At 74.9% G+C, this 56,241-nt stretch carries 48 protein-coding genes and 1 pseudogene (2 of these 49 running past the window's edge); 27 read left to right on the top strand and 22 right to left on the bottom strand.

The window, feature by feature from the left end; all coding sequences use genetic code 11:
• Nucleotides 1–1,116, top strand: the 3' portion of a protein-coding gene (locus tag ACZ4XJ_RS13380) for an MFS transporter (RefSeq protein WP_468496239.1). 387 nt of this gene lie to the left of the window's left edge; 1,116 of the gene's 1,503 nt are visible here — the last part of the coding sequence; the start codon falls outside the window, past its left edge; its stop codon occupies nt 1,114–1,116.
• 60 nt (nt 1,117–1,176) lie between these two features.
• Here ACZ4XJ_RS13380 and ACZ4XJ_RS13375 read toward each other — a convergent pair whose 3' ends face one another.
• Nucleotides 1,177–2,469 (bottom strand): TerD family protein, encoded by a 1,293-nt coding sequence (locus ACZ4XJ_RS13375; protein ID WP_468496238.1) that lies wholly within the window; start codon nt 2,467–2,469, stop codon nt 1,177–1,179.
• Nucleotides 2,470–2,665: 196 nt separating this feature from the next.
• On the opposite strand from ACZ4XJ_RS13375, the gene ACZ4XJ_RS13370 reads away from it, so the two are divergent.
• From ACZ4XJ_RS13370 to ACZ4XJ_RS13325, 10 genes are all read left to right on the top strand, one after another.
• Nucleotides 2,666–3,520, top strand: a complete 855-nt coding sequence (locus ACZ4XJ_RS13370; protein WP_468496237.1) for a DUF4132 domain-containing protein — start codon at nt 2,666–2,668, stop codon at nt 3,518–3,520.
• The gene (locus ACZ4XJ_RS13365) at nt 3,517–8,481 is read left to right on the top strand and encodes a DNA-binding protein (RefSeq protein WP_468496236.1); all 4,965 of its coding nucleotides are present in this window, start codon (nt 3,517–3,519) and stop codon (nt 8,479–8,481) included. Before ACZ4XJ_RS13370 ends, ACZ4XJ_RS13365 begins: the two co-directional genes overlap by 4 nt.
• 148 nt (nt 8,482–8,629) lie before the next feature.
• Nucleotides 8,630–9,784, top strand: a complete 1,155-nt coding sequence (locus ACZ4XJ_RS13360) for an ATP-binding protein (protein WP_362877799.1) — start codon at nt 8,630–8,632, stop codon at nt 9,782–9,784.
• Nucleotides 9,781–13,815, top strand: a complete 4,035-nt coding sequence (locus tag ACZ4XJ_RS13355; protein ID WP_468496235.1) for a DUF5682 family protein — start codon at nt 9,781–9,783, stop codon at nt 13,813–13,815. Before ACZ4XJ_RS13360 ends, ACZ4XJ_RS13355 begins: the two co-directional genes overlap by 4 nt.
• Nucleotides 13,812–15,671, top strand: coding sequence for a hypothetical protein (locus ACZ4XJ_RS13350; protein WP_362877801.1), 1,860 nt, complete (start codon nt 13,812–13,814; stop codon nt 15,669–15,671). Before ACZ4XJ_RS13355 ends, ACZ4XJ_RS13350 begins: the two co-directional genes overlap by 4 nt.
• Nucleotides 15,672–15,887: 216 nt before the next feature.
• Complete coding sequence (locus tag ACZ4XJ_RS13345) at nt 15,888–16,637, top strand: GmrSD restriction endonuclease domain-containing protein (protein ID WP_468496234.1); 750 nt, start codon at nt 15,888–15,890, stop codon at nt 16,635–16,637.
• Nucleotides 16,634–16,915, top strand: coding sequence for a hypothetical protein (locus ACZ4XJ_RS13340; protein WP_362877803.1), 282 nt, complete (start codon nt 16,634–16,636; stop codon nt 16,913–16,915). Before ACZ4XJ_RS13345 ends, ACZ4XJ_RS13340 begins: the two co-directional genes overlap by 4 nt.
• Before the next feature lie 105 nt (nt 16,916–17,020).
• Complete coding sequence (locus ACZ4XJ_RS13335) at nt 17,021–17,242, top strand: DUF5302 domain-containing protein (protein WP_362877804.1); 222 nt, start codon at nt 17,021–17,023, stop codon at nt 17,240–17,242.
• A 108-nt stretch (nt 17,243–17,350) separates the two neighbouring features.
• On the top strand, nt 17,351–17,764 hold the full coding sequence (locus ACZ4XJ_RS13330; protein WP_362877805.1) for a rodlin: 414 nt from the start codon (nt 17,351–17,353) through the stop codon (nt 17,762–17,764).
• Between the two features lie 256 nt (nt 17,765–18,020).
• Complete coding sequence (locus ACZ4XJ_RS13325; protein WP_468496282.1) at nt 18,021–18,878, top strand: glycoside hydrolase family 19 protein; 858 nt, start codon at nt 18,021–18,023, stop codon at nt 18,876–18,878.
• A gap of 28 nt (nt 18,879–18,906) precedes the next feature.
• Here the strand turns inward: ACZ4XJ_RS13325 and ACZ4XJ_RS13320 are convergent, their stop codons facing one another.
• The 3 genes from ACZ4XJ_RS13320 to ACZ4XJ_RS13310 form a co-directional block, all read right to left on the bottom strand.
• Nucleotides 18,907–21,666 (bottom strand): helix-turn-helix transcriptional regulator, encoded by a 2,760-nt coding sequence (locus ACZ4XJ_RS13320; protein WP_468496233.1) that lies wholly within the window; start codon nt 21,664–21,666, stop codon nt 18,907–18,909.
• A 241-nt stretch (nt 21,667–21,907) separates the two neighbouring features.
• The gene (locus ACZ4XJ_RS13315; RefSeq protein ID WP_468496281.1) at nt 21,908–23,689 is read right to left on the bottom strand and encodes a S8 family serine peptidase; all 1,782 of its coding nucleotides are present in this window, start codon (nt 23,687–23,689) and stop codon (nt 21,908–21,910) included.
• A 456-nt stretch (nt 23,690–24,145) separates the two neighbouring features.
• Entirely contained in the window at nt 24,146–24,880 is a 735-nt protein-coding gene (locus ACZ4XJ_RS13310) for a DUF1838 family protein (RefSeq protein WP_468496232.1), read from the bottom strand.
• Nucleotides 24,881–25,157: 277 nt separating this feature from the next.
• On the opposite strand from ACZ4XJ_RS13310, the gene ACZ4XJ_RS13305 reads away from it, so the two are divergent.
• The 3 genes from ACZ4XJ_RS13305 to ACZ4XJ_RS13295 all read left to right on the top strand — a co-directional run bounded on the left by ACZ4XJ_RS13305 (nt 25,158) and on the right by ACZ4XJ_RS13295 (nt 27,588).
• The gene (locus tag ACZ4XJ_RS13305) at nt 25,158–26,141 is read left to right on the top strand and encodes a DUF1996 domain-containing protein (RefSeq protein WP_362877808.1); all 984 of its coding nucleotides are present in this window, start codon (nt 25,158–25,160) and stop codon (nt 26,139–26,141) included.
• Nucleotides 26,142–26,251: 110 nt separating this feature from the next.
• Nucleotides 26,252–26,854 carry a sigma-70 family RNA polymerase sigma factor gene (locus ACZ4XJ_RS13300; protein WP_362877809.1) on the top strand — a complete coding sequence of 201 codons (603 nt, stop codon included), beginning with the start codon at nt 26,252–26,254 and terminating at the stop codon, nt 26,852–26,854.
• The gene (locus ACZ4XJ_RS13295) at nt 26,851–27,588 is read left to right on the top strand and encodes a zf-HC2 domain-containing protein (protein WP_468496231.1); all 738 of its coding nucleotides are present in this window, start codon (nt 26,851–26,853) and stop codon (nt 27,586–27,588) included. Before ACZ4XJ_RS13300 ends, ACZ4XJ_RS13295 begins: the two co-directional genes overlap by 4 nt.
• A gap of 113 nt (nt 27,589–27,701) precedes the next feature.
• Here ACZ4XJ_RS13295 and ACZ4XJ_RS13290 read toward each other — a convergent pair whose 3' ends face one another.
• From ACZ4XJ_RS13290 to ACZ4XJ_RS13265, 6 genes are read right to left on the bottom strand one after another with little or no spacing between them, the layout of a single operon-like run.
• Nucleotides 27,702–28,940 (bottom strand): cytochrome P450 family protein, encoded by a 1,239-nt coding sequence (locus tag ACZ4XJ_RS13290; protein ID WP_468496230.1) that lies wholly within the window; start codon nt 28,938–28,940, stop codon nt 27,702–27,704.
• Nucleotides 28,937–30,166 carry a cytochrome P450 gene (locus tag ACZ4XJ_RS13285; RefSeq protein ID WP_362877812.1) on the bottom strand — a complete coding sequence of 410 codons (1,230 nt, stop codon included), beginning with the start codon at nt 30,164–30,166 and terminating at the stop codon, nt 28,937–28,939. The genes ACZ4XJ_RS13290 and ACZ4XJ_RS13285 overlap by 4 nt, the downstream gene beginning before the upstream one ends.
• Complete coding sequence (locus tag ACZ4XJ_RS13280; RefSeq protein WP_362877813.1) at nt 30,163–30,798, bottom strand: GTP-binding protein; 636 nt, start codon at nt 30,796–30,798, stop codon at nt 30,163–30,165. The genes ACZ4XJ_RS13285 and ACZ4XJ_RS13280 overlap by 4 nt, the downstream gene beginning before the upstream one ends.
• Nucleotides 30,779–31,132, bottom strand: a complete 354-nt coding sequence (locus ACZ4XJ_RS13275; RefSeq protein WP_362877814.1) for a DUF742 domain-containing protein — start codon at nt 31,130–31,132, stop codon at nt 30,779–30,781. The genes ACZ4XJ_RS13280 and ACZ4XJ_RS13275 overlap by 20 nt, the downstream gene beginning before the upstream one ends.
• Entirely contained in the window at nt 31,129–31,527 is a 399-nt protein-coding gene (locus ACZ4XJ_RS13270; RefSeq protein ID WP_362877815.1) for a roadblock/LC7 domain-containing protein, read from the bottom strand. Before ACZ4XJ_RS13270 ends, ACZ4XJ_RS13275 begins: the two co-directional genes overlap by 4 nt.
• Nucleotides 31,524–33,146, bottom strand: coding sequence for a sensor histidine kinase (locus ACZ4XJ_RS13265; protein ID WP_468496229.1), 1,623 nt, complete (start codon nt 33,144–33,146; stop codon nt 31,524–31,526). The genes ACZ4XJ_RS13270 and ACZ4XJ_RS13265 overlap by 4 nt, the downstream gene beginning before the upstream one ends.
• A gap of 232 nt (nt 33,147–33,378) precedes the next feature.
• Between ACZ4XJ_RS13265 and ACZ4XJ_RS13260 the strand changes: the two genes are divergently transcribed.
• Nucleotides 33,379–34,422: an ATP-grasp domain-containing protein gene (locus ACZ4XJ_RS13260; protein ID WP_468496228.1), complete on the top strand. Its 1,044-nt coding sequence runs from the start codon at nt 33,379–33,381 to the stop codon at nt 34,420–34,422.
• Entirely contained in the window at nt 34,419–35,216 is a 798-nt protein-coding gene (locus tag ACZ4XJ_RS13255; RefSeq protein WP_468496227.1) for an ATP-grasp domain-containing protein, read from the top strand. Before ACZ4XJ_RS13260 ends, ACZ4XJ_RS13255 begins: the two co-directional genes overlap by 4 nt.
• A gap of 99 nt (nt 35,217–35,315) precedes the next feature.
• Here the strand turns inward: ACZ4XJ_RS13255 and ACZ4XJ_RS13250 are convergent, their stop codons facing one another.
• From ACZ4XJ_RS13250 to ACZ4XJ_RS13230, 5 genes are all read right to left on the bottom strand, one after another.
• Nucleotides 35,316–35,729 (bottom strand): VOC family protein, encoded by a 414-nt coding sequence (locus ACZ4XJ_RS13250; RefSeq protein WP_468496226.1) that lies wholly within the window; start codon nt 35,727–35,729, stop codon nt 35,316–35,318.
• A 126-nt stretch (nt 35,730–35,855) separates the two neighbouring features.
• Complete coding sequence (locus ACZ4XJ_RS13245; RefSeq protein WP_468496225.1) at nt 35,856–36,521, bottom strand: glyoxalase; 666 nt, start codon at nt 36,519–36,521, stop codon at nt 35,856–35,858.
• Entirely contained in the window at nt 36,521–37,054 is a 534-nt protein-coding gene (locus tag ACZ4XJ_RS13240) for a helix-turn-helix transcriptional regulator (protein ID WP_468496224.1), read from the bottom strand. Before ACZ4XJ_RS13240 ends, ACZ4XJ_RS13245 begins: the two co-directional genes overlap by 1 nt.
• Before the next feature lie 128 nt (nt 37,055–37,182).
• The gene (locus ACZ4XJ_RS13235) at nt 37,183–37,593 is read right to left on the bottom strand and encodes a VOC family protein (RefSeq protein ID WP_362877822.1); all 411 of its coding nucleotides are present in this window, start codon (nt 37,591–37,593) and stop codon (nt 37,183–37,185) included.
• A 176-nt stretch (nt 37,594–37,769) separates the two neighbouring features.
• The gene (locus ACZ4XJ_RS13230) at nt 37,770–38,276 is read right to left on the bottom strand and encodes a GNAT family N-acetyltransferase (protein ID WP_362877823.1); all 507 of its coding nucleotides are present in this window, start codon (nt 38,274–38,276) and stop codon (nt 37,770–37,772) included.
• Between the two features lie 216 nt (nt 38,277–38,492).
• Between ACZ4XJ_RS13230 and ACZ4XJ_RS13225 the strand changes: the two genes are divergently transcribed.
• Entirely contained in the window at nt 38,493–38,972 is a 480-nt protein-coding gene (locus ACZ4XJ_RS13225) for a hypothetical protein (protein ID WP_362877824.1), read from the top strand.
• A gap of 213 nt (nt 38,973–39,185) precedes the next feature.
• Here ACZ4XJ_RS13225 and ACZ4XJ_RS13220 read toward each other — a convergent pair.
• Nucleotides 39,186–39,257, bottom strand: a pseudogene (locus ACZ4XJ_RS13220) (hypothetical protein); the annotation flags it as partial.
• On the bottom strand, nt 39,254–40,141 hold the full coding sequence (locus ACZ4XJ_RS13215; RefSeq protein WP_468496223.1) for a hypothetical protein: 888 nt from the start codon (nt 40,139–40,141) through the stop codon (nt 39,254–39,256). The gene ACZ4XJ_RS13215 and the pseudogene ACZ4XJ_RS13220, both read right to left, overlap by 4 nt.
• Nucleotides 40,142–40,328: 187 nt before the next feature.
• Between ACZ4XJ_RS13215 and ACZ4XJ_RS13210 the strand changes: the two genes are divergently transcribed.
• Nucleotides 40,329–40,820 carry an STAS domain-containing protein gene (locus tag ACZ4XJ_RS13210; protein WP_362877826.1) on the top strand — a complete coding sequence of 164 codons (492 nt, stop codon included), beginning with the start codon at nt 40,329–40,331 and terminating at the stop codon, nt 40,818–40,820.
• A 90-nt stretch (nt 40,821–40,910) separates the two neighbouring features.
• Here ACZ4XJ_RS13210 and ACZ4XJ_RS13205 read toward each other — a convergent pair whose 3' ends face one another.
• On the bottom strand, nt 40,911–41,624 hold the full coding sequence (locus tag ACZ4XJ_RS13205) for an ABC transporter ATP-binding protein (protein ID WP_468496222.1): 714 nt from the start codon (nt 41,622–41,624) through the stop codon (nt 40,911–40,913).
• Nucleotides 41,625–41,782: 158 nt separating this feature from the next.
• Between ACZ4XJ_RS13205 and ACZ4XJ_RS13200 the strand changes: the two genes are divergently transcribed.
• The 4 genes from ACZ4XJ_RS13200 to ACZ4XJ_RS13185 all read left to right on the top strand — a co-directional run bounded on the left by ACZ4XJ_RS13200 (nt 41,783) and on the right by ACZ4XJ_RS13185 (nt 50,468).
• Entirely contained in the window at nt 41,783–45,052 is a 3,270-nt protein-coding gene (locus ACZ4XJ_RS13200) for an FtsX-like permease family protein (protein ID WP_468496221.1), read from the top strand.
• Complete coding sequence (locus ACZ4XJ_RS13195) at nt 45,049–47,799, top strand: hypothetical protein (RefSeq protein ID WP_468496220.1); 2,751 nt, start codon at nt 45,049–45,051, stop codon at nt 47,797–47,799. The genes ACZ4XJ_RS13200 and ACZ4XJ_RS13195 overlap by 4 nt, the downstream gene beginning before the upstream one ends.
• Nucleotides 47,796–48,815, top strand: a complete 1,020-nt coding sequence (locus ACZ4XJ_RS13190) for an ABC transporter ATP-binding protein (protein ID WP_468496219.1) — start codon at nt 47,796–47,798, stop codon at nt 48,813–48,815. The genes ACZ4XJ_RS13195 and ACZ4XJ_RS13190 overlap by 4 nt, the downstream gene beginning before the upstream one ends.
• Before the next feature lie 195 nt (nt 48,816–49,010).
• Nucleotides 49,011–50,468: a condensation domain-containing protein gene (locus ACZ4XJ_RS13185; RefSeq protein WP_468496218.1), complete on the top strand. Its 1,458-nt coding sequence runs from the start codon at nt 49,011–49,013 to the stop codon at nt 50,466–50,468.
• A gap of 62 nt (nt 50,469–50,530) precedes the next feature.
• On the opposite strand, the gene ACZ4XJ_RS13180 is transcribed toward ACZ4XJ_RS13185, so the two are convergent.
• Nucleotides 50,531–51,751, bottom strand: a complete 1,221-nt coding sequence (locus tag ACZ4XJ_RS13180) for an RNA polymerase sigma factor (RefSeq protein ID WP_468496217.1) — start codon at nt 51,749–51,751, stop codon at nt 50,531–50,533.
• Nucleotides 51,752–51,839: 88 nt separating this feature from the next.
• Nucleotides 51,840–52,196, bottom strand: a complete 357-nt coding sequence (locus ACZ4XJ_RS13175) for a YciI family protein (RefSeq protein WP_468496216.1) — start codon at nt 52,194–52,196, stop codon at nt 51,840–51,842.
• A 212-nt stretch (nt 52,197–52,408) separates the two neighbouring features.
• On the opposite strand from ACZ4XJ_RS13175, the gene ACZ4XJ_RS13170 reads away from it, so the two are divergent.
• The gene (locus ACZ4XJ_RS13170) at nt 52,409–52,786 is read left to right on the top strand and encodes a DoxX family protein (RefSeq protein WP_362877833.1); all 378 of its coding nucleotides are present in this window, start codon (nt 52,409–52,411) and stop codon (nt 52,784–52,786) included.
• 163 nt (nt 52,787–52,949) lie between these two features.
• On the opposite strand, the gene ACZ4XJ_RS13165 is transcribed toward ACZ4XJ_RS13170, so the two are convergent.
• Both ACZ4XJ_RS13165 and ACZ4XJ_RS13160 read right to left on the bottom strand, forming a co-directional pair.
• Nucleotides 52,950–53,594, bottom strand: coding sequence for a DUF7691 family protein (locus ACZ4XJ_RS13165; RefSeq protein ID WP_468496215.1), 645 nt, complete (start codon nt 53,592–53,594; stop codon nt 52,950–52,952).
• A 95-nt stretch (nt 53,595–53,689) separates the two neighbouring features.
• On the bottom strand, nt 53,690–53,959 hold the full coding sequence (locus tag ACZ4XJ_RS13160) for a hypothetical protein (RefSeq protein WP_362877835.1): 270 nt from the start codon (nt 53,957–53,959) through the stop codon (nt 53,690–53,692).
• A 104-nt stretch (nt 53,960–54,063) separates the two neighbouring features.
• Between ACZ4XJ_RS13160 and ACZ4XJ_RS13155 the strand changes: the two genes are divergently transcribed.
• From ACZ4XJ_RS13155 to ACZ4XJ_RS13140, 4 genes are all read left to right on the top strand, one after another.
• Nucleotides 54,064–54,402, top strand: a complete 339-nt coding sequence (locus ACZ4XJ_RS13155) for a thioredoxin family protein (RefSeq protein ID WP_362877836.1) — start codon at nt 54,064–54,066, stop codon at nt 54,400–54,402.
• Nucleotides 54,403–54,574: 172 nt separating this feature from the next.
• Nucleotides 54,575–55,834, top strand: a complete 1,260-nt coding sequence (locus ACZ4XJ_RS13150) for a cytochrome P450 (protein ID WP_468496214.1) — start codon at nt 54,575–54,577, stop codon at nt 55,832–55,834.
• A gap of 5 nt (nt 55,835–55,839) precedes the next feature.
• A complete protein-coding gene (locus ACZ4XJ_RS13145) occupies nt 55,840–56,043 on the top strand; it encodes a ferredoxin (protein WP_468496280.1) in 204 nt (67 codons plus the stop codon).
• A 117-nt stretch (nt 56,044–56,160) separates the two neighbouring features.
• On the top strand, nt 56,161–56,241 hold the 5' end (the start) of the coding sequence (locus ACZ4XJ_RS13140; RefSeq protein ID WP_468496213.1) for a DUF1304 domain-containing protein. 273 nt of this gene lie beyond the right edge of the window; the window shows 81 of its 354 coding nt (coding positions 1–81); its start codon is at nt 56,161–56,163; its stop codon lies off the right edge, out of view.

Below are 56,241 nucleotides of genomic sequence, written 5' to 3'. Positions count from 1 at the left end.
CTCCGGGAGGAGGTCCGGCCGCAGAAGTTGCCGGGCGCCATGGCGCTGGTCAGCGGCACCCTCGCGTTCGGCAGCGGGCTGGCGCTCGTCGCCACCGGCCTGCTGACCTCGGGCGCCGACGCGGACTACCGCAACGCCTTCTGGATGGCCACCGGCTTCGCGACGCTGGCCCTGCTCGCCGTCGTCGTCCTGGTCCCCGCCACCCGCCACAAGACCGGCGGTCGCACCGACTTCCTGGGCGCGCTGACCCTCGGCATCGCCCTGCTGCTGCTCCTGTTGCCCATCTCCCAGGGCCACGAGTGGGGTTGGGCCTCGGCCCGGACGCTGGGCAGCTTCACCGGCGCCGCCGTGATGACGTTGGTGTGGGTACTGACCGAACTCAAGGTGCGCGAACCCCTCGTGGACATGCGGATGTTCGTCCACCGCCCGGTCCTCATGGCCAACCTGGCCGGCATCCTCGTCGGCTTCGGCATGTTCGCGAACTTCCTGGGCGTGTCCTACCTCGTCCAGATGCCGAAGGCGATCACCGGCTACGGCTTCGACGCGTCCATCCTGCGCGCGTCGGTCCAGTTCCTGCTGCCCGGCGCGATCGTCTCCCTGCTGGCCTCCCCCATCGGCGGCCAGTTGGTGCGCCACCGCGGGCCGCGCGTCGCGCTCGGCCTGGCGGCCGCCCTCGGCGCCGTCGGCTTCGGCTGGCTGGCCCTGGACCACGGCCACAGCGCCTCGGTGATCGGCGCCGGCCTCGTCGTCGGCGCGGCCGTCAGCTTCGGCTACGCGGCCATGCCCGCCGTGATCATGGCGAACGTCCCGCACCACCAGAGCGGCATCGCCAACGGCATCAACTCGATCTCCCGCTCGACCGGCAGCGCGATCGGCAGCGCCATCGTCACCACGATCCTGGCCTCGCAGACCATCGAGCACCTCCCGCCGGGCGTCCCCGCCCTGCCCGCGGAGTCCGGTTTCACCCTCACCTTCGGGATCGGGGCCGTCGCCTTCGCGCTGGTCGCCCTGATCAGTTGGCTCGGCCTGCGCGGCGGCCAGGGCCCCCGTGCGGCCGCCGCTCCGGCCGCGGCGCCCGCCCCCGTCAAGGAGGCGCAGCCGGCCGGGGCCGTCTGAGCCCGTGCGCCCCGCGAGGACGCCGCCGCCGGTCATCGGACCGGGGGCGGCGTCCTCGTATCACCGCTCTTCCTTGAACTCCACCGGTCCCAGGTCCATCTCGAAGGCGCCGTCGGCGTAGAGCACGGGACGGTTCTCGACGTTGGCTCCGCTGTACTTCTCCACCTGGCTGATCATCACGCCGTCCGGGTGGGTGAAGTCGACGAGGGCGATCGCCGCCCAGTAGGCGTTCTCCTGCTCCGAGAACAGCGGCACGACGACGGTCGAACCCCGCCCGTCGGTCACCACCGCCTTCGCCCCGAAGCTCTTGAAGCTGCCGGTGCCGTTGTCCAGCGCGCTGTAGGCGCAGATCAACACGTATCCGTGGGTGTCCGGACGGTGGACGCGGATCGTCTCGCGGCCCGGGACCGTGGCGTCGCCGTCGAGCGCCAGGTGGGGCCGGTCCTCCAGGGAACCCCGGTTGTTCCAGTACACGGCCCCGGCCGTCGGCGTCTTCCCCGACTCCCGGTCCGCCGCGCGCCGTTCCCTCTGCGTGAGTTCCCGGCGAACCCCGGCGGCGGGCACGAACAAGGCGTACAGGTCGAGGTCGGCCGGGCCCTCCTCGCGGCCCCCGCCGTCCCACTCCAGGGAGGCGGTCACCACCGCGCCCCGGTCGCTCTTGTCGAGCGCGATGGTGGCCGTACCGTTCTTGACCAACTCGATCCGGCCCAGCGCCGACGCGGGCTCGGGCGCGGGCTCCGGCCGTACCTCGGGCTCGGGCGCGGGCTCCGGCCGTACCTCGGGCTCGGGCTCGGGCTCGGCCTCGGGAACGACGCCGACCGGCTCCGCCTCCACCGCTCGCGCCCCGGTCGCCGCCCCCTCCACCGCGACGCCGAAGTCCGCGGCCAGTCCCGCGAGGCCGTTCGCGTAGCCCTGCCCCACCGCCCGGACCTTCCAGCCGCCGTCCCGGCGGTACAGCTCGACGAGGAGCAGCACCGTCTCGCCGTCCGTCAGCGGCGGCGGGACGAAGACCAGGTCCTGGGCACCGTGGCGCACCGACACGCTCGGTGTGGAGTCCGCGTCGAAGGCGGCGTCCGGCCCGTCCGCGTCGATGCTCGCGACGCACACCACCGTCTCGATGGCGGCCGGGACCGCGTCCAGGTCCGCCTCCACGACCTGCCCCGCGACCCGGACGCCGTCCTGTTCGGGGTGGTTGTGGAAGACCAGGTCGGCGTCGTCGCGCACGGTGCCCTCAGCCGTGAGCAGCAGTGCGCAGACGTCCACCGACGCCGGTGTCCGTACGGTCACCGTGACCCGTGCGCCGGGCAGTTCGTCGTTCCCGCCCTTGTCGAGTTCTACAGGTGCCTGTGTCACTGTCCCGCCCCGTTCTGTGCGCTTGACGCTTCGACCGCCCTCATTGTCCACGCCTGCTCCCCCACCGCCCGCCGACCCGTGGCGGACGCTGTCAGTGGCTCTCGCTAGTCTCCCCGCATACCGCAGCTCAGGGGCGTTGGCGCCGTCATGTGGGCTGCGCGGAAACGGACGCGAACAGGCGGAGGGGCACGTTCTGATGGCTTGGTTGGCAGTGGACGAGGGCTACGAGGTCGCCCTCGTGGAAGGGCGGGTCACCGCGCGGCGGCCCGCGGGGCGGCAGTTGAAGGCGCTCCCGAAGGCGCTGCGCGATCACCCCGAGGTGGACCGGTTGCGGCGGCTCGCCGAGTGGCTGGAGCGGCACGAGGCGTCCTGCGCCGCGCAGGTGGACGCGTGGATGGTGTCCTCGCTTCCGGTGCCGACCGCGCTGCTGGCCCGGGTGTGGCCCGACGAGGCCTGGCAGGCGGCGCTTCGCGACCTGGCGATCGTCGGCGACGATCCCGACGAGGTCGGCTTCCTGCGCGACGCCACCGCCGCGGGCGAGCTGAAGGTGGTCAACCTCGACGGCGAGACCGTACGCCTCGCGCCGCGTACGGTGACCCTGCCGCATCCGGTGCTGCTGCCCGACCTGGACGACGTACGGGACTTCGCGGCCGAACTCGGCATCACGCAGAGGGTGGAGCAGATCCACCGGCCGACCTGGGTCCGGCCCGCGGGGCTCGCCGCGACGGAGACCGAGGTGCGGGACTACGCGGGCGGCGTGTTCCCCTCCCGGTTCAGCCTCGCCGCCCGGGCCACCGCCCTGGGCTACCGGGTCTCCGGCGGCTACTCCACCTGCAAGGTCCGCGACACCGGGCGCGCCGTGGAGGCCGCCGTGTGGATCGGCGAACCGTACTGGGACAGCGAGTCGGCCACCGGTTCGCTGAACTGGCACGACGACGAGGGCCGGTCGGTACGGCTCCACGAGGTCGGGCCGGTGGCCTGGTCCGAGGGCATGAGGATGGCCGCGGCACTGTACGCCGGGCGCAGCATCGAAGAGGGCGGGGACGCGTGAACACCACCACCATCAGCAACGGCGGCGAAGCCGCCGCACTGCTCCGGGCGGGCGCGGTACTGCCCGCCGACGCCACCGGCGCGGGCGCCGACGCCGTGCCGTTGACGGCGCGGACGTACCGTCACCCGGCGCTCGGCGACGAACGGGTCGTCGTGCGGATCGCCGCGGCCGAGTTGGGCGCCGCCGAGGACCTCGCGGCCGGGTTCCTGGGCCTCGTACCGCAGGACGCCGAGCCGCCGGTCGTGGGTCTGGGGCGGCGGCAGGCCCTCGGGTTCCCCGAGTGGGTCCTGGTGCACCACCCCGACGACGGCCACCACGCGCTGGCCGTCGTCCCCGAACTGGACCGGATCGCCCGGCAGGCGAAGACGAAGCCCAAGGCGGCGCTGGACGCCTGCCACGAGCTGGCCGGCCGGCTCGCCGCCGCCGTCCCGCACTTCCTGCCCGTCTTCCACGAGCAGGCCGCCCGGCTGTTCCTCGCGGTCGAGAACACCACGTACGCCGCCCAGTTGTTCGGCCGCGCCCGGACCAGCGAGAGCCAGTACGGGCTGAGCGTCGACGAGGACCGGCTGGACGCCGTGTTCCTCGAATTCGCCCTGGCCGGAGCGCTGCCAGTGAAGGTGCTCACCGCCTACGGCAAGGAACTGGCGCTGCGGGTCTCCCCCGCCGAGGCCCTCGACCGGTTCCGGCGGCTGTGCGTGCGCCGCACCGCAGGCGGGCTCCCGCCGTCCGCGCAGGCCGCGGTGGAGCTGCGCCGGCTTGCCCGCGCCGCCGGGCCGACCGCCGGTGAGGCCGAGCAGGAGTACCTGGCGGAGCTGCTGCCGCTGCCCGCCACGATGCGCGCCGCGAACGGCTGGTGGAAGTCCCACCGGGCCGCCCTCGTCGCGCTCGCCCGACGGCTTCCGTCCGTACGGGGCACCCTGCTGGGCCTGGCCCCGACCGGCGGCGCCGCCGCCGGCGAGCTGGCCGCGCTGTGGCTGGAGGTGCTGGAGGAGTCGGGTGCCACCGCCGGGCTCACCGACGCCGACCTGCCCGCCGAGGAGCGCTGCGCCGACGGCGCCGCCGGCTGGCTGGAGCGATTCCACACCGCCCGCCACAGCGGCTGGGGCGCCGCGCCCGTCCTGCCCACGCTGTTGCCGCTGGTGACCCGCTGCGCCGACCGGCTGCGTACCGAACTGGCCTCCCCCGAGCGGGAGGACGGCCTGCGCATCGGCCTGCAGGACGTGGACCTCATCGACCTGCTGCTGTCCCTGGACGTGCCCGTCGCCGTGCCCGGCGTGGGCGACCACCACGGCGGCCACGGCCGGGACGTCGTCCGCGGCCTGGAGCAGTGGGCGAGCACGCCCGACCGCCGTGACCTGCGGGCGCTGTGCGCCGACGAGCGGCTGCGCGCCATCCTGCTGCGCGGCCTCGACGGGTTCAACGGGCACATGTCCGTCGGGCGCACGGTCGTGCGTCTCCTCGCCCGTACCGAGGGCAGCATGCCGCTGGTCGCCGAGTGGGTCCGCCGGGTCGCCGACTCGTCCCGGGCCGCGGCGCTCCCGGAGCTGCCCGCCGCCATCCAGCGCCTGACCTGGCTGCCCGCCGAGGCGCTGGCCCTGGCCCCGGAGGAGGTGGCCCGCGCGGCCGCCGCCGACCTGGCCGAGATCCTCGCCCGGACGCTGCGCGGCGGCCTGTTCGACGAACTGGGTTGGCCGGTCTGGGACAAGGCCGTCGCCGAACTCACGCCCGGCAACAACCGCCACCACCACCGCGTCGTGATGGACGCGTGGCCCCACGTCATCGTCGCCAACTCCGGTCAGGTCCGGGTCCTCGACGCCGACTCGACGGTACTGACCCACGACCTGCGCGTTCCCACCGGACCCCACCAGGTCACCGGCTTCCACTACGTCGACGGCGACCTGTTGGTCTTCTGGTCCTCCTACGACGGGCCCGTGCAGGGCTACTGGCTGAGCGAGCCCGGGGACGTCCTCACCCTGGACTCCAAGGGCGACTACTGGAACCCGCGCTCCGGGCACGTGTCCATGCAGCTGCCCGGCGGCGGCCGCGCCACCGGCGCGCACGTCCTGCACCCCGGGGACACCCGACTCCCCGAGGAGCGGGAGGTCATCTCCGACGGAGTCTCCTACTGGGTGTGGGAACACGCCCAGCACCCGGCCGAGCCCGGCTGGGCCGAGTACGACCCCGCCACCGGCACCACCGGCCGGCGCTCCGCACCCGGGTTCCTCGCCGACGCCCTGAAGGGGCACCCACAGGGCAGCACCCTGCCCGACGCCGTCGGGCAGAACTGGCTGCGGCCGGTACCCGCCGTCGAGGGCTCCGTGCTCGGCGCTCCCGTCGACGGACTGCTCGGCTGGCGCGCCGTGCGCGTCCCCGACCAGGGCTGGCACGGCTCCGACAACGCGGGCCGTTCCGTCACCGTGCCCGTCGGCAACCGCATTCCCCGGCACGCCGTGGAACTGCCCGGCGACGGGCGGCCGCGCGCCGTGGCCACCGATTGGCAGACGCTGTCACTCATCGACCCCGAGGGCGTCGTCACCGCCTCGGTCAGCGCGGACCACCGCACCCGTACCTTCGCCACCCGGGGCGTGGAACTCCCGCCGCTCCCCTACTGGCACTGCCTGCGCGCCCGGGACCCCGAGGGCTCGGCCGTGCTGCGCGCGATGGACCGGGACACCGCGGCGACCCTCCTGAAGGCCGCCGAGGCCGCGAAGCCCGACGAGGTGCCCGCGCTGGTCGCCGCGGCCCTGCCCCGGATCACCGACCCCGTGCTGATCGGCGGCGTCGTCGACCAGGTGCGGGCCGCGCTCGCCCAGCGCAAGGCCCTGGACCGGGTGGCGCGCTCGCTGGCCCCGGCCGAGCCCCGGCAGCCCCGGACGCCGGTGGAACGCGGTCCGGCCGACCGCCTCCTCGACGAAGGCCTGGACGGGCTCGTCGGCTCCGGGCACCACCGCTACAGCGAGGAGTCCGACACGGTCTTCCAGCTCCTGCGCAGGCTCGCGGCCGCCACCGCCGACACCGCGGCCGAGGCCGTGCCCGGACGCCTGCACGTCGACGAGCCCTCCGTCCCCCACTCCGCGCTCCCGTGGACCGGCCCCTTCCTGGAACGACCCGCCGCCGTCGCCTACCGGTCCGTCGTCACCGGCACCACCGACGCGCAACGCACCGCGCTGTGCGCGCTGCTGGCCGAGATCGACACGCTGGGACTCGGCTCGACCGAGCGGGCGGCGGCCCGGTGGCGCCGGGTCCGCGTACGGATCGACCAGGGTCGCCTGCACGGGGCGGACGGCCGTGAGCGCGGCCGCGGCACCCGGCACCGCAGCGTCCTGCCGCTCGGCGGCGGCGCCGCGCTCGGTATGGCCGAGTCCATCGACGGCCGGCCCGGGCGGCGCGAGTTCGCCGCGCTCCTGCACGATCCGAGCGGCGCGTTCACCGTGCCCGCGCCCTACGAGACCTTCGGCGACCCCACGGTCCCGGGCGACCCGGAGCGCGGGGCCGGCTGGCTGGCCGCGTTCCTGCGGGAGGCCGGGACCCGCGGCGCGGCCCCCTGGTTCCCCGAGGCCGCCGAGGAGTTCGCCCGGCTCACCGGGGTCTCCTCCACGACGGCCCGGCTGGTGCTGGCGGGCCTGCCGCACCTCGACTCGTACGACCGCGGCTTCCTGCCCGCCGAACTGCGGACCGTCCTCGGGATCAAGGCCACCGCCGCCGGGCACGCCCGCACCGACCTGAAGGAACTCGGCTTCGACGTGCGCCGGGAACTGGTCGCCGCGCTGCTGCCGGCCGATCCGGTGCTGCTGTGGACCGAGGGCCCGGACGCGGCGGCCGCCGCGCGGGTCTGGAACCGGCGCGTGGGGCGTCGTACGCCGATGCCCGACTGGCTGCCCACCGAGGCCGGCAAGGACGTGCGCAGCAGCTGGGCGTTGCACCGGGCGCTGCCGGCGCTGCTCGACCCGGTGGCCTCCCCGGAGCTGTCCACCGACGTCGCGTGGACCGTCAAGGGCGACCACGTGGAGCCCGTCGTACCGACCGACGGCGCCTTCGACGTCTCCGTGTTGCAGGGGGCGATCACGCTCACGGCGTGGCTGGCGCACCGGTTGCCCGCGGGCGACCCGATCCGGGCGTGCCTGCCGCCGGCGCTGACCGCCGTACGACAGCGGCTGGCCGCGCCCGAACTGCTGCTGGGCATCGGCCACTACATCCGTGCGGCCGACTTCCGGAAGGCGGCCGGCACGCCGACGGAGACCGCGCAGGGCTACGAACGGTACGGCGCGGTGGTCCTGCCCACCGTCGACGGGATGCCCCGGCCGGCGCTGCGCCCGGCGCTGCTGGACTCGACCGGCTCCGACCCGTACCTGCCGCTGCTCCGGGGTCCCGAGCAGTTGCCCTCGGCCGCCGAGACGGCCCTGCGCCTGGCGCACGACCCGCGCTTCGCCGCGCTGCTCGCCGACCCGGGGGCGCCGGCGGCCGGGGCCGCCGACCGGGACGGCACCTGGTGGCCGCAGGACCCGAGCCGGTCCGTTCCCGAGTTGGTGGCCGAGGTGGAGGAGGCGCACGGGCTGGGCGCCGACGCGGCCGCGCTGTACCTGGCGCTGCTGGCGATGCCCGACCCGACGGACCGCAACACGGCCCGCTGGACGGGCTGGAAGCCGGCCCGGCTGAAGGCGGCCCGCGCGGAACTGGCCGCCACCGAGCTGGTCGTGACGGCCGGCCGCAGCCGGGCGGGCCGCACCCTGTTCCTGCTGGGCGGCTGGTCCGACCTGGACTCCCCGGCCCTGCCGGTGGAGACCTGGAAACTGCCGATGTACCCGGTCGTGTCGGGGGGCCGCCCGACGCTGGGCCTGTCGGTGCCGACCGAACCGGCCGCCGACCTGTACCGGCGGGCGTGGGCGCGGGTCCGCGAGGGCGACGTACCGCGCTTCGAGGAACTGCAGGTCAAGCGCACGGCGACCCGCCGCCGCCGCTGACCGGACGGCCCGGACGGGGGCGCGCGCCGGCGCGCGCCCCCGTGTCGTCCTCGACGGGCCCTTCTCCCGGCCCCTTCTCCTTCTTCCTTCTCCTCCCTTTTCCTCCCTTCCCTCCGCACTTGTCGACTTCCAGAACACAGAGGACCCGATGACCGTCACCGATCAGCCCGCACCCGCCCGGCAGGTCATGCCGGCCGAGGAGCGGTACGCCGCCGAACTCGCCTTCCTCGCCGCGCAGGACACCGGCCCCCGGCCGCCGGGCTGGGCCCTGACTCCGCGCGCCGTCGTGACGTTCGTGTGCGGCAGCGAGGGGGCCGAACTCGCCCTGCCCGGGCGTCGGGCCGGCCTGCCGTCGAAGCTGGTCATCGCGGCGAAGTTCGTCGGCGAGCGCGCCCTGGTGGAGCGCTGCGTGGTCACCCTCGCCGGTGAACGCGGACTGCTGCTCACCGGCGAGCCCGGTACCGCCAAGTCGATGTTGTCCGAGCTGTTGGCGGCCGCGGTGTCCGGCACCAGCGCCCTCACCGTGCAGGGCACGGCTGGCACCACCGAGGACGCCTTCCGGTACGGCTGGAACTACGCCCTGCTCCTCGCCCAGGGCCCGACGGCCCAGGCCCTGGTCGACTCCCCGGTGCTCTCGGCGATGCGGACCGGACGCGTCGTCCGGGTCGAGGAGATCACCCGCTGCCTGCCCGAGGTGCAGGACGCGCTCGTGTCGATCCTGTCGGACCGTCGGGTCACCGTCCCCGAACTGACTGCCACCGAGGACGCGTTGGTTTGCGCCGCCCCCGGTTTCACGGTCATCGCGACGGCCAACCTGCGGGACCGGGGCGTGTCGGAGATGTCCGCGGCCCTCAAGCGGCGCTTCAACTTCGAGACGGTCGATCCGATCGCGGACGCCGACGCGGAGGCCACGCTGATCCGGCGCCAGGCCGTCGCCGCCGTCCAGCGGGCCGGCGCCGCCTTCGCTGTGGACGACTCGGTGCTCGACGCGCTCGTCACCGTGTTCCGGGACCTGCGCTCGGGCCGGTCCGCCGAGGGCTGGGACGTGGAGCGGCCCGGCACCGTCATGTCCACCGCCGAGGCCGTGCAGGTCGCGGCGTCGCTGGGGGTGGCCGCCGCGTACCTGCCGGGCGGTGACGCGCTGGACCTGCTGCCGGGGCACCTGCTGGGCGTCGTGCGCAAGGACGATCCGGCCGACCACGGACGGTTGCTGGGGTACTGGGACGGCCCGGTCCGGCGCCGGGCCGAGGACGGCTCGGCGATGTGGCGCCGCCTCTGGGACCTGCGCGGGAGCCTGCGTTGACGGTCACCGACCAGACGGCCGGCCCGGCGGCCGAGCCGCGGACCGCGGTGGCGGCCCTCGCCGCGTCGCGCGCGCCCTACCTGCTGGGCGTACGCCACCACAGCCCCGCCCTGGCGGCGGTGGTACCGGCGCTGCTGGAGGCGGCGGGGGCCGAGGTGGTCTGCGTGGAGCTGCCCGCCGACTTCCAGCCGTGGCTGGAGCACCTCGCCGATCCGGAGACCGTGGCGCCGGTGGCGCTGGCCGGCCTCGGACGCGAAGACCGGCTCGCCTTCTACCCCTTCGCGGACTTCTCCCCCGAGCTGGCGGCGATCCGCTGGGCGCGGGGCCGGGGCGTGCAGGTCGTCTGCTGCGACCTGCCGCTGACCGACCCGGGCTGGTCCGACGCGGCCCCGGAGCCCGGAGCGGCGCCCGGCGACGCGCCGGAGCCCGGAGCCGGGTCCGACGGGCGGGCGGCGACCGGTGGCGGCCCGGCCGGTGCGGGGCCGCCGGAGGCCGGACGCGCCGGAGCAGCGCCGCGGGACGCCGAACCGGCGGACGCCGGACGCCGGCCGGGGGCGGAGACCGGTCACCCGGCCGCCGCCGGGCGGGTCTTCGCGGACGCGCTCGTCGCGTCGGGTACCGGGCGGGAGGGTGAGGACCTGTGGGACCGGGCCGTCGAGGTACTGGCCCCCGGGTGCTCCGCCGAAGCGGTCCGCCGCGCCGCGCTCGGCGTCGGCTGGGCCCTGCGGTCCGACGCGGGGACGGTACCCGCGACGGACCTGGCCCGCGAGGCCCACATGCGACGGGTGATCGCAGAGGCGGGCGCCGGAGGACGCCGGGTGGCCGCCCTCATCGGCGCCTTCCACGCCCCCGCACTGCTCCCCAGCGACCCGGACCACGAGGTTCCCGCACCCCGGCACGCGGCGGACGCGGGTGCGGAGGCGAGCACCCTTCGCCCCGCCGACGCCCCGAACGCCACCGACGGCGCTGGGACCGGACGCTCCGCCGGGCAGGACACGGCTCCGGGTGCGACCGCCACCGAGGCGGACGCACCCGACACGGCCGGGGCCCCGGCGCTGTCCGGGGCCGTTCCAGCCGTCACCGGGACGGGCCGGGGCACGGCGTCGGGCACGGCGTCGGACGCAGCCTCCGGCGTAGCGGGCGCGACCGGCGCAGCCGGGGCGGCGAGCACCGCCACCGGGCCCGCTCGCGCATCGGCCGCGCGCGGGGGCCCGTCCGTCGATGCCGGCGAGCGGCCCGCGAAGAGTCGGCCGTCGGATGTCGGGGACGGCGGGGCGGAGGTGGTGACCTCCTTCGTGGCGTACTCGTACGACCTGCTCGACTCCCGATCCGGCTACCCGGCCGGGATCCGGGACCCGTTGTGGCAGCAGGCCGTTCTGGAAGCGGGCGGTGACCCCGTACGGGTGCGGGAGGCGGCGTCGGTCGCCGTCACCGGCGTGTGCCGGGAGCTGCGCCGCGCCGGGCACACGGCCGGCACCGGGGAGGCGTCGGAGACGCTGCGCCTCGCCTGCGACCTGGCGGTGCTGCGCGGGCTGCCCGCGCCCGGTCGGGGCGAGCTGTTGGAGGCCGTGACGACGGTGCTCGGGCAGGGCGAACCCCTCGGTCGGGGGCGGGCGTTGGCCCGCGCCCTGGAGGCCGTACTGGTCGGCGCGGGCCGCGGCCGCACCACCCCGCACGCCCCGCGATCGGGCCTCGGTCCGTCCGTGGAGGCGGAGCTGGCCGAGCTGAGGCTGCCGTCGCCCGAGGAGCCCGCGTCCCGCGAGGTGCGCCTCGACCCGTTGCGTTCCCCGCTGGACGCGCGCCGCGAGGTGTTGCTCCAGCGCCTGCTGGTCTGCGGCGCCTCCTACGGCGAACCCGTCGCCGTCGCCGCGACCGGTGACGGGGCCGCGCTGGGCAGCAAGTGGCGGCTTGCCTGGACGCCCTCCGTCCCGGCCCGCCTCGACCTGGCCGGCGTCCGCGGCGTGAGCGCCGCCCAGGCCGCCGCCGGCACCCTGCGGGACACGGCGCGCCGCGAAGCCGCCGCGGGCGGCCCGACGGCCGCCCAGGTGCTGGCCGGGCTGGCCGCCGCCGCGCGCTGCGACCTGCCCGCGCTGGTCGACGTACGGCTCGTGGAGGCGGCGGAGGTGCTCCCGGACACCGCCGGGCTCCCGGAACTCCTGGAGGCCGTCGATCTGTTGGAGGCCCTGCGGCGCGGACACCTCCCCGGCGCCTCCGCCGGGGCCCGGGACACCGCCGGGACGCTCATCGGGGACCTGTTGGAGACCGCCGTACGGTCGCTGCCCGGACTGGCCGGCAGCGACGACCTCGCGGACGCCGGCGCGCTGGTGGCCCTCGCCGACCGGGCCGCGTCCCGCCTGCTGGGGCTGCGCATGGACGCGGCCCTGAGCGAACTGGCGGACACCGCATCGCCGTTGATGCGGGGCGCGGCACTGGCCGTACGGGTCCTGCTGGACCTGGATCCGGTGGCGGAGCTGGGCCGGCGGACCGCCGCCTGGGTCGACGCCGCGACCGCCCCCGAGGGGCGCCGGGTCCTGGCCCGACGGCTCGCCGGGGTGCTCGGCGCCGCCGGCCCGCTGCTGGACTCCTCCCCGGCCGCCCTGACCCCGCTCCTGGACCGGGTGGACAGCCTCGGCGACGAGGCGTTCCTGGAGCGGCTGCCCGCGCTGCGCGCGGGTTTCGACTCCCTCGCCCCGGCCGCCCGCGAGCGGCTGCTGGAGACGGTGACGGAGCGGCTCGGCGACCGCGTCGACCTCTCCCTGGACGCGCCGCCCGCGCTGCTCGCCCTGTGGGCGGCGGCCGACGCCGCCGGCGCCGCCGCGCTCAAGGAGCTGCCGCTCCCCGCGCCTTCGGTCGCGGCGCGGGCGCCGGTCCCGGGGGCGCCGGACGCGCCGCGTTCCGCGCCGCCGACGGAGCGGCGCCTGGCCCCCGCCGATCGGTGGCGGCTGCTGCTCGGCCGGCAGCGCGACCGGCTCCCGGCCGACGCCCGGCGCTACGCCCGAGCCCTCGACGAGCTGTACGGGGCGGGTCGGGGCGAGGGCTCGGCGGATCTCGACCGGGGCGGTCGGGGCGGCGGGGACGGGGCCTCCTTCCCCACCGCCCGCGAATGGGCTCACGAGCTGGAGGCGCTCTTCGGCGCCGACCTGCGGGAGGAGGTGCTCGCGGACGCGGCCGGGGCGGGCCGCACCGATGTGCTGGCGCAGCTCGACCCGGCGTCCGTACGCCCCTCCGTGGAGCTGCTCGGCTCGGTGCTGTCGCTGGCCGGCGGCATGCCGGAGAGCCAACTGGCGCGGCTGCGGCCCCTGGTGCGGCGGCTGGTCGACGAGCTGGCCAAGGAGCTGGCGACGCGGCTGCGGCCGACGCTCTCCGGACTGTCGACCCCGCGCCCGACCCGCCGCCCGGGCGGCGCGCTCGACCTGGCCCGCACCCTGCGGGCGAACCTCGCGCACACCCGCCGGCTGGACGACGGCCGGGTGGTCGTCGTCCCGGAGCGTCCGGTGTTCCGCACCAGGGCGTCCCGGGAGAGCGACTGGCGGCTGATCCTGGTGGTCGACGTCTCCGGCTCGATGGAGGCGTCCGTCATCTGGTCGGCGCTGACGGCGGCGGTCCTCGGCGGGGTGCCGACGCTGTCCACGCACTTCCTCGCGTTCTCCACCTCGGTGGTGGACTTCACCGACCGCGTCGAGGATCCGCTGTCGCTGCTGTTGGAGGTCCGGGTCGGTGGCGGGACGCACATCGCGGCCGGCCTCGCGCACGCCCGTTCGCTGATCACCGTGCCGAGCCGCACCCTGGTCGTCGTCGTCAGCGACTTCGAGGAGGGCGGGCCGCTCGGCGGGCTCCTCGCCGAGGTGAGCGCCCTGGCCTCCTCGGGCGCCCACCTGCTGGGCTGCGCCGCGCTCGACGACGCGGGCGCGCCCCGGTACTCGGTGCCGGTGGCCCGGCAACTCGTGGCGGCCGGCATGCCGGTGGCCGCCCTCAGCCCGCTCGCCCTCGCCCGCTGGGTGGGCGACCGACTCCGTGGAGAGCCCCGTTGAGCACCACCAGCACCGCCGCGCCGTTGCCGCCCGTCGCCCCCGAGGTCCTCGCGCGGGCGGTGGAGGACCTGAGCGCCCGGCTGCGCAAGAAGCTCGACGCGGCCGTGGCGGGATGCGCCGGCTCGGCCCGGGCGGAGCCCGACGGGAGCGTCACCGTACGGTTCGGCGAGGACGCGGTGGTGACGTTGCGTCCGGGCGCCACCGGGGTGGTCACGGAGGCCGGGCAGGCCGTCTGCGGCTGCCTGCTGGCGCCGCGCTGCCTGCACCGGGCCGCCGTGCTGGGCGCGGCTCCCCTCGCCGACCCGGCGGACGCACCCGTAGCGGAACCGGAGTCCGTGACCCCGCCCGTGGGGCCGCGGGCGTCATCGGACCCCGACGGCGGAGCCGGGACCGCTTCGGTGGCTCCGAGCGGCGGCGCACAGCCCCTCACCGCCGCCGCACGGGCGGCCGGCGCCGCGCTGTGGACGGCGTCGGCCGAAGCGCTCGCCGCCGGGGTCACGGCCGGGGGCGCGGTGGTCCAGGCCGAGTTGCTGCGGGCCGCCCACTCGGCGCGCGTGGCGGGGCTGCCGGCGGCCGAGGCGGCCGCGCTGCGCGTCGTACGGGGCCTGCGCGCGGCGCGGGACCGCGACGCCGCCCAGGGGCTCACCGACCTGACGGCGGCCTTCGCCGGGCTGCTGCGGGTCGCCGCGCTGCTGGCCTCGGGCGCCGGCGGCCCGGGCGTGACCGACGGCGGCCGGCGGGCGTACGGGGCCGGCGGCAGCCTGCGCGTCCAGGGCCTGTGCCGGGAGCCGGTGCTCAGCGCCACCGGCTACGGCGGCGTGGTGACCCACCTGCTGGGCGCGGACGGCGCCCCGTACTCGGTGTCCGACGTGCGCCCCGGCGGGCTCGCGCGGGCCCGGGGCGCCGGGGCGGCGTCCGTCGCGCTGGGCGGAGGCGTCCTGGACCACGCGGGTCTTGCCCGCGGCGGCCTGCGCGTCGTCGGCGCGACCGTCTCCGCCGACGGCCGGCTCGGCGCCGGGCGCGGCGTCCGGGCGACCCCGGTCCCGGGCCTGACCTGGAACCAGGAGCCCCTCGCGGCGCTCTTCGCCCGGCCGGCCGCCGAAGCCGTCGCCGCGCACCAGGCGAGCGGGGCGCCGGAATCCGGGACGGACCTGCTGGGCTGTGACGTCGAGGTGGCCGGCGCGGCGGGCGAGTACCTCCTGGTACGGGAGCTGTCCGCGGCCGGCGCCGTACGACCGGACGCGCCCCTGCTGCGGCTGCGCCCCGCCCACCCGCACCCGGAGCTGGCGCACACCGCCAACCTGCGCCGGCTGGCCGGGCATCCGGGCCTGGCGGTACGCGTCCTCGGGCGCCCGGACCTGGATCGGGCGGCGACGCTGCGTCCGCTGGCGGTGGGGCCGGTCCCGGGGGCGGAGCACACGCTGCGGCTGCCGCCGGAGTGGCTGGACCGGGCCGACCTCGGCTACGACCGGCTCCAGGGCAGCCACTTCCCGGACGGCGGCTCCCCCGGGGCGCTGCCCGGCTCCTGCGATCCGGGCCCGGATCCGCTGGCCGACTCGCCCCTGTGGCGGGTGCGCCGGCTGCTGGAGGCGGGCGTCGCGGGCGGTCGTCGCGCGGTGGCCGGCTCCGGCCGGGGCCCGGAGCCGCTGCCCGCGTACGCGCCGCTGCGCCGTGCCGGGTTCGCCGCGGCGGCCGACCTGGCGGGGGCGCTCGTCCTGGAGGCGGACCGGCGGCCGCGGAACGCCTTCGGCCGTCTCGGCGATCCCTCCGCCGACGGGTACGCCCGCGCCTGGCTGGCCTGTGCCACCCACTTGGCGGCCGCCCAACGCTCCCTGGTCGCCGCCTCCTGGAGCTGACCGGCGCCCCGGCCGGGTGGCCGGGTGGCCGGAAGTCGGCGCGCCCCCGCACGCCGCGCCGCCGCCCCGGGGCGGCTCAACAGGGCTGCCAATGGACCGACTTGGCCCGCGCGGGCGCAACACGCGGCGACTCGGTCGGCCCGCCGGGGGGTTGGATGTCCGGTTATGGGTAGGCTGCACCGGACAGTGGGCGGAGTCTCCTCGGGGCGGGGTTTCATGGTGCGTCAGACAGGTCTGGGCGTCGCGGTCGTGACCGCGGTGCTGCTGCTCGGCAGCGTCGGATGCGGTGAGCAGGTCCCCGGGGACGGGAAGGGCGGCGACCGGCCGGGCGCGACGGCGACCCCGAGCGCCGCCCCCTCCCCTTCGCGGGCGGCGCCGTCGGGCGACGACGCGAAGCCGGTCGCCGGCGACGTACTGCCGGGCATGGTCAGCGCGGCCGTGGCCCGGTCGCAGCTGGCCGCGCTCACGGTCGGCAAGCCCGGCACGATGGCCGGGTACAGCCGCGACAGGTTCACCCACTGGGCCGAGCAGGGCAGCAAGTGCGACACCCGCGAGACCGTACTGAAACGGGACGGAACGGATGTCGCGCAGGACGCCGAGTGCCGCGCCGTCTCGGGCCACTGGAAGAGCCTGTACGACGGGGCGTCCTTCACCGAGGCCGCGAAGCTGGACATCGACCACATGGTGCCGCTGGCGGAGGGCTGGCGCTCGGGGGCCGCCGGCTGGGACGCGGCCAAGCGCAAGGCGTTCGCCAACGACCTGACCCGCCCGCAGCTGCTGGCGGTCTCCGCGTCCTCCAACCGCTCCAAGGGCGACCAGAGCCCCGACCAGTGGCAGCCGACGGACCGGTCGAGCTGGTGCCAGTACGGGCGCGCCTGGACCACCGTCAAGTCCCACTACGGGCTGACCGTCACCGAAGCCGAGAGGGCCACCCTCACCACCATGATCGACACCTGCGCCGGATGACGGCCCCCGAACCGTGGTGCCGGCAGGACGACGTGCCGGCCGGACCGGGCGGCGCCATGACCGACGAGGTCGGGGTGATCACCGGTCCGCTCACCCTGCGGACCACCGCCGGCGCGGACGGCGAGGTCCGGTTCGCGGTCCAGTACCAGGGAGCGGACGAGTGGTACGCGCTGACCGGCAGCCCGGTCGCGACGGGCGATCCGGCCGCGCTGCACCGCGCGGCACTGGCCGCGATCCGCGCCGGCGGCGGGGCCGAAGCACCCCGTCCGGGCTGCTGAGCGGCCCGGATCGGGGGGCCGGCCGGCAGGCGCGGAGGCAACGCGATGGCCTGAGCGCCGCCCGACTGACAGACTGGGGCAACTTGATCACCCCAGGAGGCAGCCATGTCAGACGAGAACACCACCCCGCAGGCCGATGCGGCGCAGACCGACGCACCGCAGGACGAGACCCCGGCCGAGGAGGCGAAGCGGAAGTTCCGCGAGGCCATGGCGCGCAACGCTTCCCATGCCCAGTCCCAGCAGTCCCACCAGAGCCGGGCCAAGGTACAGGGATCCAGCAGCGGCGCGGGCGGCAAGAACAAGAAGGTCCGTCGCAAGACCGGCTGACCGGGCCGATCGTTGGGCCGCATGGGTGACGCGCGATAACCACCGGCGCCGGACGCAGTTGATCAGGACGTCCCGCCGGGGACAGCTCATGCGACAGAAGGATCAACGATGCTCAAGAAGTTCATGGCCACTGCTGCGGTCACCGCCTCCGTCATCGGCACGGGTGCCGTCATGGCGTCCCCGGCGATGGCCATCGGCAACGACAACGGCGTGAACACCGTCAACGGCAACGGCGCCTCGCAGGTCTACGGCAACCAGTCGACCGAGGGCGCCATGAGCCCGCAGCTCAGCGCGATCCAGGGTTCGCTCAACAAGCTCTGTGTCGGCCTGCCCGCGAAGGTCAACGCCCAGTCGCTGGTCGCGGTCCTCGCCAACATCGGCGTCCAGGACGTCAACGTCCTGTCCAACCCGCAGAACCAGCAGTGCGCCGAGAACTCCACCCAGGCCAAGGGTGACGAGTCGCTGTCCCACCTCGTGGACAACATCCCGGTCCTCTCCGGCAACCTCTCGGCCGGTAGCTGATCCGTTCGGCATCCGAACCGGCGTGACGACCCAGGTCGTCGCGCCGGTTCGGCGTTTGCGGCCCCGCGCGGTCCCCCGCACCGGATGTGGCAGCCGCGGACAATATTTGGTCTAGACCTTGACAGGTCCAGACCACTTCGGTTCAGTGGCGGTAGTCGTCGCCCCCACACCTCGCGACAATTCCCCCCACTTCAGGAGTAGTTACGTGATACGTGCCGCCCGACGCCGCGCCCTCTCCCTCGCCGCAGCTGCCGCGATGACCCTCGGCCTCGCCGTCGCCCTGCCCGCGTCCTCCGCCTCGGCCGCGCCCGCCTGCGCCGGCGCGTGGGCCTCCTCCGCCGTCTACACGGGCGGCGGGACCGTCTCCCACAACGGCCGCAACTGGCAGGCGAAGTGGTGGACCCAGGGCGAGACGCCCGGGACCACCGGCCAGTGGGGCGTCTGGTCGGACCAGGGCGTCTGTGGCGGCGGTGGCGGCCAGGACCCCGACCCGTCCGGCTTCGTCGTCAGCGAGGCCCAGTTCAACCAGATGTTCCCGAACCGGAACCCCTTCTACACCTACAACGGCCTGGTCGCGGCGCTGTCCGCCTACCCCGCCTTCGCCAACAGCGGCGACGAGACCACCAAGCGCCGCGAGGCGGCCGCCTTCCTCGCGAACGTCTCGCACGAGACCGGTGGGCTCGTGCACATCGTCGAGCAGAACACCGCGAACTACCCGCACTACTGCGACGCGACCCAGCCCTACGGCTGCCCGGCCGGGCAGGCCGCGTACTACGGCCGCGGACCCATCCAGCTGAGCTGGAACTTCAACTACAAGGCGGCGGGCGACGCCCTCGGCATCAACCTGCTCGCCAACCCGTACCTCGTCGAGCAGGACCCGGCCGTCGCCATGAAGACGGCGCTCTGGTACTGGAACACCCAGAACGGTCCGGGCACCATGACCCCCCACGCGGCCATGGCCAACGGCGCCGGCTTCGGCGAGACCATCCGTTCCATCAACGGGGCGCTGGAGTGCAACGGCGGCAACCCCGCGCAGGTGCAGAGCCGCGTGAGCAAGTACCAGAACTTCACCCAGCTGCTGGGCGTCACCCCGGGCAACAACCTCACCTGCTGATCCGCACCGGCCGCCGCGCCGCCCGGGCTCAGTGCCCGCGCAGCGCGGTGGCCAACTGCGCGCGGGAGCGCACGTCGAGCTTCTGGTAGATCCGGGTGAGGCGGGCCTCGACGGTCTTCACGCTCAGGAACAGCTTGGCGGCCGCTTCCTGGTTGCTGGCCCCGGCGCCGACGAGCAGGGCGAGCCGGGCCTCCGCCTCGGTCAGGGCCGCCACCCCCGGATGCGGGGCGGCGGCCTCCGGCGCGGTCTCCCGTGTCAGGCCGAGCCAGGGCTTCGCCCCGGCCCGCTCGAACACCTCGGCCGCCGCGAGCAGCGCGGCCCGCGCGGGGGCCCGGCGGCGGCGCCTGCGCTCGACCCGGGCCAGCGCCAGCAGGGTGCGGCCGTGCTCCAACGGCAGCCCGAGGGTCTCGAAGCGCCGCGCCGTCTCCTCCAGCAGGGCCACGGCCGGCTCGGCGTCCCCCCGCGCCGACAGGCACAATCCCCGGGCCCGGTCCAGGGCCGCGAGCACGGGAGTGCGTCCCAGCGCGCGGGCCACCGGAGCGACCCCGTCCAGCAGTTCGGCGGCGCGGTCGGGGGCGTCGGCCGCGACCAGGGCCTCGGCGAGCTCCCCGTGCCAGCGCAGGATCGACGGGTCCACCACCTGTTGGGCGCCCTCCAGCTCGGCGACCCGGCACAAGGTGGCCGCCGCCTTCGCCGCTTCCCCGGTGGCCAGTTCGACGGTGCCGAGCGCGTAGAGGCCCCGGGACAGGAAGACCTGGTCCTGCTCCTCCTCGGAGGCCCGGATGCCGCGGCGGGCGTACCCGGCGGCCCGGGCGAAACTGCCGCCGGCGGCCTCGGCGGTCGCCGCGACGTACCAGGCGGGGCCGGGCGACAGGCCGGCCTCGATGGTCAGCTCCACGGCCCGGCGCGCGTGCGCGGCGGCCGCGGCGCACCGGCCCCGCCGCAGCTCGACCTCGGTGAGGCTGCGCAGCACCTCGAAGACGTCCTCGGCGGATCCGGTCCGTTGGACGGCGGGCAGCAGCGCGAGGAGCTGGCCGTGCGCGTCGCCGAGCCGGTCGTCGAAGAGGGCGTGCCGGACGGCGAGGTACTGGGGCGCGTTGCGCATGCCGAGGGGGACTTCGGGGGCGGGCAGGGCCAGGGCCTCGGCGAGGATGTCCTCGGCGTCGTGGTCCCCGAGGATGCGGCCCATCCTGGCCCGTACGGTCAGCGCCATGGCCTCGGCGACCTGGTCGCCGCCCGCTTTGGCGAGGGCCCCCGCCTCGGCGGCGGCGTCGCGCGAGCGGACGGGGTCCCCGTCGCTCAGGTTGAGCTTCCAGGCGATGCGGAGCTGGACGGCGGCCCGGAGCGAGGGGTCGCCGGCGGCGTCGGCGACCGCGTTGGCGAAGGTTTCGTCGAGGTCGGCCAGGGCCTGGCCGGCGGCGTCGATCACGGCGAGGCGGGCCCGGACCCGCTGGGCGGGCGAGGCGTCACGGGCCAGCACGGCGCGGGTGGCCCGGCGGGCGAGGTCGGCGCGGCCGGCCCACCCCGCGTCCTCGGCGGCGCCGACGAGGCGGGCCAGCTCCTCCTGGGGCAGGGCGGCGGGCGTGCGTTCGGCGGCGAGCAGTCCGAGTTCCGCGGCGAGGGCGCGTTGGCCGCGGCGCCGGCAGGAGTCGGCGGCGGCGGTGACCTCGGCCGCGAGCCGGGCGTCGGGGTGGTCGACGGCGAGCGCCCGGTGGCGGACGGCCTGCACCGGGTCGTCGACGGCGTCGGCGAGGGCCGCGTGCCCGGAGGAGCGTTCGGGCCAGCCGGAGTCGGCGGCGAGCACGGTGGCGACGGCGCCCGCGGTGAAGGCGACGGCTCCGTCGGCCCCGACGGTGACCAGCCCGGCGCGTTCGGCCTCGGCGAGCTCGGCCTCCGCGTCGGGTCTGCCGGCGCGGCGCAGCAGCGCGGTGGTGGGGCGGGCGGTGAGGGCGGCGAGGAGCAGGGTGCGGCGGGCCCGGGCGGGGGCTTCGGCCAGCAGCCGGCGGGCGACGTCGCGGGCCTGGCCGGAGACGGGCAGGGTGTCGGCGTGGTGGGCGCCGCCGTCGCGGGTCCCGGCGGCTTCGGCGAGGGAGTGTCCCAGTGCCAGGGCGAGGCGCGGGTTGCCGCCGCTGGCCTGGTGGATGCGGCCGGCGAGCCGGGCGGGCAGGTCGTGGCGCAGCAACAGTTCGGCCACTTCGTCGGCGCCGAGCGGGGGGACCCGGACGGCCGGGGTGCCGGGGCCGCACAGGGGTTCGGCGACGGGGGTTCCGGCGTGCACGCACTCGGCGGCGAGGACCCGTACCCGCGGTGGGGTCAGGCGCAGGGCGAACCGGAGCAGATCGGTGGTTTCCGCGTCGAGCCACTGGGCGTTGTCGAGGACGAGGAGGACGGGCCCGGAGGCGGCCAGGGTGCGGAGCACCTCGACGAGGGCGAGCCGCAGCGCGACGTGGTCGCGGCCCGCTCCGGTCGCGACGGTCTCGCGGCGCAGGAGGGCGATGGCGGTGCGCTGGGGTCCGGCGAGCCGTTCCAGGGCGGCGCGGGGCACGGTGGCGAGGAGGGCGGCGGCCGAGGCCTCGGGTATCCACCGGTCCGCGGCTTCGGGGGCGAGCCTGAGCACGGTTTCGCGCCGACCCTCGGCGGCGGCCGCGACGGCGCGCGCCACCTCGGTCTTGCCCGCTCCGGCCGGTCCGACGAGGACGGCGCGGCCGTGCGTGGTGAGCGCCCGGTCGACCGCCTCGATCAACTCTCCGTGTCCGACGTTCGCGTCAGCGTTCCCCGTCGCCGCCACGCCACCAGCCTTTCGGTCCCCGGTCCTGTGCCTTTCCTGTGAGACGCGACAATACGAGGTCGGCCGCCGGACGGACCCGGATTGTGACGCAGAATTCAGTCGGGCGACAGGAAAGCACGACGAACCTGCCGGTACGGGAGGTACCGGCAGGTCCGCGCGCTGGGATGGTCCGTACCATCGGCCCGTCAGAACGGAGTTGGGGGGCTCCGCGGGGGCCGGGGGGACCGGGGTCCGGTGCGGGTCAGAAGCCGAGGCTCCAGGAGTCGATCTTGCCGGTGTCGCCACCGGCGTTGTCGTTGACGCGCAGCTTCCAGGTGCCGTTCGCGACCTCGGAGGAGGCGTTGACGGTGTAGGTCTGGTTGATGTTGTCGGTGCTGCCGCCGGCGCGGTTGTGGACCGTGTAGACGGAGCCGTCGGGGGCGACGAGGTCGACCTTCAGGTCACCGATGTAGGTGTGGGCGATGTTCACGCCGACCTTGAGGGCGGCCGGGGCGTTGCCCGCGACGCCGGTGACCGTGAGGGAGCTCTCGACCGTGGCGTTGTCACCGATGGCGACGTCCGTGGTGTTCTCGAAGGACGGGGTCGTGGGCGTCGTGGAGGTCACGGCGTTCACGGTCGCGGTCGCGTCGGCGAGACCGGCGCCGCAGCCGCCGGTGCAGGTGCCGGCCAGCGGGCGGGCGTTGGCCTTGATCGCGGCCTCGATCTGGGCCGGGGTCAGGGAGGTCTTCGCCGACTTCATGAGGGCGGCGAGGCCCGCGACGTGCGGGGCGGCCATGCTGGTGCCCTGGTACGGCTTGTAGGACTCGGCGCCGGGGGTGGTGGTGCCGGCGTTCAGGGTGGAGAGGATCGCGTTCTCGGGGGTGGTGACGGTGCCGGGCGTGTCGGTGGCGCGGCGGGTCTCACCGCCCGGGGCGGCGATGTCGATGATCGTGCCGAAGTTGGAGTAGTACGAGCGGTCGCCGGCGCGGTTGCTCGACGCCACATTGATCACGTTGTTGCAGCTGGCCGGGGAGAAGCCGGACGCGTTCGCGTTGCTGTTGCCGGCGGCGACGACGACGGTCGTGCCGCGGCCGACGGCCGCGTTGATGGCGTTCTGGTAGCTGGAGCCGCAGGTGCCCGAGCCGCCGAGGCTCATGTTGATGACCTTGGCCGGGGTGGCGTTGGCCGGGACGCCCGCGACGGTGCCGCCGGAGGCCCAGGTGATGGCGTCGACGATGTCCGAGGTGGCGCCGCCGCACTTGCCGAGCACGCGGACGGGCTGGATCTTCGCGCCGTAGGCGATGCCGGCGACGCCCTTGGAGTTGTTGGTGGCCGCGGCGATGGTGCCCGCGACGTGGGTGCCGTGCCAGGAGGAGGTGCTGGCCTTCGAGCCGACGCCGCACTCGCCGTCGGTGGCGTTCCAGTCGCCCTCGTCGGCGGGGTTGTTGTCCCGGCCGTTGCCGTCACGGGCCTCGGAGGACGTCGAGATGAAGTCGTAGCCGGCGACGGTGTTGGGGGCGACGTCCGAGTGGGCGACGTAGCCGGTGTCGATCACGGCGACGGTGACGCCGGAGCCGGTGGTCTTGTCCCAGGCGGCGGGCACGTTCATGCCGGCGGTGGGCTCGAAGAGGTCCCACTGCTTGGCGTACTCGGTGTCGTTCGGGGTCACGGCCATGGCGTAGGCGCGGGTGTCCGGCTCGACGTAGGCGACGTCCGGGTCGGCGCGGAACTGGGCCATCACACCGGCGGCGTCGGCCGGGGCGACCGATCCGCCCAGGTTGACGAGGGCGGCGCCGGTGCCGAGGCGGCGGTCGAACTTCGCCTTCTTGCCGGCCTTCTTGCCCTTCGCGGTCGCGTCGTCCGCGGCCGCGGTGTTGGAACTGGCCTCGGAGGCCGAGGACTTGTATCCGACGATGAGGTTCTCGACCGGCGCACCGGCGGGCGCGGCGGGGGCCGCGGCGGCCGGGAGGGAGGTGGCCGGGTCGTTCTCGGCGGTCACGGCGACCGAAGCGGTCGCGGAGCCGGCGAGGAGGGTGACCGACATGGCCACCACGGATATGAGCCTGCTGCGTCTGGATGCGTGCACGGTGTTCCCTTTCGAGGGCCGTTTCCGGGCAGGCCGGAGCGGCCGGTCGGTGCAGTGTGGGAGGTGAACCGGCGGCCGCGGGGTCCGGGGCGGACTGGTCAGTCCCCGCCCCGGCCACCGCCGCGCGCCGCGTCGCCCGGCCGCGACGGCGGGGCAGGGCAACGGCGATCCCGGCGATCCGCGTTCCCCTCGCGCTTCACACCATGTGGGGTTGGTGCGGGGGCGGTTCGGGTCCGGTGGATCGCCGGTGGGCAGACAGTAGGCAACGCGGAGATGAACCCGATACGGGGAAAACCCTTGTCCGGACCCCTACGCGCCCGCCCCCGCCCCCGGTGCGGCCGGGGACGGGGGCGGGTGAGGGGGCGGGTGAGGGGGCGGGGTACGGGACCGGCGCGGGGCAGGGCCCGCGGGGGTTCACCGCGGGTTGAGCCGGCGGAAGTAGGTCCAGCTGGACTCGTTCGGCTCGGTCCACTTCTGCGGGGCCGAGGCGAATTCGGGGTGGCGGGCGGCGATGTGGTCACGGGTGCGTTCGGGGACCTCGTCGTACGAGCCCAGCTTCGCGCCGCGGCAGTGGAAGGCGAGCCCGCCGGGGCGTTGTCCCTGCTCCATCCAGGGGAGCCACGGGGACATCCGCGTCCAGGACATGGTCGCGGGCACGCTCGGCGCGTCGCCGGCGAGGGCCGCGGCGGGCGCGAAGAACTGGAACAGCTCCAGGGCCCGGTAGGTGTCCGAGGCCGAGTTCAGCGGGTAGTCGGCGACGGACAGCGGCGAGGGGTAGGCGAGGGGGATCTCCAGGCTGAAGCAGACCTGGTCGCCGAGTTCGGTGCGCGGGACGGGGAAGGGCCGCAGCGTCAGGTTCGCCGGGTCGTTCCACACGTGGACCACCGGCTTGTCCTGCCAGGTCTCCAGGATCTCCCGAGTCGTCGGGTCGAGGTAGAAGGCCGCTTCGCGGGAGAGCAGCCGGTAGCCGCCGCTCTCCTCGTCGGCCTCCAGTCGGCTGACGTTGAGGCCCTCGAAGCCGAAGATCCTGCCGTAGGGCTCGTCGGGGGCCCAGGAGTGGACGTCGCCCGTCCACCGGAAGGTGACCTCGGCTCCGTCGAGGGAGGCGCGGGTGCGGGCGAAGTCGTGGAGGAGTTCAGCCGGTGTCATACGGAGAACTCTGCGCGGCCGCCCGGCGGCCCTGCAAGGCACTCTCCGGCCGTCCGGGTCCGCCCGGGAGGGTCCGGGACCGGCGAGCGGCGTACGGGGGGCGCGGGGGCCGTCCGGGTGGGTGTGCCGTCGGGGGTGCGGGCCGGGCGGCGCAACGTCGGGCGGGACGGTCCCGGCGACTTCGGGAGCGGCCGGACCGCGCCTACAATCACACCGGGCTCCCGGCGCGAGGACGCCCCGTTGACGACCGTACGGAGCACCGGCAACCGTGACCGCCATGGGGAATGAACACCGCCTGCTGTGGCCCCTCGTCTGCCTGGTGCTCGGCACCGGCCTGGTCGCCGCCGTGCTGGGCGCCTCACGGGCCGCCGCCCCGCAGCACGGAGAGGTGGCGGGGGCGTACGTGGACATACGCGAGGTGCCGCGCGAGGCCGCGCCCCCTACCCCGACGGGCCCCGAGGGCTCCGCGGGGAGGGTGACGGTGGACTGCGGCCGCAACGCGGAGGGCCACTGGAACGAGGACAACCTGGTGGTCTCGCCGGGCCTGCGGGCCGGCGCCCACCACACGCACGCGTACGTCGGGAACCTGTCCACCGACGCCATGTCGGACGACGCCTCGCTGGCCGCGGCCGCCACGAGTTGCTCCGGCGGCGACCGTTCCACCTACTACTGGCCGGTGCTGCGCCGCCTCGACCGGCCGGGGACCCGCGCCCACGAGGTCTCGGCCGGACACGGCAACGCCGGCGAGATCCTCCCCGAGGCCGCGGTGGGCGTCGAGTTCCGCGGGAGTCCGGTGAGCAAGGTGGTACCGATGCCGCGCTTCCTGCGGGCGATCACCGGTGACGCCGTCGCGTACACGGCCGGCAAGGACGCCGACGTACGGGCCCGCTGGGGCTGTACCGGCTTCCCCGACCGCTCGACCACCGACTACCCGCGCTGCCCGGCCGGCAGCCTGCTCACCCGGACCCTGGTCTTCCCCAGTTGCTGGAACGGGCTCGACACCGGCACCCCCGGCCACCGCTCGCACCTGCGCTTCCCCTCCGCGCAGGGCGTGTGCCCGCAGGGCACCTTCCCCGTCCCCGAGCTGCGCCTCTCGCTCTCCTACGCGGTGGCGGCGGGCACCCCGGTCGCGCTCGATTCCTTCCCCGAGCAGCGGCACAGTCCGCGGACGGACCATGCCATGTTCGTCGACGTGATGACCGACGAGCGGATGCGGGAGGTCGTCGGCTGTCTCAACGAGGGCCGCGTCTGCCGGACTTGAGCGGCCCTCCACCGGTCCGCGCGAAAGTGACGCACCTCACCTGAACCATTCGTCCGTCCCCGGCGTGTTCCGACCGCACCACGTAACACGAGGAGGACGGAGAGGGTCAGATGGCCGGACCACTGTGGCCCCGCACTCGGCGGGGCTCGACCGACGAAGCACTGATCAGGACGGTCTACGAGGACCACGGCCACGCCCTGCTCGCGTACGCGACGCGGCTGACCGGGGACCGGGCCGCCGCCGAGGACGTCGTCCAGGAGACGCTGATCCGGGCGTGGCGGCATTCCGAGGTCCTCGTCAACGGGAAGGGCTCGGTGCGCGGCTGGCTGCTCACGGTGGCCCGCAACATCATCACCGACCGGTACCGGGCCAAGGCCGCCCGGCCCGCGGAGGTGTCCGGCTCGTCGGCCGCTCCGCCGGTGGAACTCGACCACGCGGACTCGGTGGTGGACTCCATGACCGTGCTCGGCGCGCTCGACCGGCTCACCCCGGAACACCGGGACGTGTTGACGGAGTTGTACTACCGGCAGCGCAGCGTGACCGAGGCGGCCGACCGCCTGGGGATTCCGGCGGGAACGGTGAAGTCGCGCGCGCACTACGCCCTCAAGGCGTTGCGCGAGGTGTTCTCGGACAGCGGCAGGGACGACAGCAAGGACAGACGATCAGCCCGGCCGCCCCAGCAGCCCGGCGGACTGCGGGAGGTGGTGGCATGAACCGGCAGCGGCACGAGGAGGAACTGCTCGGACCGTACGTGCTCGGTGTCCTGGACGAGGAGGACGTGCGGCGGGTCGAGGAGCACCTCGGCACCTGCTCGGGGTGCCGTGAGGAGGTGACGGCTTTGCGCGAGTTGGAGAGCGTACTGGGCGAGGTGCCCGAGGAGGCGTTCCTCGACGGTCCCCCGCAGGGCGGCGACCTGCTGCTCCAGCGGACGCTGCGGCAGGTCCGCGGCGAACGTTCCACGGCCTCGCGGCGGCGGGTCGCGCTGGTCGCGGTGGCGGCCGCGGCTTCGATGGCGGCCGTGTTCTGGGCCGGTACTCGGCTCGCGGGGGACGCCGGTCCCGGCGTCGCGTTGCCTCCGCCGCCGTCCCCGACCGTGTCCGCGGCGCCCTCTCCCCCGGTGGCGGGCACCCGGGTCGCCTCGGCGACGGACCGGGGCACGGGCGCGCGGATGACCGTACAGGTGACGCCGGCGCCGAAGTGGGTGCGGGTGCACGCGGCGGTCACCGGAGTGCCGCCGGGCGAACGCTGCCGGCTGGTCGTGGTCGCCCGGGACGGTACGCGGACCATCGCGGGCGGCTGGGTCGTGGGCACGGCCGAGCACGGCGAGGGCAAGGGCGCCTCGCTGGACGGCACGGCGGCGGTCGATCCCGCGCAGGTGCGGGAGGTCCTCGTCGAGAACGAGGCGGGACGGACCTTCGTGTCCGTGCCGGTGCCCGCGCCGGCGTAACGGGCCCGGGACCCCGCCCGTCGGGCCGGGGACGTGACGGAGCCCGGGAGCGTGTCCAGCTCCCGGGCCCCTGTTTGCCACCCGATCGCGGCGGGGCCGGGTCCGTCCGAGCGCTACGCGGTCAGGTGGACCGGCAGGTCGAAGAGGTCGTTCTGGGTCAGGATCGGCTTGTTGCGCAGTTCCTCGCGGGACACGGCCAGGCGCAGGTCCGGGAAGCGGGCGTACAGAGCGGGCAGGGCCACCAGGGCCTCCAGGCGGGACAGGGCCGCGCCGGGGCAGACGTGGGGGCCGTGGCCGAAGGAGATGTGCCGGTTCGGGGTGCGGGTGACGTCGAACTCGCCCGCGCTCTCGCCGTGCTGGGCCTCGTCACGGCCGAGGGCGCCGAAGGAGACGATCAGGCCCGCGCCGCGCGGCAGGATCCGGTCGCCGACCTCGATGTCCTCGGTGGCGAAGCGGATCAGGACGTGCGAGGTCGGGGTGGACCAGCGCAGGGTCTCCTCGATGACGTTCTCCCACGGGACCTCGCCCTTCAGCACGAGGGCGCGCTGCTCGGGGTGGGTCTCCAGGGCGACGACGGCGTTGACGATGAGGCTGATCGTGGTCTCGTGGCCCGCCGCCACCATCAGCTGGAGGGTGTTGGTGATCTCCTCGGTGCTGAGGTGGTCGCCGTCCTCGGAGGCCGCGATGAGGGCGCTGGTCAGGTCGTCGCCCGGGTTCTCCCGCTTGGACTCGACGATCCGGGAGAACAGCGCGCCGAGGTCCGCCATCATCTGCGGGACTTCCTCGGGCAGGGTCTGGGTGGAGAAGAACTTCTCGAAGAGGGCCTTGAGGCGCGGGTGTTCGGCGGCGTCCACGCCCATGAGCTCGCTGATGACGTTCATGGGCAGCGGGTAGGCGAAGCCGGCCTTCAGGTCGACGCTCTCGCCGGCGGGGCGTTCGGCCAGCGCGTCGAGCATCCGCGTGGTCAGCGCCTCGATGCCGGCGCGCAGCTCCTCCACCCGGCGGACGGTCAGCGCCTGGGCGACCAGGGTGCGCAGCCGGCGGTGTTCGTCGCCGTCGACGGTGAGCATGGAGCGGCCGGGGTTGGCGAGGCCGATCAGCGGCCAGTCGGCGGGTATCTCGCCGCGCTGCCAGGCCCCCCAGGCGTTGATGTCCTTGACCACTCTGGAGTCGGTCAGGAGTCTTCTGGCCTCGGCATGGTGCGTGACCGCGTACACGCCGACACCGCCCGGCAGGACGACGGGGACCAGCGGACCGGCGGCGCGCAGCGCGGCGCTCTCGGCGTCGAGGTCGGTGACGAAGGGGTCCAGGACGAGGGGGGCGGGGCCGGTGTGGTCGATCGGGCAGGTCATCGGGTGGCTCCAAGCGCGGGGGTCGGGGTGAAGGTCACGGGGAGGTCGGTGAGTCCGCGCAACCAGGGCGACGGCCGCCGGGTGAGTCCGTCGGCCGGGCCGGCCAGGTCGACGTCCGGGAGCCGGTCGAGGAGGACCTCGATGCCGGTCCGCGCGATGACCTCGGCGACCTCCTGGGCGGGGAAGGGGCACCGGTGTTCGCCGTGACCGAAGGAGAAGAAGGCGTTGTTCCCGCCCGTGAGGGACCCCGCGTCGGTGCGTACGTGCGGGTCCCCGTTGGCGGCGGCCAGGCCCAGCAGGACCAGGTCGCCGCGGCCGATGTGCTGTCCGCCGAGCTTGGTGTCGCGGGTGGTCCAGCGTCCGGCGACGTTCTGGGTGGGGGTGTCCTCCCAGAGGACTTCGTTCATGGCCTCGCCGACGCTGTGCCGGCCTCCCGCGAGGGAGGCGGCGAAGCGGTCGTCGGTGAGCATCAGGCGCAGGGTGTTGCCGATCCAGTCGGCCGTGGGTTGGTGGCCGGCGGCCATCATCACCATGAGGTCCTGCGCGACCTCGTCCATGGTGAAGCCGGCGGTGTTGGCGAGCATGCGGGAGGCGACGTCCGGGCCCGGGACGGCCTGCTTCGCGGCGAGCAGCGCGTACATGGACTCGCCGAGGTGGCGCTGGCCCTCCAGGGCGCCGGCCCGGCCGTTGATCATGTCGTTCATCGCGGTGACGAGGCCGGGGCCCTGCTCGTCGGAGAACCCGTAGAGGCGGGCCAGCACGCGCAGCGGCAGGAGCATGGCGTACTCGCCGACGAGGTCGCAGGATCCCCTGCCGCACAGGCCGTCGATGAGTTCGTCCGCGAAGCGTTCGGCGTGGCCCTTGAGTTCGAAGGGGTCGACGGCTTCGAGGGCGCCGGAGATGACGGCGGCGCGTTCGCGGTGGCGTTCGCCGACGGTGTAGAGGATCGACGGCTGCTTGCGGCCGATCATCGGCAGCAGCGGCCAGTCGGCGGGGATGCGGTCCCACTGGTTCCACAGGTCGGAGTCGCGGGAGAAGAGCTGCGGGTCGCTGGTGACCTGGTGCAGTTCGCGGTACCCGAGGACCAGCCAGGCCGGTACGTCGCCGTCGAGCACGACCGGGGCCACGGCGCCGTGGTCGCGGCGCATCTCCCGGTACAGCTCGATCGGGTCGGTCTGGAAGCGGGGGCCGCCGAGGTAGACGGGCTGGGGCTCGGGGGTGGTCACGGGGTGGGCTCCGGGATCGTGTGCGGGACGGCCGTCTGGTGGCGCTGGAGGTGCTGGAGGTGCTGGACCAGGGAGATCAGCACCTGCTGGCTGGAGCCGCGCGAGCGGGCGTCGCAGAACAGCAGGGGCACCTGGGCGGGCAGGTCGAGCGCCTCGCGGATCTGCTCGGGGGTGTGGGAGGGGCCACCGAAGTCGTTGCAGGCGACCACGAAGGGGGTGCCGTGGTGTTCGAGGCGGTCGATGGCGTACCAGGAGTCCGCGAGTCGGCGGGTGTCCACGAGGACGACGGCGCCGAGGGTGCCGGAGAACAGTCGGTCCCAGAGGAACCAGAACCGTTCCTGCCCGGGAGCGCCGAACAGGTAGAGCACGTTGTGGGCGTCGAGGGTGATGCGGCCGAAGTCGAAGGCCACCGTGGTGGCGGTCTTCGCGCCGACCCCGGAGGTGTCGTCGACGGCCTCGCCCGCCTTGGTCATCGTCTCCTCGGTGTTCAGCGGACGGATCTCGCTGACCGAGCGGACCATGGTGGTCTTGCCGACCCCGAACCCACCCACGATGACGATCTTCAGGCCGTTGTCGGCGGTGGCGCTGAGGGTCTGCCGGGTCGTGCCCCGGTCAGAGGTTGCGGAGTCCAACGAGCACCTGCTCCAGGATGTCGAGGTCGGGAAGGAGGTACGTCGAACGCGGGTGCCGGGCGCTGATGCGGCCGGTACCGAGCAGGTCGGCGAGGAGGATCCGCACGATGGACACCGGCAGCCCGAGCTCGGCCGCGATCTCCACGACGGCGGTCGGGAACCGGCACATCCGCAGGATCGCGGCGTGTTCGGACTGCATCCCGGGCACGGGGTCGCATTCCGTGACCACCAGGGTCACGAGGTCGAACGCGTCCGAACCGGAGCTGCTGCGGCCGCCGGTGAGGGTGTAGAGCCGGTCCGGGGAGTCGTCCCGGCCCGGCCTGCCGCGGCTCAACCCCGGGGCCTGGCGATCAGGTGTTCGCTCAGCTGCTCGACCAGTTCGGACATGTTGTGGCCGACGAAGCCCGCGTCGGCCTCCTCGTCGGCGACCAGCGCGAGGTGCGCGCCCTCGCCCGCCTCGACGATGAAGAGGATCCCGCCGTAGAACTCGGCCATCGCGGAGCGCACTCCGCCGGTGCCGTCACCGAACTCGATGGACGCGCCGTGCGACAGGCTCTGGATGCCGGCGGCTATGGCGGCGAGCTGGTCGGCCTGGTCGACGGACAGCTCGGGGGTACGGCACAGCTTCAGCCCGTCCCGGGACAGCACGAGGGCGTGCCGGGCGCCGGGGGTGCGCTCCAGGAGTCCTTCCAGGAGCCAGCTGAGCGTCTCGTCGGTGGTGCCGGTCATCGCGTGTTGCCTTCCGGGTGCGGGGGGTTCGGGGGCTGCTGCGCCGCGTTGCCGCGCACGGCCTGGCGGAAGCTGCCGAAGCGGGCGGCGGATCGGGAGGCGCCGGTGGGCGCGGCCGGGTTGCGGGCCGCGGCTCCGGCGGCGTCGGGTCCCTCGGGGTGGGCGGCGGCCAGGGTCCGGCCGCGCCGCCGCCGGGGCAGTCCGCTGTCGCCGATCACCGGGTCCCGACCGGCGGGTTCGGTGTCCTGTGCGGCGGCGGGGGCGGCGGCGGCGGCCGGTCCCTCCGTCCGGGGGTCGTGCTCGCGGGCGGGCGTCGGCGCGGGCCCGGCGGGGTCGTGGCCGGCGGGCGCGTGGTCGGCGGGGCGGCCGCCGTGGGCGGGCTCCGCTTCCGGGACGGCCGCGGGCGCCGCCGCGAGGGCGGGAGCCGGGGCGGCCACGAGCGCCGGGGTGGGCAGGGCCTCGGCCGCGGTGCGGCTGATCAGCTCCTGCGGCAGCATCATGAGCGCGCCGGTGCCGCCGCGCGCGGAGGGCCGGAAGGAGACGGTCAGCCCGTGCTTGTGGGCCAGGCGACCCACCACGGCGAGCCCGAGGCGGGTGCCGGAGAGCCCGGCCAGGTCCAGCGATTCGGCGGTCACCGCCTGTTCGGCGCGGCGCTGTTGGACCTCGCTCATGACGAGTCCGCTGTCCTCGACGGTGATGATGACGCCGGCCGGGACCTCTTCCACGTAGACGTGGACCTCGGCGTTGGGCGGGGAGAAGTTCGCGGCGTTGTCGAGGAGTTCCGCGAGGGCGTGCATGACGCCCTCGGCGGCGTGCCCGGCGACGGCGGCCTCGCTGGTGGAGTGCAGCCGGACGCGCTGGTAGCCGCCGATGCGGCCCATGGCTCCGCGCAGGATCGATTCCATGACGATCGGCCTCGCCCAGCGGCGGCCCGAGCGGGCTCCGGTGAGGACGGCGATGGAGTCGGCGAGGCGGCCGGCCTGGGCGGTGCGGTGGTCGAGGTGGAGCAGGTCCCCGAGGACGTCCTCGTCGGCGTGCCGGTGCTCCATGTCCCGCAGGTCGGCGAGCATGCCGGTGGCGAGCGCCTGCATCCGGCCCGCGGCGTTGGCCGCGGCGGCCATCGCGGCGGCGCGGCCGGAGCGGGCGCGTCGCAGCTCCTCGCCGAGGCGTTCGCGGGAGGCCAGTTGGGCGGAGGTCATGCGGTCCAGTTCGGCGGCGTGCGAGGCCGTCAGGTGCTCGCGGTCCGCGGCGCGGGCCGCGGTCAGCCGCTCCACCTCGGCGACGTGCTCGGCGACGAGGCGGGTGCGCTCGGCGGTGCGGGCCGCCGTCTCGCGGGTCGCCTCGGCGGTGAGGCGGGCGAGGTGCGCGTCACGGTCGGCGAGTTCACGGCCCAGGGCGGTGAGTCGGCCCCGCAGCAGCCGGGACGCGCGCGTCGTCCAGGTGAGGGCGCAGGCCGCGACCGAGAGGGCCAGGGAGCCGGACGCCGAGAACCAGCCGAGTGGTTCGCGGACGGACGACGGGGCCGCGGCCACCGCCGCCATGGAGAGGGCGCCGGTGGCCACTGCTGTGATCAGCAGGGCGAGCACAGCGGGGCGAAGGGGGGAAGGCGACGCCGTCATCAATCAAAGCCTCAAACCGGGCGTATATGGAAGAGAGGGTTCCTGTGGTAACGAGGGACAACTATATGAGGATTGCTGATCGTTTAGGAAAGGTCTCGGCGGAAGTTACGCTGCGTAGCGCCCACTAAGGACAGGTCTGGAGCGGTTTCGGGGCTATGACATGGCATCCTGTGACGTCACAACTCGCCGGACTGGATCGGCGGCGGACGTCCGGGGAATATGGGGAAGGTCCATGAGGCTCTGCTTCCTGGTGGAGGAGCACTACCGCCACGACGGCATGCCGAACGAGGTGATCCGGCAACTGACCGCCTGGGGCCACCGGGTCGACGTCGTTCGACCGGGCGGGTCGCTGCTGCGCATGGCCGAGGTCGTACGGACCGGCGTGCACGACGCCTGGGTCCTCAAGACCGTGTCCGGAGGCCCGGGACTCACCCTCCTGGAAGCCGCCGCGGCCACCGGCGCGACCACGATCAACGACGCCCGCTCGATCCGCGGCGTACGGGACAAGGCCCTCGCCGCCGCCCTCGGCAGCGCGCACGGCCTGCCGGTGCCGCCGACGTACGCGGTGGCCCGGCCCGAACTCCTGGCGGAGGTACCGGACTGCGAGTACCCGCTCGTCGTCAAGCCCGCCGACGGCAGCTCGGGCCGCGCGGTGCACCTCCTGCCGTCACCGGACCGGCTCGCGGCACTGCTACCCGAACTCGCGGGCGAGGGCATGCTCATCGCCCAGCCGTACGTGCCGAACCCCGGCACCGACATCAAGGTGTACTGCGTCGACGGGGACCTGTTCGCCACCGAACGTCGCTCCCCCCTGCACCCCGACCCGGCCGTGCGCGAACGCCGGGTGCCGCTGCCCGCCGAGGTGGCGGCGATCGCCGCCCGGGTGGGCGAGGTGTACGGGTTGGACCTGTACGGGGTGGACGTGCTGCTGGGTCCCGACGGGCCGGTGGTGGTCGACGTGAACGACTTCCCGAGCTTCCGTCAGGTCCCGGACGCCGCGGCCCGGGTGGCGCGGGCCGTCCTCGCGCTGGCCGGCGCGGGCACGCGGCCGGTCGCGGGCCCGTCGGCCGAGCCCGGGGCCGCGCGGCCCGGCCTCGGAGCGTCGCTGCCGGCCCAGTCCGGGCCCGGGGCGTCCCCGGCCACGCGGATCGTGCCCGGGACGTCCGCGGTGCCGCGGTCGATGCCGTCGATGCCGGGGACTTCCGGGGCCGCGTACGCGGCGCTCCCCCTGACGCTCCCCGCACAGGTCTCGGCCGGGGCGGGGGACGGCGCGTGAGGGTAGCCCTGATCGCCCCCGACCCGCGGCATCCGCTGCTCGCGGCCACCGCCGAGCTGCTCGCCGCGGAACACACCGTGCTGTCGCTGGACCCGGCGGCGGGGGCCGCCGGCGCGCCCGGGGCGACGCCCGACGTCTGTCTGCTCAAGGCGCGGACCCCGGCGGCGCTGGAACTGGCGCGGGAGCTGGAGCGGCGGGGCTCCGTGGTGCTGAACTCCGCGGCGGCCACGGAACGGTGTCAGGACCGGATCGCCATGGCGGAGCTGGCCCGCGCCGCGGGGCTGCCCTTCGCCGCCACCCGTGCGTTCGCCAGCCTGACGGAGTTGGTGTCCTCGGCGGCCGGCCGGCCGGAGCGGCCGCTCGTGGTGAAGAGCCGGCGCAGCCGCAAGCACGACCTGGTCGCCCGCGTCGACGGATCCGAAGGACTGCGGGCCCTGGAGCCGGCGTGGGGCCAAGAACCCGTCGTCGTGCAGGACTTCGCCCCCAACAACGGCTGGGACCACAAACTGTGGGTCGTCGGGGACCGGGTCTTCGCCGGCCTGAGACGCTCCGAACTGGCCACCGGCACTCAGGGACCGACCGCGATGCGGGACGAACTTCCCCCGCGCTGGAAGGAGTCGGCGCTCCGGGTGGGCGAGGTCTTCGACCTGGAGGTCTACGGCGTGGACGTCATCGAGACCGTTGACGGCACACCGCTGATCGTGGACGTCAACGCCTTCCCGGGGATCCGGGGTCAGGCCGGCGCGCCGCCGGCCCTGGCGGACCTGATCCTGCGCAGGGCCAGGGCTACTTGATGACCTCGACCTTCTTGTCCCCGGCGGCGGCGACGGCCCGCGAGGCGGCGCCCAGCACGGTGACCACGACGAACAGGACGGCGGAGAGCCGACGGGCGGCTACTCCGCGTAGGGCTGGTCGGTTCCCCGGTCGCTGTGGCCGAGGCTCCAGATGTAGCCGTCCGGGTCGGAGAAGGTGCCGCCGTAACCGCCCCACGGCAGGGCGCCGGCGGGCTTGAGGACCGTGGCGCCGGCCTGCTGGGCCTCCGCCATGATCTCGTCGACCCGCCTCTCGCTGCGGACGACGTAGGTCAGGACCAGTCCGCTGAAGCCGCTGCCCTCCTGGTCCGTGCCCACCTGGTCGGCCAGGCCTTCACGGCTGTAGAAGCCGACGGGCGAGGCGCCGTCCGAGGCGAAGAACACCGAGATGCCGAAGTCGTTCTGGATCTTCCAGCCGAGCCCCTCGGAGTAGAACCGCTTGGCGCGGTCCATGTCCCGGACGCCCAGAAGGATCGAGCTGACGTGCGCCTTCATGTCCTGCTCCTTGTTGTGTACGGGTGTGCGGTCCGGCGTCCGGGCATCGGCCCGGGTGTCGTGTGGGCGCGTGTTCGTCGGTCACGGCGCGCGCCCGCCGGTCGATCGGTGGGACGGGGTGGGGCGTCAGGACGACGTGGGGGCGGGCGACTCGGCGCCCTCCCAGACGAACCCGTCCGGGTCGGTGAAGGCATCGGCGGTGCCGCCGAGGACGATGCGGTGCGAGCCGGCGCCGTCGACGGGGACACCGAGGTCCTTGGCCAGGGCGCGACGCTTGTACAGCGCCATCTTGACCGGGCCGGCCTGACCGGGGGCGAACTCGACGTACTTGCCGCCGAAGCTCTTGGCCACGGTCAGGCCCCGGCCGACGTAGAACTCCTTGGTGGCCTTCACGGCCTCGACGCCGAGCAGCAGGACGAGTTCGTCGACCTCACGGGTGTCGGGGCCGGTGTCCTTCTTCGCCGAGGTCGCGATCTTCCAGATCGTCCCGTCCGGGGCCTGCACGACGCCGCCGTAGCCCCACAGCGACTTCGCGGCGGGCTTCAGGACGGTGGCGCCGGCGTCCACCGCCGCGCCGAAGAAGCCGTCGACGGTGGCCGGCCCGGACACCGTGAGCCCCAGCGTGAAGCCGCGGAATCCGGTGGAGGGCGCCGCGGAGGCCCTCAGACGCAGGTGCGCGTCCACGCCGAAGGCGCGGTAGAAGCGACGGGCGGCTTCGAGGTCGGCCACCTCAAGGGTGACGGACGCGAGGGACGTGACGGCTGCGGTGGAAGCGGTGGTTGCCATGACCATCACGCTAGGGGCTGCGCGGCGGCCGGGGCTTCTCGATTCCTGACCGGTCTGGAGACCTGCTTCGCCACGCACGCCGGCATTCCCTCCACGTTGATCGCCGGCCCCGCCCCGCGGGCGGTGCCCGCGGCACCGACGTGGTCGGCCGCCGCCTCCGCCGCCGTCTCCGCCGCCCGCCGCCGGAAGGCCCCGGGGGGCATGCCGACCAGTTCGGTGAAGCGGGTGGTGAACGTGCCCAGCGACGCGCAGCCGACCTCGAAGCAGACCTCGGTGGCGCTGAGGTCGCCCCGCCGCAGCAGCGCCGTCGCCCGCTCGATGCGACGCGTCATGAGGTACGCGTACGGCGACTCGCCGTACGCGGCCCGGAACTGCCGGCTCAGGTGCCCGGCGGACATGCTCACGTCCCGGGCGAGCGCCTCCACGTCCAGCGGCTGCGCGTATTCCCGGTCGATCCGATCACGGACGCGGCGCAACCGCGCGAGATCGGCCAGGCGCTGCGCCTCGACGCGTGCCCGGCGCCATTCGGGCTTGCACATGAGGACCCTCCCCTTCGTCTTTCATCGTCCCCTTCCACCGACGGACGCCGACGGACTCACGGGCGCTCGCGGTGCCGGCCCGCACGGCCGCGTCGCTGCCGGCCCGCCCGCATCGATGCCGGTACGGCTCAGCGCAGTTCCTGGATGCGGATCAGGTTGCCCGCGGGGTCGCGGAACGCGCAGTCGCGGACGCCGTACGGCTGCTCGGTCGGCTCCTGGACGACCTCGGTGTCGCCGGCCTGCACCTTCTCGAACGTGGCGTTGAGGTCCGGGGTGGCCAGCAGGATCCACCCGTAGGTGCCCTTGGCCATCATCTCGGTGATCGTGCGGCGCTCGTCCTCGGTGATGCCGGGATCGGCGGCGGGCGGCGCCAGCAGGATCGACGTGTCCGGCCGGCCGACCGGGCCGACCGTGATCCAGCGCATCCTGCCCTGCCCGACGTCGCTGCGGACCTCGAAGCCGAGGACGTCGCGGTAGAAGGCGAGCGACGCGTCCGGGTCGTCGTGCGGAAGCGACGTCGTGTGAATGGTGATGTCCATGGGGGCAGGCTAGAGCGACTTCGTGCGGCGCGCTTCTCCATTCCTGATCGACGCGCACGCACCAGGATCCGTCCGCACCCCCGCTGTCGCACTCCGCCAACTTCCGTACGGTTCGGGCCGGTTCCGCTCCGGCCGGTGACGCGCGCGGTCCCGGTCCGGTCCCGGCCCGGTCGGGATCACAGGGTCCGCCCCATGCACACGCGCGGCCAGCGGTCCAGGCCGTGCCGGGCCTCCTGTCGCCGGATCTCCCGCAGGCCGGGGCCGAGTTCCTCGTCGGCCAGGATCCGGAAGCCGCAGCGCAGGTAGTAGGGGGCGTTCCAGGGCACGGCCGTGAAGGTGGTCAGGGTGAGCGCGTCGTGGTGGCGGGCGAGAGCGCGGAGCGCGGCGTGCTCCAGCAGGGCCCGGCCCACCCCCTTGCGGGCGGCGGTGGGATGCACCGAGACCTGCTCGACGTGGAGTGCGCCGTCGACGGGTTCGGCGATGAGGTAGGCCAGCGGACGGTCGTCGGGGCCGGCGGCCACCCAGGCCAGGCCGGTGTCGGCGTAGCGGGCGAGCTCCTCCGGGGGAAGCGGATCGTCATCGGCGACGGCGGGCATTCCGATGTCGCGGAAGCATTCGCCGGCGGCCCGTTCGATGTCCTGGCAGACCGGAAGGTCCGCGAGGACCGCTGCTCGTATGCGCATCCGGTCAGTGTCGCCGGGGCGGGGCCCGGTGTGCCAGGGTCCCGCCGCCGCCGGGACCGTCCGGTGCGTACGCGGCCCAGCGCCGGTCCGGGGAGCGTCGGCAGGGGACCGTGCGCGCGTCGTCGGGCCGTCGTCATCAAACTGCGGCCGTTCCGTGCCCCGGGAGTGGCCGTGGCCGGGACGCCCGGGGGCCGGCGGATCCCATACTTGTGGCTCATGAGAGGAATGGACAAGCCGCGCAGCAGCCCACTGGTGCCCGACGCCGTGAGCGACGAGATCCTCCGGCACGACTGGGGGTCCGTCGATTGTGGCTGCGGTCGTCCGGCGGAGCATCTGGAGGAGACCCTGTGGAACGCCGCCGAGGGCCATCCGGCGGCGTTCCACGCCTTGGAGGGCCACGTGTTCGCCGGGTCGCGGCTGCGGGCGCCGGCGCCGGCCGCGTGCGGGGTGCTGATGGCGGTGTGGGCGGCCGGACCGCCTCGGCTGGCGACCCGCGAGGCGCTGCTGTGGACGCTGCTGGCCCTGCTGAACACGGAGGACGACGGCTCCTCGCACGAGGCCGGCCTGTACGGCCAGTGCGCCGCCTTCATCCGTACGGGCCTGCCGGGGCTGCACCGCGAGCGGGCGGCGGCCCCGGGGTCGGTGGCCGCCGCCTACGCCGACGGGATCCTGGCGCTGCTGGACCTCTCCGCCTGATCCCCGGCTCCGGCCCGCCCGCAGGCGCGCAGCACGGCCGGGGTGACGTCCTCCAGGGAGACCGGGAAGGTGCGGGCCGGCGTGCGCGGCACGTCGAGCTGCGAGGGCACCACGAGGACCGCGCAGCCCGCCGCCTCGGCGGAGGCCGCGCCGTCCGGGGGAGTCCTCCACGGCGACGCACTCGCCCGGCGCCAGGCCGAGCCGGGCGGCGGCCGCCCGGTACGGGTCGGGGTGCGGCTTCGTACGGTCGGCGTCGTCGGCGGAGAGGGTGAAGGCGAGCCTCAGCCGGGAGCTCCCTTCCGCGGGGTGCGCAGGCTACGGAGGTGGTCCTGCGCCGCGGTGGCCGCGTCGCGGGCCTCCTTCGCGGCCCGACCGGCGTCGCGGTGGCGGGCCTCGGCCTCGGTGACCGCCGCGTAGGCCCGGTCCCGTACGTCCCTCGCCCGCTCGGCCTCCCGTCCCAACCGGGTGGCCTCGGCGTCGGCGTCGGCCGCCGCGGACACCGCGGTCCGCCGGGCCCCGTCGGCCTCCCGCAGCTCCTCCTCGCGGGCGACGGCGGTCTCTTCGGCGTCCTCGGCGGCGGCCCGCGCCGCCGCCGGGCGCCCGTCGTGGTCGGCGTCGGAGGCAGCGCCGGCATCGGTCCCGCCACCGCGGTCGGCCCCGGCGGCCGCCGCCGCCCGTACGGCGTCCGGGTCGGCCTCGGGGAACCGCGGCTCGGGCTCGGGCGTCCGTACGAGCCGGCCGGAGGCCCACTCCGCGGCCGCCTGCGGTCCGGCGAGGACCGCGTACAGGATCCGCTCCACCTCGCGCACCACCGGCTCGGAGATCGGCGAGCCCGCCTCCCCGGCCAGCCGGCCGGCCTCCCGGGCGAGGGCTCCGATCACCACGTGCTGCTGGTGGGACAGCGCCCGCAGCCGCTCTCCGTCCAGCGTGTGGTGGGCGGTGCGCAGGGCCTGCCCGAGTTGGAGGAACTGCTCGGCCTCCTCCGGCTGGGAGCGTACGAGCAGGTTGCAGGCCCAGGCGGCCAGGGTGGGCCGGCGCAGGGCCGTGAAGCGGCGCGCGGCCTGCGGTCCGTCCTCCTTCTTCGCCCGGGCCGCGGCCTCGGCACGCGCCGCAGTGAAACCCGATGGGTGCGCCGCGTACAGCGCGTCGATGACCTCGTCCACGTCCACGCGCCCCACTGTCGGCCATCACCGGCCGGCCGCGCGGTACCGCGTCCGCCCCGCGCCGCCGGGCGGGCGCACGGGTGACCCGGGCGGGTGAGGAAGATCGCCGGAACGGGTCAGCGGGGCGCCCCGCGCGGGTGAAGTGTGCGCCGGGGCCGCTTCCCCGACCGGGGGACGGCCCGTTGGAGCGGGCGTGAACCCTCCCATAAACGCCCCGATACTGCCCGCAACCCGCGCTCTGACCGCCCCGTCCGCACCGACCGCCTCAGCCGCCCCGTCCGCCCGGACCGTCCCACCCGGTCCGCCGGAACCCCACGATCCGCGCGCACCGGCCCGGTCGGCCGAAGCGGAGCCGGACGCCGGTCCGGACCCGCTCCCCCGCATACGCTCCGCGCTCCGCGACGGCGTCCTGGCCGTCACCCTGGCCGGCGAGTTCGACCACTACACCTGCGCCCCGTTGCGCGGGCTCCTCGACGAAGGGGCCGTACGCGGCGCACGACGCCTCCTCCTCGACGCGACCCGGGTCTCCTTCTGCGATTCGGCCCTGCTGGACGCGCTGGACCGGTGGGTCCTGAGCGGCCGCTCCTGGGAGCTGGCCGGAGCCTCCCGTTCCGTCCGGCTCCTCTTGTCACTGGAGGAGCGGATCCGGTCGGTGAACGGCGTCCCTCAGGGGGTGGGACCGTGACCTTCGCGGCGCTCACCCTGATCCCGCTGCTGCTGGCCCTCGCACTGGCACGGCAGTTGCCGGCGCCGCCGGAACGCGGGAGGCCGGCCATCAGTCCGTCGGCTCCGTCACGATCCGCCCGTCACGCAACTCCACCACCCGGTCGGCGAGTTCGATCATCGTCGGATCGTGGGTGGCGACCAGTGCCGTGACTCCCTCGCTGCGCACCACGGCGCGCAGCAGCCGCATGATGGAGCGGCCGGTCTCGGCATCGAGTTGGCCGGTGGGCTCGTCCGCGATGATCAGGGCGGGCTCATTGGCCAGCGCGCGGGCCACGGCGACGCGCTGCTGCTGACCTCCGGAGAGTTCGCCGGGCCGTTGCTCGGCGTGGTCGACGAGGCCGACCAGGGCCAGCAACGTGCGGACCCGTTCCTCGCGCTGCTTCGCCGGGACCTTGCGCATCCGCATCGGGATGCCGATGTTCTCGGCGGCGGTCAGCACCGGAATGAGTCCGAAGGACTGGAAGACGAAACCGATCCGGTCGCGGCGCAGGGCGAGCAATCCGTCCTCGTCCAGCCCGGCCAGGTCGGTTCCGTCGAGTTCGACGGTGCCGCCGGTCGGGGTGTCGAGTCCTCCGACCAGGTTGAGCAGGGTGGTCTTTCCGGACCCCGACCGGCCCTTGAGGGCGGTGAGTTCACCGCGTCGGGCCTCGAAGGTGACGCCTCTCAGGGCGTGTACGGCGCGTTCTCCCGTGCCGAAGCTCTTGCGCAGGTCGCGCACCACCATCATGGACGTCGCGGTGGCCGCGTTCTCCTGTTGCTTCATGGTGGACTTCCCTCCGGGCCGGCTCACTTGCGCACCTTCGATTCCGAATATGCTCATCTGTCACGTCCCGCACGCAAGTCCCTTCCACTGTCGGATCGAATCTGACAGCATCGTCCGCTATCCGGTGCCCATGGTCCGGATGGGGGGAAGGAAGGCACATGATCGGCTTTGTCGTGCGCCGGATGCGCGGGCGACTGCCGCTCGCGGCCGCCGCGTTGCTCACCGCGCTCATCACCACGACCACGCTGACGGCGCTGCTCGCCTTCACCCGCAACGTGGACGACGCGGCGACGCGGCAGGCACTGACCGGCCCGGGACACGCCAGGACCTCGGTCCTGCTCTCCGCCGAACACGCCCTGGGCACCCGCGCCGGGGACGACGCGAACGCGCGCGCCTTCGGCGCCGCGCTGTTCGGGCCGCTACCGTTCGGCGTCGAGAGCGTGGCGCGCAGCCGTTCGTACGGGTTGCCCGGCGGCCGCGGCGCGGCCGGTGGGGACGCCGACCTGACCGTCCTCGCCGCGCTCGACCAGCAGCGCCTACGCCTCCTCGCGGGCCGGTGGCCCGAGGCGGTGGCCGGAGGAACCGAAACCGCGGCCGGGCGGACCGAGCGGATACCGGTGGCCGTGCCGCAGACGGCGCTGAGCCGCCTGCGGCTCGACCCGGCGGCCCTGCCCGCCGAGGTCCGCCTGGACGACCGCTACGGCGGCGCCCCGCTGACGGTGCTGGTCACCGGCGTCTACCGGGCCATCGACCGGAGCGCCCCCTACTGGCGGCTCGACCCGCTCGGCGGCCGCGAACTCCAGGTCGCCGGCTTCGCCACCTACGGTCCGATGCTCGTCCACGACTCCGCCTTCACCGCCGGCGCGCTGGTGCAGAACAGTCGCGCGACCCTGCTGACCGCCGACTTCTCGCAGGCGAGCGCCGCACAGATCGAGGGGGTCCGCGAGCGCGCTCCGACCCCCGGCGCGAAACCGTACGGGCTGACCCCGAGCACCGAACTACCGGAGTACCTGCGGGGGCTCGACACCGCCCGGCAGGTCGCCCGGTCCACCCTCGCCGTCGGCGCGCTCCAGTTGGCCGTACTCGCGGCGGCGACGCTCCTCCTCGTCTCCCGGCTGCTGACGGAACGTCAGGAACCGGAGCGGGTCCTGCTCACCGCGCGCGGGGCCTCCCGCCGCCGCCTCGGGATGCTCACGGCCACCGAATCGCTGCTGCTCGCCCTGCCCGCCGCCGCCCTGGCCCCGCTGCTCACCCCGCCGCTGCTGCGCGTCGCCGCCGGTCACGGCCCGCCGGCCGGGACCCCCTTGGAGACCGGGGGCAGCTGGGTGCTGTGGCCGGTCGCGGCCGGGTGCGCGCTGATGTGCGTCCTGCTGACCGCGCTGCCGGCCGTGCTGCGCGGCGCGGCCGCCGGGCTCCTCGCCCGCGTCGGGGGCCGCCGCGCCCGGGTCTCGGCGGCCGCCCGCTCCGGACTCGACCTGGCGGTGCTCGCGCTCGCCCTCCTCGCCTACCGGCAACTCGACCGGTACGGCGGCTCCGGGGCCGCCGGGGGCGGGACCTCCGGCGGGCTCGGCGTGGATCCGGTCCTGGTCGCCGCCCCCACCCTCGCCCTGTGCGCGGGCACCCTCCTCGTCCTGCGCGTGCTGCCGTTCGCCGCGCTCCTGGGCGGGTGGCTCGCGGCCCGGGGCCGGGGCCTGGGCCGGGCCCTCGTCGGCTGGCAGCTCGCGCGCCGCCCGGCGGCGGCCACCGGGCCCGTCCTGTTGCTGGTCCTCGCCGTGTCCAGCGGGGTCCTCGCGCTCGGCCGGCACACCGCCTGGTCCGACTCGCAGCGCGACCAGGCCTCCTTCAGCACCGCCGGCGGCCTGCGGATCACCGGCAGCGACCTGGCGCCCCTGGGGCAGGGCGGCCGGTACGCGGCCCTGCCCGGCGGCGACCGGGCCACCCCGGTGCTGCGCACCCGGCACGCGCTGCCGGACGCCGGCGTCGGCGAACTCCTCGCGCTGGACTCCGCCGCCGTCGCCCGGGCGGTGCCGCTGCGCTCCGACCTGCGCGACGGACGGCCCATGCGGGCACTGTTCGGGCCGCTCGCGGTGCCCCCCGAAGGCGGCGCCGGCATCGAACTGCCGGGAACGCCCGGGCGGATCGACCTCGACGTGTCCCTGCGGACCCGCGGGAACAGTGGCGACCCCCGGCTGGGCGTGCTGCTCCGGGACCGCTTCGGGCTGACCCACCGGGCACCGGCGGTGGCCCTGACCGAGGGCGAGGGCACCGTCTCCGTGGACGTCGCGGCCCTGGCCGGCGCCCCGTTCGGGTCCGTCGCCCCGCCCCTGACGATCGCCGGGTTCACACTGGCCTACGGCACCGGACCCGGGTACTTCGCCCCCTCGGACGCGAGCGAACCGGTCACCGGGGAGGTGACGCTGCGCCGGGTGTCGGTGACCGACTCCCCCGGCGGCGCCGCGACCCCCGTCACGGCGCCCGCGCCCGCCTGGGACCTGGCGACCCCGATGCCGGCCGACGGCGCTCCGGCGGGCCGGCCGGTGCCGGCCGAGGAGGCGAACGGGGCCCTGATGGGCCTGCGCTACCAGGGCGGTACCGCGACCGGCGCCCTCACCCTCACCCTGACCCCGGCCCGCGGCGCCCCCGCCGAACTGCCCGGCCTCGCCACGGTCGCCTACCTGCGCGGGGTGGGGGCCAAGCCCGGCGATGTGATCCAGGTCCGGCTGGGCATGGACGTCCTCCCCGTCCGGATCACCGGAACCGTCGCCTCGCTGCCCGTCGCGGGCGAATGGGCGATCGCCGTCGACCTCGCCGCCGCCGGCCGGCTGCTCGCCACGATGGACGGGCACGCCCTGCCCGCCCCCGACGAGTGGTGGCTGCCCGCCGCCTCCGCCGACGATCCCGCCCCGGCCCGGGCCGCCGCCGAACTCCGGGCGTCCGCCGGGTCCCAGCAGGTCCTGCTGCGCGAGGACGTCACCGCCGACCTGCTCGACGACCCGCTCAGCGCCGGTCCGCAGACGGCCCTGGCCGCCCTCGCCGTGGCCTGTGCGGTGCTGGCCGCGATCGGGTTCGCCGCCGCCGCGACCGCCGCCGCCCGCCGCCGTGCCAGGGAGTCCGCGATCCTGCTGGCCCTCGGGGCGCCCCGGCGGGCCCTGGCCGGGGCCGCCGCGGCCGAGGGTTGCGTCCTGGTCGGCCTCGGTACGGCCGTGGGGCTCGGCCTGGGCGCGTTCATCGTGCACACGACGGTGCCGCTGATGGTCCTGACCCCGAGTGCGGAGCGGCCCGTCCCGCACGTACGGGTGGACCTGCCGGAGTTGCGGATGCTGGCCCTGGCCGCCGCCATCGCCGTCGTGCCCCTGCTGTCGGCCGTGCTCGGTGGCCGCCGCGATCGAGGAGTGGCCGCCCGGCTGCGCCACGTGGAGGAGATGTGACCAGCCCGCCCGCCGGCTGCCCGGAAGAGCGGCCCGAACCGGCCCCCGCCACGGCCGCGCACCGCCTGCGGGAGACCCCGTGGGTGTGGACCAGGCTGCGGGCCGCTCCCGCCGCCACGCTGCTCACGGCCGTCCTGGCGTTCGTGTCCGTACTGCTGGCCACCGCCCTGCCGCGCGCCCTCGACCGGGGCGCCGACCTGGCGCTGCGGGAGTTCCTGCGCGCCGCCGGCCCCGGCCCGACCAGCCTGTACGCGACCGCCACGTCACCTCCGGCGAAAGCCTCGCAGCAGGACCTGGAGGCCTCACTGGGTACGCTGCGCGCCCGCACCGGGGGCGCCTTCCGCATCGCCGACTCCGGCCCGGTGTACGGGGCCCGGGGCACGAAGCCCCGCGCCCTCGCCAACAAGGAACTCGCCGTACTCGACGAACTCCCGCCCCAGGTGGGCCTGTTGTTCCTACCCCAAGCCGGTGCGCACGCCCGGCTGGTGGAGGGCCGCTGGCCGGGGGGCGGCGCCGCCGACGGGCCGGTCCCCGTCGCCCTGTCCAAGAGCGCCGCCGACACCCTCAAGGCCCGGATCGGCACCGTCCTGAAGCCCGCGGACACCCTCTCCGCGCCGATCACCGCCGAGATCGTCGGCCTCTACACCGTCGACGACCCCTCGGACGTGTTCTGGACCGACCTCAACTGCGCCACCCGGGCCTGCTACCCCAACAACGGCGGCTGGCTCACCTCCGCCCTGGTGGGCCCCGACGCACTCGACCGGCTCGCCTCCTGGGGCAGCGGCTCCGCCGACTTCTGGCGCCTCCCCGTGGACACGACCCGACTGCGCGCCGATCGGCTGTCCGACGTCGGGCGCGAGGTCTCCGCCTACGTGGCCGGCCCCACCGCCACCGCGCTGTCCCAGGACACCGGCCGCGTCGATCTGCGGGTCACCTCGGAACTCCCGCGTCTGTTCGCCGAGTTGCGGGCCCAACAGCAGGCCGCCGCCCCGCTCGCGGCGATCGGACCGGCCGGGGTGGCCGGCGTGGCGCTGGTGGTGTTCGGGCTGGCCGCCGGGCTCAGCGGCGACCGGCGCCGGGCGGAGCTCCTGCTGTTGCGGGCCCGGGGTGGTTCGCGCGCCGGCATCGTCCGCCGCCTGCTCGCCGAGGGCGCCGTCACCGTCCTGCCCGCCGCCTTCCTCGGGGCCGCGGCGGCCCTGCTGCTGTTGCCGACCCCGCGGCTGGGCGCCGCCCTGGGCGCGGCCCTGGCCGTCACCCTCGTGGCGCTGGCCGCTTTCCCCGTACGGGCGTTCGTCCTCCTGTCGGCCCCGCGGGGGCCCGCTCCGCGCCGCCGGCTGGTCGCCGAGCTGCTGGTCGTCGCCGCCACGGCCGCGGCCGTCACCGAGGTCCGGCGGCGCGGCGTCACCCCGACCGGGGCGGGCCCGGACCCGCTGCTGATCGGCGCCCCGCTGCTGATCGCCCTGTCCGGGGCGCTGCTGCTGGCCCGGGTCCAGCCCCTGGTGGTGCGGGCGCTGGCCGCGGCCGGGGCGCGGCGGGCCGGCGTGGTCGGCTTCCTCGGTCCGGCCCGGGCCGCCCGCGGCTCCGCGGGCCGTGCCCGGCCCTCCGTACTGCCCCTGATCGCCCTGCTGTTGGCCGTCACCACGGGCGGGTTCGGGGCGGCGGTGCTGACGGGCGTGGACGACGCCCGCACCCGGGTGGCGCGGGCCGAGGCGGGCGGCGACCTCCAGGTGGTCGCCCCTCCGGGGGAGTCGGTGCCCCCCGAGTTCGCCCGGGCCGCGGGCGCGCTGCCCGGCGTCCGGACCTCGCTGGGCGTGTGGATCGACGGGGAGGCCGCCGTCGTCGACGCCGGCGGCGTCGCCACGCCGGTGACCGTGATCGTGGCCGAGCCGGGGGCCTACGCCGAACTCGCCCGTACGGTGGGTCGCGGCGGGTTCGACGCCGCGCTCCTCGGCGGCGCCGTCGGCGGGAGCGCGCCGGTTCCCGCCCTGGTCAGCGGGGACCTGCCCGGGCGGCCGCCGGAGGGCGGCCACCGGGTGCGGCTGCGCGACGGTACGGACCTGCGGGTGCGGCCGGTGGCCGTGGTCGACGGCACTCCGGCGCGGCCGGGGGTCGCGTCGGCCACGATCGTGCTGCCGGCCGGTCCCGTCACCGCCCGGGTACCCGGGGTCGCCGACGCCACCCACTGGTTCGCCGTCGGCCGGGCCGACGGGGACCGGGTGCGCGAGCTGCTCCGTACGACCGCGCCCGCCTCCGCCGACCGCTACCTCGTCCACACGAGCGCGGAGGTCTTCGCCCGGCTCGACTCCAGCCCCCTCCAGCGGGCCGCCGGGCGCCTGTTCGGGGTCTCCGTGGCCGGCGCGGCCGGCTTCGCCCTGCTGGCCGTCCTGCTCGGGCTGGTCCGGGCCGCTCCCGAACGCGGGGCGCTGCTGGCCCGGTTGCGCACGATGGGGTTGCGTCCCCGAGAGGGCGTGGCCCTGGTCCTGACGGAGTCGCTGCCGCAGGTGTTCGCGGCCGCGCTCGGCGGGATACTGACCGCGGCCGTCGCCGTCCGCCTGCTGGGCGGCTCCGTCGACCTGTCGGCGCTGGTCGGCGCGACCGTACCGGTCGGGCTGCCGCCGGCCGCCGCGCCGGTCCTCGTCCCCGCCCTGGCCATGGCGGCGCTGGCGGCGCTGGTCGTGCTCGCCGAGGCCGCCGTGTCCGGACGCCGCCAGATCACCACCGAGTTGAGAGCGGGAGACCAACGTTGAACAGCGAAGCGCCCACCTACGAGGAGCTGCGCCGGCAGGCGGTGGCCGCCGCCGAGCCGCGCGCCCGGGACGCCGGTACCGCCATCGTCTGCGACCGTCTCGTACGCGTCTTCAGCTCGGACGGCGTCGAGGTGCAGGCGCTCCAGGGGCTGGAGTTGACGGTGTCCCGGGGTGATCTGGTGGCCCTGGTCGGCGCCTCCGGCAGCGGCAAGTCCACCTTGCTGAACATCCTGGCGGGCCTGGACGTCCCGACGGCCGGGAAGGCGGTCGTCGGCGGCTACGACCTGCTGGAGATGTCGGCCCGCGACCGGTTGCGCTACCGCCGCGAGGCGGTGGGCTTCGTCTGGCAGCAGACCTCCCGCAACCTCCTGCCGTTCCTGACGGCCGCTCAGAACATATCGCTACCGATGCAGTTGAAGGGCGGCGGGCGCAAGGCGGCGGCGGGGCGCGCACAGCGGGTGGGGATGTTGCTGGAGGCCCTGGAGATCGGTGGGCTCGGGGACCGGCGCCCGGCCGAGCTGTCCGGCGGGCAGCAGCAGCGCGTCGCGATCGCGGTGGCCATGGCCAACGACCCGGCGGTCCTCCTGGCCGACGAGCCGACCGGCGAACTGGACTCCGAGACCCGCGCCACGGTCTTCGAGGCGTTCCGCTCGGTCAACCGGGAGCTGGGCGCGACCGTGGTGATCGTGACGCACGACCCGATGGTGGCGGGCGAGGTCCGCCGTACCGTGGCCATCCGGGACGGCCGGACCAGCAGCGAGGTCCTGCGCCGCACCGTCACCGACGAGCACGGCGCGGAGTCGATCAGCGAACGCGAGTACGTCATGCTCGACCGCGGCGGACGGGTCCAGCTGCCGCCCAAGTTCCTGGAGGCGCTGGGCATGGAGGACCGGGTGGCGGTGGACCTCGCCGCCGACCACATCGAGGTCCGCCGACACGACGCGCAGGAGGCGCCGGACGCCGGAACCGAAGCCGAAGCCGCATCCGAAGCCACATCCGGCTCCGCGCCGCGGTAGGGCCGGGGCGCGGTAGGGCCGGGGCGCGGTAGGGCCGGGGCGCGACGGTCCCGTTCGGTCGCCACCGCGCCCCCGGACCGCCCCTTCCCGCCGTCGCCCGCCCCCGCCGACCTGCGGCGACGGCGGATGCGTCACTTCCTCGGTCCGGGTGTCGTTAGGCGCACGGGGTTGACTCGGGGGCGAAGGGATGACGGAATGCGGCAGTTTCCTCTGGATATGCACGACGTGGCGCCGGGGCGAGTGGTCGAGTGGCGGTTGCGGTCCACTGCGGCGCCGGCCGGGGACCGGAGCGACACGGCGGGCAGGAGGGCCTCCTTCAACCAGGACAAGCACTTCACCGTCGCCGAGGCGAGCCGTGCGGCCGACGACCCGGTCGCGTCGTGGGTCGCCGTGACGTTCGAGATCGACGGGATCCTCGACGAACCACACCTCGCACAGGCTCTGTTGGGTTTCGTCCAGCGGCACGAGGTGCTGCGGTGCGAGTTCCGGCGGCTCGCGGGCGAGCTGGCGTGCGAGCCCATCGCGCCCGACGAACTCGCCCTGGAGGCAGAGCACATCGCCTCCTTCGACGACGCGGTCCTGGTGAGGGACTTCCTCGTCGAGCGGTTCAAGCGGAGCATCGACACCCTCTCGTGGCCGCTGTTCACCATGGGCGCCGTACTGCGCCCCGAGTCGGCGACGGTCTACCTCGCCTTCGACCACATCGTGTGCGACGGCATGTCGATGCCGATCGTCGTCAACGAGGTGCTGACCGCCTACGAGGCCCTGCTCGCCGGCACGGAGGCCGTACTGCCGCCCGCGCCCAGCTACCTCGACTTCGCCGAGGAGCAGCGCCGCCGCTACCTGTCCATCGACGCGGGGGACGAACGGCTGGACTACTGGAAGTCGTTCATCGAGAGCAACGGGGAGTTCTTCCCCCGGTTCCCGCTCGATCTGGGCGTGGAGCCCGACCGCATGTACCCGATCGTCAACGAGGCCTCCTCGTTGCTCGACGCGGCCGAGGCCGAGGTCTTCGAGAAGGTCTGCCTGGAGGCGGGCGCGAAGCCGTTCATGGGGGTGTTGGGCTCCGTCGGCGTATGTCTGCGCGAGGCCGGCGGACCGGGCGTCTACCGGGGGTTCATGCCCGTCAGTGAGCGCGGGCGCGAGGCGTGGAGCGACTCGGTGGGGTGGTTCGTGAACACCATGCCGATCGAGTTCGACGCCTCGCCCGGGCTGGACTTCGCGCAGGTCATGGCCTCGGTCCGAGCCGGGTTCGGCGAGATGATCGGGCACATCGACGTGCCGTTCGTCAGGGCCTGGGAGCTGCTGGCACCGCAGGAGTTCGCAGCCCGGGCGTGGCCGTACCCGGTGAACTTCTTCTCGTACATCGACATGCGCAGGTGTCGGGGCGCCGAACGCCACGACGAGTGGCGGCCCACCACGCACGTGTGGTCGGCCCGCGCCAACGGCGCCTGTTCGTGGTTCCAGCGGGACACGGACGGGCTGCACATGAACTCGCTGTACGTGGACACCCCGGCGGCGCGGCGCACGATGGGCGACTTCCAGGAGGCGCTGCGCCGCACGGTGCAGACGGTCGCCCGCTCCGGCGGCTTCGGCCGGCCGGTGGCCCTCACGGCGCCCCGCCGGCCGGAACCGGGCCGCGTCAGGGTCTGAGGCGGCCCGTCGGCGGGCCCGGGGGCGTCGGCGCGGCGCACCGGTTCACCGCGGCGCCCCGTTCACAGGGCGTCGGCGCGGCGCCGCAGCAGGTCCCGTTCGCGTGCGTTGCGCGTCAGGGACGCCGCCCTCAGGAACTCGGCGCGGGCTTCGGGTCCGCGTCCGAGCCGCTCCAGCAGGTCGCCCCGTACGCTCGGCAGCAGGTGGTACGAGCGCAGCGCGGGTTCCTCGGTGAGGGCGTCGACGAGGGGCAGGGCGGCTCCGGGGCCCTCGGCCATGGAGACGGCGACGGCCCGGTTCAGCTCGATCACCGGTGACGGGATCAGCTGGACGAGGCGTCCGTAGAGCGCGGCGATGGCCGTCCAGTCGGTGTCCTCGTACCGGACGGCGGCCGCGTGGCAGCCGGCGATGGCGGCCTGGAGGGAGTACGGGCCGCTGCCCGCCCGGTGCAGGGCGTCCACGCCGCGCCGGATCAGGAGCCGGTTCCAGCGGGCCCGGTTCTGGTCGGCGAGCAGGACCGGTTCGCCGTCGGGGTCGGTCCGGGTGGCGATGCGGGAGGCCTGGAACTCCAGCAGGGCGCAGAGCCCGTGCACCTCGGGTTCGCCCGGCATCAGCCCGGTGAGCACCCGGGCCAGGCGCAGGGCGTCCTCGCACAGGGCGGGGCGGACGAGGTCGTCCCCGGCGGTGGCCGAGTAGCCCTCGTTGAAGATGAGGTAGATGACCTCCAGTACCGAGGCGAGGCGTTGCTCGCGGTCGGCGCCGTACGGGACTTCGAAGGGCACGGCGGCCTTGGCGAGGGTCCGTTTGGCGCGCACGATGCGCTGGGCGACGGTCGGTTCGGCGGACAGGTGGGCGCGGGCGATCTCCTGCGTGGTCAGGCCGCCGACGAGGCGCAGGGTGAGCGCGATGCGGGCGTCCGTCGCGAGGACCGGGTGGCAGGCGGTGAAGACGAGCCGCAGCAGGTCGTCGTCGATGTCCTGTGGGTCGACGGGTTCCTCCGGGGCCGGCACGTCCTCCAGGGCGCGGCCGACCTCGGCGAGCTTGCGGGCGTAGGTCTCCTTGCGGCGGACGAGGTCGATCGCGCGGTGTTTCGCGGTGGCCATGAGCCAGGCCCCGGGCCGGTCGGGGATGCCGTCGACCGGCCACTGTTCGAGTGCCGTGACCAGGGCGTCCTGCGCGAGTTCCTCGGCGATGCCGACGTCACGCACGATGCGCGCGACACCCGCGATGATCCGCGCCGACTCGATCCTGAACACCGCTTCGACCGCTCGGGTCGTACTCACTGCCGTCACGGCCACCCATCAGAGCAGCCGTGACGAGGCAGGGCAAACGCGGCGCGGGGCCGCAGGGATCACCTCACGTCGACGGGGATCACATCTCGTCGATCTGGCGGACCTCGGCGCTCACGTTCCAGTGCGCGGGGTGGATCTCCAGGAAGCGCCGGGTCCACTCGACGGCCTCTTCCTTGTCCTTGCACTGGCTGAGGGAGTAGCCGCCGACGACCTCCTTGGTCTCGGTGAAGGGGCCGTCGGTGTAGCTGATCTTCCCGTCGGCCCAGCTGACCCGGGTGCCCTCGGAGGTGGGCAGCAGGCCGGCGGTGTCGAGCATGACGCCCGCCTTGGTGATCTCCTCCAGCAGGGCGCCCATGCGCTCCTGGAAGTCGGCGGGGAACTCCTCCGGCGGCAGGGCCTGCTCGTTGATGCGGATCATCGTCAGGAAGCGCGGCATGGTGACTCCTCGGTCGCGGGAGCGGGGACTTTCCCCGCCTCTCACCTGTGCGTCGAACGGGAGGCGCCCGGATCGACAGCTCCGGAGGAAATTCTTCGGAGAATTCTCCGGAGCGGCCACCCGACGCGCTGCGGCCCGCCCCCCGGGACCGTGCCCAACGGGCCTACCGGCGAGTAGGATCACGGCCCCTGGCCACTCCGAGAGGACTCCCGATGCCCCGCACCCCCTCCTCACCGATGCTGCTCGCCGGTCTCCTGGCCGGGTCCGCGGTGTTGCACGCGGTCGCGCCGAAGCCGTTCGACGCGATGGTCCCCGCGTCACTGCCCGGTACCCCGCGAGGGTGGACGTACGCGAGTGGCGCGGCGGAGCTGGCGCTCGCCGTGGGCGTCGCGCACCCCCGGACCCGCCGGGTGGCGGCGATGGCCGCGGCGGCGTTCTTCGTGGGCGTGCTCCCCGCGAACGTGAAGATGGCCGTCGACGCCCGCCGGGGCTCCCCCGCCCACCTCGCCGCGGCGATCGGGCGGTTGCCGCTCCAGGTCCCGCTGGTGCTGTGGGCGCGCAAGGTCAGCCGTACGGCGACGGCCGGCTGACCCGCTCCCGCCCGTCCTCCTCCGGGGTCGGCCCCGCACCGCATCCGATCGGGCGGGGACGGCGGAAGAACGGTGCGGAGCCCCCGGTCGCTCGTCGGCGGACCGGGGGCTCCTGCGCGCCCGGAGCGCGGGGCGACCTGGCGTCAGGTACGCCCGTGGCGGATCAGGAACACCAGAAGAACAGGGTGTCGTGGACGCGGTCGCCCCCCTCGCCCCCCTCGCCCCCCTCGGCCGCCCCGGCCGCCTCCCATTCCTCGGCTTCGAAGCGCATCGCCTTGATGAAGTACTCGGCGGTCTCGCGGACTTCCGGCTCCACCACGTCGAGCACGGCCTCGTGGGCCGCGACGAACGCGGCGGCGTCCGCGGTCGGGAAGGTGCCCATCCACGGGGTGCTGTCCCCGGGGTGGGGCAGGCGCACCGGTGGTCCGGACATGAAGATCTCCGAGATGCCCAGGTGGGACGGGACACCGGCTGCCGAGAACGCCTCGTCGACCGTCGCGAACCACGACTGTCTCGCCCAGTACCCGAGGTCGTGGGTGTCCGAGAAGTGCGCGGCGATCAGCTCGTGCAGGGCGTAGGTCCACTGCGGCCCCATCTGCCCGCTCACCTCTCCGTCGAGGAGTTCCTCCAGCGCCGCCGCCACGGAGACGTCGAGTTCCACGCCCTGGCTCCGCAGCCGCCCGTCCTCGCGCGCGCATTCCTCGCGGATGCGGCCGAGGCGACGCTCCTGCTCGGGCGTGCGCTCGACGGCGGTGAGCAGCCTCATCGCGTTGCGCATGTCGCCGGTACTCATCACCAGGTGACCCACGGGTACTTCCTTCCCCACATGACGGATCTCCATGATCTCCGAGAGCCGTCCCCCGACCGAATCCTCCCCGCGACGCCCGTAGGGCCCGCCGGTCGCTACGGGCTGTCCCCCGTCCAGTCCCAGCGCCCGGGGTCGCCCCTGCGGCGGCGGTAGTGGGTACGACCGCCCGCCCCGTAGCGCCCTATCTCGGTGTGCAGTCGGGCCTCCTCGGCGAGCTGCGGAGCGCTCCAGCCGGTGACGTCGAGGAGGAGACCGTCGAGGGGGCCGCCCACGAGTTCGCCGTAGGCGTGACCGGGGCGCGGGCCCGGATCGGGATCGTCGTGGTCGGCGCCGTAGACCCGGCGCCGCAGCATCCTGTCGTCCATGGGGCCCAGCTTCACAGGCCCCACTGACAACGGGGTCCGGGCCCGGGACGGCCGGGACCGCCTACGCTGTCGATCACCGCACCGCGAACTGAGGAGCACCACCCATGGCCCGTCGGGTACACCGGCCGCTGGAGGACCAGGAATTCGACTTCATCGTCGGCATGACACCGGGCCCGGTCCTCGCCTACTTCACCGGCACCTGGCCCAAGGTCGTCGAGGCCTGCCGGACGATGGACGTACTCGTCGCGGAGTTGGCCGAGGAGTACGGAACGAGGCTGACGGCCGTCCGCACCGACATCACCCGCTGCCCCGGGCCCGTCCGCCGCTTCGGCGTGACCGGCGCCCCGACCGTCGTGCTCGTCGAGTCGGGCGAGGCGGTGGCCTCCCACGCGGGGCCGCTGGACCGCGAGGGGTTCCGCGCCTTCCTGGACGCCCACCTGTAGGACTCCGAGGTCGCTTCGGCGCGGCCCGCGCGCCCGCCGGGGTGGTTGCGGGCGTGGGTCCCTGCGGGTGAACCCGGGCAGTGTGGCCGAAAGTGGCATAGGTGGGATAGGTGCCTCAGGCATGTAATGGAGTCCGTCGCGACGGAACCATCGCTTGCGAGGTGTTGTTCTCATGTCCGAAGCCCTCTCCGAAGCCACGTCAGAAGCCACGCCCGGAGCCACGCCCGGAACCGGCCCCGAAGCCGGCCCCGAGGCCCTCGCCTTCCCCCAGGACCGGACCTGCCCCTATCACCCGCCCACCGCCTACGCGCCGCTGCGCGGGGCACGGCCGCTGTCCCGGGTGACCCTGTTCGACGGACGCTCCGTGTGGGTGGTCACCGGCCACGCCGAGGCCCGCGCCCTGCTCTCCGACGGACGGCTGTCCACCGACCGCACCAACGCCGCCTTCCCCACCCCCACCCCGCGGTTCAAGGGCCTGCAGAACCGCCGCACCGCCCTCCTCGGGGTCGACGACCCCGAGCACAACGCGCAGCGCCGGATGCTGATCCCCAGCTTCAGCCTGAAGCGGACCGCGGCCCTGCGCCCCCGCATCCAGGAGACCGTGGACCGGCTGATCGACGCGATGGTGGCCAGGGGGCCGGAGGCCGAACTCGTCTCCGCCTTCGCCCTGCCGGTGCCGTCCACGGTCATCTGCGCCCTGCTGGGGGTGCCGTACGAGGACCACGAGTTCTTCGAGGGACAGTCGCGGCGGCTGCTGCGCGGCCCCGGACCGGCCGACGTCGAGGACGCCCGCGAGCAGCTCGACGCGTATCTGGAGGCGTTGATCCGGCGCAAGCGCGCCGATCCCGGCGACGGCCTGCTGGACGAGCTGATCGCGACCCGCCTGGAAACCGGCGGGACCGATGTCGAGGAACTGGTCGCCCTGGCGGTGATCCTGCTGGTCGCGGGGCACGAGACGACGGCGAACATGATCTCGCTCGGCACCTTCACCCTGTTGCGGCACCCGGAACAGCTGGCCGAGCTGCGCGCCGACCCGTCCCTGATGTCGGAGGCGGTGGAGGAGCTGATGCGGTTCCTGTCGATCGCCGACGGCATGCTGCGGGTGGCGACCGAGGAGATCGAAGTGGGCGGCGTGACGATCCGCCCGGACGACGGGGTCGTCTTCGCCACCTCCGTCATCAACCGGGACGGGTCGGTGTTCGAGGAGCCCGACGCCCTCGACTGGAACCGCCCCACCCGGCACCACCTGGCGTTCGGCTTCGGCATCCACCAGTGCCTCGGGCAGAACCTGGCCCGCGCCGAGATGGAGATCGCCCTCGGGACCCTGTTCGAGCGGCTGCCCGGGCTGCGGCTGGCGGCCGATCCGGACCGGATCCCGTTCAAGCCCGGGGACACCATCCAGGGCATGGTCGAACTGCCCGTGGCCTGGTGAGCGGCGTGCGGATCTCCGTCGACCACGACGTCTGCATCGGCGCCGGGCAGTGCGCGCTGACCGCACCGGAGGTGTTCACCCAGAACGACGACGGCTTCGGGGAGGTGCTGGCCGGCCGCGAGGACGGGCACGGCAGCCCGCTCGTCCGCGAGGCCGCGCGGGCCTGCCCGGTCGCGGCGATCTTCGTCCTCCCGGTGCGGGAGGGATAGGGGGCCGGGCCCAGGGCGGGCGGACGCGCCGACACTGCCTCGATTTCCTGTACAGTTGTCCAGGAAATCGAGGCCGTCGGGGACGCCGGGGGCCGCCGGGACGGAGTGGAGGTGGCCGTGCACACGGTCGCTCAGGTTCTCATCGGCGTCGTCGCCGCACTGCACGCGTACTTCCTGGTCCTGGAGATGTTCCTGTGG

This window comes from Streptomyces sp. NPDC029836, assembly GCF_055574495.1.
This window is presented reverse-complemented; position numbering and strand designations above follow the sequence as displayed.

Coding starts and splice junctions, on each gene's coding strand:
- ACZ4XJ_RS13270 (WP_362877815.1), bottom strand. CDS start 31,527: ATGACCGGCACCACCGACGAGACGCTCAGCTGGCTCCTGGAAGGACTC.
- ACZ4XJ_RS13250 (WP_468496226.1), bottom strand. CDS start 35,729: ATGAAGGCGCACGTCAGCTCGATCCTTCTGGGCGTCCGGGACATGGAC.
- ACZ4XJ_RS13265 (WP_468496229.1), bottom strand. CDS start 33,146: ATGACGGCGTCGCCTTCCCCCCTTCGCCCCGCTGTGCTCGCCCTGCTG.
- ACZ4XJ_RS13340 (WP_362877803.1), top strand. CDS start 16,634: ATGACGGCCCCCGAACCGTGGTGCCGGCAGGACGACGTGCCGGCCGGA.
- ACZ4XJ_RS13185 (WP_468496218.1), top strand. CDS start 49,011: ATGCGGCAGTTTCCTCTGGATATGCACGACGTGGCGCCGGGGCGAGTG.
- ACZ4XJ_RS13200 (WP_468496221.1), top strand. CDS start 41,783: ATGATCGGCTTTGTCGTGCGCCGGATGCGCGGGCGACTGCCGCTCGCG.
- ACZ4XJ_RS13170 (WP_362877833.1), top strand. CDS start 52,409: ATGCCCCGCACCCCCTCCTCACCGATGCTGCTCGCCGGTCTCCTGGCC.
- ACZ4XJ_RS13290 (WP_468496230.1), bottom strand. CDS start 28,940: ATGACCTGCCCGATCGACCACACCGGCCCCGCCCCCCTCGTCCTGGAC.
- ACZ4XJ_RS13300 (WP_362877809.1), top strand. CDS start 26,252: ATGGCCGGACCACTGTGGCCCCGCACTCGGCGGGGCTCGACCGACGAA.
- ACZ4XJ_RS13295 (WP_468496231.1), top strand. CDS start 26,851: ATGAACCGGCAGCGGCACGAGGAGGAACTGCTCGGACCGTACGTGCTC.
- ACZ4XJ_RS13225 (WP_362877824.1), top strand. CDS start 38,493: ATGAGAGGAATGGACAAGCCGCGCAGCAGCCCACTGGTGCCCGACGCC.
- ACZ4XJ_RS13160 (WP_362877835.1), bottom strand. CDS start 53,959: ATGGACGACAGGATGCTGCGGCGCCGGGTCTACGGCGCCGACCACGAC.
- ACZ4XJ_RS13370 (WP_468496237.1), top strand. CDS start 2,666: ATGGCTTGGTTGGCAGTGGACGAGGGCTACGAGGTCGCCCTCGTGGAA.
- ACZ4XJ_RS13335 (WP_362877804.1), top strand. CDS start 17,021: ATGTCAGACGAGAACACCACCCCGCAGGCCGATGCGGCGCAGACCGAC.
- ACZ4XJ_RS13315 (WP_468496281.1), bottom strand. CDS start 23,689: ATGTCGGTCACCCTCCTCGCCGGCTCCGCGACCGCTTCGGTCGCCGTG.
- ACZ4XJ_RS13235 (WP_362877822.1), bottom strand. CDS start 37,593: ATGGACATCACCATTCACACGACGTCGCTTCCGCACGACGACCCGGAC.
- ACZ4XJ_RS13260 (WP_468496228.1), top strand. CDS start 33,379: ATGAGGCTCTGCTTCCTGGTGGAGGAGCACTACCGCCACGACGGCATG.
- ACZ4XJ_RS13330 (WP_362877805.1), top strand. CDS start 17,351: ATGCTCAAGAAGTTCATGGCCACTGCTGCGGTCACCGCCTCCGTCATC.
- ACZ4XJ_RS13310 (WP_468496232.1), bottom strand. CDS start 24,880: ATGACACCGGCTGAACTCCTCCACGACTTCGCCCGCACCCGCGCCTCC.
- ACZ4XJ_RS13150 (WP_468496214.1), top strand. CDS start 54,575: ATGTCCGAAGCCCTCTCCGAAGCCACGTCAGAAGCCACGCCCGGAGCC.
- ACZ4XJ_RS13155 (WP_362877836.1), top strand. CDS start 54,064: ATGGCCCGTCGGGTACACCGGCCGCTGGAGGACCAGGAATTCGACTTC.
- ACZ4XJ_RS13325 (WP_468496282.1), top strand. CDS start 18,021: ATGACCCTCGGCCTCGCCGTCGCCCTGCCCGCGTCCTCCGCCTCGGCC.
- ACZ4XJ_RS13230 (WP_362877823.1), bottom strand. CDS start 38,276: ATGCGCATACGAGCAGCGGTCCTCGCGGACCTTCCGGTCTGCCAGGAC.
- ACZ4XJ_RS13305 (WP_362877808.1), top strand. CDS start 25,158: ATGGGGAATGAACACCGCCTGCTGTGGCCCCTCGTCTGCCTGGTGCTC.
- ACZ4XJ_RS13175 (WP_468496216.1), bottom strand. CDS start 52,196: ATGCCGCGCTTCCTGACGATGATCCGCATCAACGAGCAGGCCCTGCCG.
- ACZ4XJ_RS13205 (WP_468496222.1), bottom strand. CDS start 41,624: ATGAAGCAACAGGAGAACGCGGCCACCGCGACGTCCATGATGGTGGTG.
- ACZ4XJ_RS13245 (WP_468496225.1), bottom strand. CDS start 36,521: ATGGTCATGGCAACCACCGCTTCCACCGCAGCCGTCACGTCCCTCGCG.
- ACZ4XJ_RS13240 (WP_468496224.1), bottom strand. CDS start 37,054: ATGTGCAAGCCCGAATGGCGCCGGGCACGCGTCGAGGCGCAGCGCCTG.
- ACZ4XJ_RS13345 (WP_468496234.1), top strand. CDS start 15,888: ATGGTGCGTCAGACAGGTCTGGGCGTCGCGGTCGTGACCGCGGTGCTG.
- ACZ4XJ_RS13360 (WP_362877799.1), top strand. CDS start 8,630: ATGACCGTCACCGATCAGCCCGCACCCGCCCGGCAGGTCATGCCGGCC.